Raw genomic sequence first — 55,828 nt, forward strand, 5'->3', positions numbered from 1 at the left:
GAAGAGGTTTTCTGTCTGGAATTGCATGAAAACGAAGAGCCGAGCATTTTCCTGATTCGAACAGAACCGAAATGCTCTGAGCCATAAAAATTCCGCGCCCGACTCTTGGCGGGTGTCGGAACTTCTCTATCTCATTGCTGTTACCCGAAAGAAGAGAAGGCCGGTTCTGTGGGCGGATGGAACGGCTGTGGCCCGTGCGCCTGGGAAAGGCGCGCGTGCTCTACCGGAGGAAAATCGATGCCCGCCAGCACCATCAAATTGCATGTCAGCCATACCTACAGAGCGTCGCCCGCTGTCGTGTATGACGCCTGGCTCAACCCCGAAATCGCCCGCCGCTTCCTGTTCGCCACCGATGACGGTCACGTCATCCGCGCCGACATCGATCCGCATGTCGGCGGTCGTTTTTTCATCGTCGACCGCCGCCCGACCGGCGACGCCTTCCACCAGGGCGTTTTCCTGGAATTGAAGCGCCCGCGCCGTATGGTCTTCTGCTTCTCCGTCGAAGAGCACGACCACAATTGCGACCGCGTCGAAATCGACATCGAGCCGCTCGGCGGCGGCAGCCGTCTGACGCTGACCCACGAAATGTGCGCTGAATGGGCCGAACACGAGGAAAAGACCCGGAAAGGCTGGGCGCATATCATGGAAGGGCTCGGCCGGGAGCTGGAACAGCAGCAGATGAAGGCTACGGGTTGAGTGGCACGCTGAAATCCCTGAGGAAGCGGGCAGCACCTTCTTCGTCGATCTCGCCGGCTGCGACGGCAAGAACAAAAGCGTAGAGATTGGCATCGGTCGTTTCGATCTCGTAGCCGTTTTCGAGAAGGAAAACGCCTGCCGTGACGATCGCGATCCGCTTGTTGCCATCGACGAAGGCGTGGTTGCGGGCAAGGCCGAAAAGATAGGCGGCGGCGAGTTCGATAGCGTCGTCGCAGCCATAATGCGCGTTGTGCATCGGCCGCCCGAGAGCGGATTCCAGCGCGTCTTCGTCACGCAGACCGGTAAGACCGCCGAAGCGCTCGATCTGCATTTTCTGCAGAGTTTCCACCAAGGGTCTCGTCAGGAATTTGAAGGCCATTATTCGGCCAGCTTTTTCAAGGCGACCTTATACTTGTCCATGAAATAACGCGCCGCCTCAAGTTGACGAGACAGATCCTCATCGACCGGCTTCATTTTGATGCCGCCGTTTTCCATCTGCAATTCCAGCGAGTCGCCCGTCTTCAATCCAAGACGGTCGAGAACTTCCTTCGGGATAATAACTCCGTCGGAATTGCCGATCTTGCGGATGGTGACGTTCATTTGCTCATTCCTGATGTGGTAACGCAGTTATAACATGGGGGCGAACAGGCGGCAACGTCTATTCCGCCAATGGCCTGACGCTCCTTCCCCGCACCATCCAGAAGCAATGCCCGGCGATCGCCGCCACCAAAATTCCGCCGCCAAGGAGCGTCATCGTCGCCGGCGTTTCCGCAAAGATCAGCCAGACCCAGATCGGCGCAAGCACGGTTTCGAGCAGGTAGAACATGCCGACCTCAGGCGCGGAAAGGTAGCGCGGCCCGGTCGCCAGACACCAAAAGGCGACGGGCATTACGATGGCGCCGTTGAGGAGGACCCATCCGGGATGGGCGATCGAAAGCCCCGAGGGCAGAGCTTGCGCAAGCCCGAGCGCGGCCGGCAGAACGGCGGCCAGCAGCGGCACGAATCCCATGTCCCGGCGCGAGGCGCGCCCGATTGTAATGGCTGACGCAAGAATGAGCGCGCTGACAATCGCCATGGCGTCGCCAAAGAAATGGCCGCTGGAAAGCCCATCACTCACGATCAGCCCGACGCCGACGACCATGAACAGCATGGCGACCAGCGTTGCGGCCTGTGGCTTCTCCTTAAGAAAAGTCCAGGAAAGAAGCGCCCCGAACATCGGGTTGAAGGCGACGATGAAGACGACATTGGCTGTGGCCGTATTGAAGACGGCGAGCACGAAGGTGAGGGAGGAGAGGCCATAGAGCAGACCGACGAGCAGGCCGGCTCGCCCCGGAACGAGCACCGGCCATCTGCCCGAGGCAAGGCGCATTGCGCCAAGGATGAGGAACGTGGCGAGAACCGTGGCTGCGCTTCGCACGCCCAGGATAGACCAGATATCGCCATCGCCAAGGCGGACGAGCGGGATATCCATGGAAAGCGCCAGCCCGCCGACCGCCGTCAGCAGCAGACCCTTCCGATGGTCGGAACGAGCGGTGGACATTTCAGAGCCTTTCCTGGTCAGATTGAAGCATTCTGCCAGAGCAGGTTTTCGTCAGGGCAGAGGCGATTGGCGATGGGCATACCCCAAGGTACGTCCGAGCCGATCGCCTCTGATCCTGGCGGAAAGATGCCCGGCCCTGCGGGTTGGCTGAAACGGGCCGCCTGCTCGACCGGCCGGCTTGGCCGTAGCGCTGGGCTACGACGCGCGCCGGCCGGTCGACCATCCGACTCCGTTTGAGCCAACAGAATGCTTCAATCTGACCAGGAAAGGCTCTAATCGTGGGTGCTTTCGGGCATGGAAGAGGGATCGAAACGTTCCCAGCCGCGCGGAGTCAGATGTTCCTGCGGCTGAAAGCGTGTCTTGTAATCCATTTTCCGCGACCCTTGCACCCAGTAGCCGAGGTAGACATGCGGCAGGCCGAGCGCCCTGGTGCGCCTGATATGGTCGAGAATCATGAAGGTGCCGAGCGAACGCCGCTCGAGCGCCGGATTGAAATAGGAATAGACCATCGACAGCCCGTCGCTCATCGTATCGGTCAGCGCCGCGGCAAGCAGCTCGCCCTTCGGCCGCTCTTCCAGTCCGGAGCCTTCCTCGCGCCGGCGGTATTCGACGATTCGCGTATTCACATGTGTGTCTTCCACCATGATCGCATAGTCGAGCACGGTCATGTCGGACATGCCGCCCTGCTGGTGGCGGTAGTCGAGATAGCGTCGGAAGAGCGAATATTGTTCGCTGGAAGGCTGGGCGGTGAACTCGGTGGCGATGACGTCGGAATTGGCGGCAAGCACCCGCTTCATCGATTTCGTGGGCTCGAATTCCTGGGCAAGAATCCGCACGGAAACACAGGCGCGGCAGGATTCGCAGGCCGGGCGGTAGGCGATGTTCTGCGAGCGGCGGAAACCGCCTTGCGTCAGGATGTCGTTCATCTCGGCCGCCCGCGGGCCGACCAGATGAGTGAACACCTTGCGCTCCATCTCATGCGGCAGATACGGACACGCAGCCGGAGCCGTCAGATAAAACTGCGGGGATGGCGTCGTCTGCGTATTCATTTGTCGCGGAAATTTCCTTGTCGAGACAGTGCCGTTTTCTGACAGCATGACCTAAGAATAGAAAACGTCAACAGCGCGGCGGTCTCCGCCCTTCATTTCGGTCTTCTAATTTTAGATATGGAGCGTCGTCATCCCGGGCACAGGGAAGGTGGAGACTTTTTTCGTCTCCGCCGCGAGGTCTCAGCCATGGTCTCAGGCAGTGCGCACCGTCACCGTGCCGACCAAGAGGTCGTGAATGAGGCGGCTGCGTTCGATAAACAGGCCGGCAAGCAGGATGAGCGGCGTCAGCACCGAGTTGAGGATCCAGAACAGCGCCAGATGTACGATCGCCGTCAGGAAATCCATCGGCCGTCCATCGACGCGCACGATCGCGATCCCCATCGCCCGCATGCCGAGCGAGGCCTGGCTCGGTCCGCCGACGGTCAGGCCGAAGTAAATCCCGGCGACGATGACGAAGAGGGCAGGGTAGAGAAGGAAGCCCAGCCCGAGCGTGATGATCGACAGGAAGAACAGCACGATCGCTGCGGGGATCCACAGCAGCGCCACGATGAGGTAGTCGAGGATGAAGGCAAGGACGCGGCGGCTCAACACGCCGCTATAGGCGCGCCAGTCCTCCGGTGCGGCAAAAAGCGGATTGGGGTTGTAGCTCATCTCGATCTCCTGCGAAAAAGCGATGCCGCTGATATGGTGTCGGAAGGGCGAAATACAATAATCGCCCTACACTCACCGTTTTCCGAGGATTTTCGCCACCTCGACCGCGAAATAGGTGAGAATGCCGTCACATCCCGCCCGCTTGAACGACAAGAGCGTTTCCAGCATCGCCCGCTCGCCGTCGATCCAGCCGTTCATCGCCGCCGCCTTGATCTGCGAATATTCGCCGGAGACCTGGTAGGCGAAGGTCGGCAGGCCGAAGGCCTCTTTCATCCGCCAGCAGATGTCGAGATAGGGCAGGCCCGGCTTGACCATCAGCATGTCGGCGCCTTCCTCGACGTCGAGGGCCGCGTCGCGGATCGCCTCGGTGCCGTTCGCCGGGTCGATATAATAGGTCTTCTTGTCGCCCTTCAGCAGCCCGCCGGTCGAGATCGCCTCGCGATAGGGGCCGTAGAAGGCGGAAGCGAATTTCGTCGCATAGCTCATGATGCCGACGTTCTGGTGTCCGGCCGCGTCGAGCGCCATGCGGATCGCGCCGATGCGCCCGTCCATCATCTCCGACGGCGCGATGATGTCGGCGCCGGCATCCGCCTGCATCACGGCGGCGCGCGCCACCTGGTCGACGGTCTCGTCATTGACGATCTCGCCGTCTCTCAGGATCCCGTCATGGCCATGGCTGGTGAAGGGATCGAGCGCCACGTCGGTGATGACGCCGATATTGGGGACAGCCTTCTTGATCGCCGCCGTCGCCTGGTTGATCAGGTTATTGGCTTCCAGGCTGTTCGAGCCGGTCTCGTCACGCAGTTCCATTTCGATGTTCGGAAAAGTGGCGAGCGCCGGAATGCCGAGGCCGGCCGCTTCGCGTGCGGCTTCGACGGCTTTGTCGATGCTCATGCGGTTGACGCCGGGCATGGCCGCGATCGGATCGACAATGCCGGAACCCGGCACGATGAAGATCGGCCAGATCAGGTCGTCGACCGTCAGCCGGTTCTCCTGCACCAGCCGGCGCGTCCAATCCGCCTTGCGATTACGCCGCATGCGGCGATGGCCGGTGATGTCGTCGACGAGATGCGTCCTGTCCTGCATGATATCTGTCCCTGGCCCATTCCATTTATCGGAGCGCTCATTATCATGGCGCCCGGAAAATCCAAACCGGACGATTGGCCGCGGCGGAAAACACCCTTATGACGATACAACCGGAACCGATGTCTGCGCCATGGAAACCGATAGCCCGACGATCCCGAAACGCACATTGGCGGATCTCCTCTTCATTCTCTTCCTGAGGCTGGTCGCCCTATCCTGCTTCTGGTTCGGCCTGCAATACTGGGCGATGCTCGTCGGCTATTCGCTGGTCGGCGCCGGCCGCTTCGATCTGTTGAGCCTGCCATGGAAGGTTGCGAGCACCAGCCTTGCCGTGCTTTTCCCCGTCGCCTCCCTCGGCCTATGGCTCACCGTCTCCTGGGGGCCGGTCATCTGGGTGCTCGCCGCCGGCGGCCAGGTGCTGATGTATGGCCTGCTGCCGGATATTTTCGGCCCCAACAAGCTGATCATCCTGCTGCATCTCATGGTCGCCGCTGTCTACTGCATTTTCCGCCTGCTGCTGTGGCTGGAAAAGCGCCGGCACCGCCGCCAGGTAAGCGTTGATTTACCCTGAGACAACGTGGGGTTTCCAGTAAGGCTCCGTTAAGCCTGCGGTTTAAGTCGAATTTTATATGTATTCGATAGGGTCTCACTCAAGGCGGGAAGAAAACGACACCGCCAATCAAACAGTGAGGCAGTCAATATGAACACGAAAATCAAGCCGCAGGCGGTATCGAACTTCCGTGACCAGCAGGATCAGGGCATCCGTGATCTTTACATGGAATCCCTTCATCTTGTTGAACGTCTTCACCGTCGTCTTCTCGACGTCATCAAGGACGAGTTCGACCGGCAGGGCCGCAGCGACGTCAACGCCATCCAGGCGCTGCTCCTTTTCAACATCGGCAATTCCGAGCTGACCGCCGGCGAGCTGCGCTCCCGCGGCTACTATCTCGGCTCCAACGTTTCCTACAACGTCAAGAAGCTGGTCGATCTCGGCTTCATCAACCACCAGCGCTCGCGCATCGACCGCCGCTCGGTCCGCATCAGCCTGACCGAAACCGGCCAGGACATCGCCGAGACGGTCGCCAAGCTCTACGAACGCCACATCGCCTCGATCGACAAGGTCGGCGGCATCGGCACCGACGAGTTCACCCAGATGAACAAGCTGCTCCAGCGCCTCGACCGCTTCTGGAACGACTCGATCATGTATCGTCTCTAAAATCCCTGACCTCCTTTCAGGGTTGCAGAAAACCGGACGTGTCCCTGCGCGTCCGGTTTTGCCGTTTGCCCGCGTGGCATCTTTGCAACGCAGGGCAGGCAAGCGTTATCGCCTGTATTCAAGCCGTTTTTTAGCCGTTATTAACCGGCACCGTCTAGCCCGTCATGGTTCGTTGCGTCGTGTCTCCGGCAGCCGGCGGTCTATCTTCCGAGCCGGTAACACGAATTGGCCATATTGGTGTGGCAGCGGAAGGTTTAACAACCGGCGCTTGAACCGATCGGAAATGTTCAGGCTGTCGCATCGCGCTTCTGTGATGCGACCAGCGGAATTTTTTGATGCGCCGGGACAACGAATGCACAGAGATCTGCGTTACGGCGCAGTGATATCGCAAAGAGCCGCGGCTTTCCTTTATCGCGGCATTCAGTGGTTGGGACTATGTCGAAGAAAAACGGAATTGAAGCTCTTTCGCGCCGCGCTTTCCTGGCGTCGGCGGCAACGGTTGGCGCCGGCGCGCTTGCTGCCGGACCTGCATTTGCGCAATCGGCGCTCGATGGGCTCCTGAACGCGCCGCGGCGCGGCAACTGGGACGACCAGTTCGACGCCAAGGCGGCTTCGCGTACGGCGACGGCCGTCGTTTCCAACACGCCGATCCTCGGGCCTCAATCGGTCGCCAGCGCCCAGCAGGCGATCATGCAGTATCAGCAGATCGCGTCCGCCGGCGGCTGGCCTGAAGTCAATCCCGGTGACCAGCGCCTGCAGCTCGGCGTCAGCCATCCCGCCGTCCAGGCGCTGCGCCAGCGTCTGGCGATCACCGGCGACCTGCCGCGCGAAGCCGGCATGTCGAGCGCCTTCGATTCCTATGTCGACGGCGCCGTCAAGCGCTTCCAGGCGCGTCACGGTCTGCCGGCCGATGGCGTCCTCGGCGAATTCACCCTGAAGGCGATGAACATTCCCGCCGATGTCCGTCTGCAGCAGCTGAACACCAACCTCATCCGTCTGCAGACCTTCCCCGGAGACCTGGGACGCCGTCACCTGATGGTCAATATTCCGGCCGCCTATGTCGAGGCTGTCGAAGACGGCAGTGTCGCGACCCGTCATACCGCGGTTGTCGGCCGCTTGAGCCGCCCGACGCATCTCGTCAATTCGAAGATCTACGAGGTCATTCTCAATCCCTACTGGACCGCGCCGCGCTCGATCGTCGAGAAGGACATCATGCCGCTGATGCGCAAGGATCCGACCTATCTCGAAAAGAACGCCATCCGCCTGATCGACGGCAAGGGCAACGAAGTCGCGCCCGAGACGGTCGACTGGAACGGCGAGGCGCCGAACCTGATGTTCCGTCAGGATCCGGGCAAGATCAACGCCATGGCCTCGACGAAGATCAACTTCTACAACAAGAACGGCGAGTACATGCACGACACGCCACAGCAGGGTCTGTTCAACAAGCTGATGCGCTTTGAATCTTCGGGCTGCGTCCGCGTCCAGAACGTGCGCGACCTGACGAACTGGCTGCTGCGCGAGACCCCCGGCTGGAGCCGCCAGCAGATGGAGCAGGTGATCGCAACCGGCGTCAACACGCCGATCAAGCTCGCGGCGGAAGTTCCGGTCTACTTCGTCTACATCTCCGCCTGGGGCATGCCCGACGGCATCGTCCAGTTCCGCGACGACATCTATCAGATGGACGGCAATGCCGAATTGGCGCTCGATACCACGGCTGGCATGGAACAGCCGGTGCAATAAGCGGCGACCTCTGCATCGCACCCTCGAACCGCGCCCTCCCGGCGCGGTTTTTTTATTCCGGCGAGGGCGCTTTATCGCGGAGCTGCGATTCATCGGCGCCGCGCTGTCGCAAAATGACTGGAGCGCGCGCTTTGCTCAGCAAATGTCGTTCTTCGTATTGCCCTTGCCACAGGGGAAGGATAATACCTTCGCGCATTCCAGTTGAGGAGCCCGCCCATGACCAATGCTTCCACCGAATCCTTCTTCAATCGCTCGCTTGCGGACGTCGATCCCGAGATTTTCGGCGCGATCGGAAAGGAACTCGGTCGCCAACGGCACGAGATCGAACTGATCGCTTCCGAGAACATCGTCTCCCGCGCCGTGCTGGAAGCCCAGGGCTCCATCATGACCAACAAATATGCCGAGGGTTATCCGGGCAAGCGTTATTACGGCGGCTGCCAGTTCGTCGATATCGCCGAGGAACTGGCGATCGAGCGCGCCAAGAAGCTGTTCGGCGTCAATTTCGCCAACGTCCAGCCGAATTCCGGCTCGCAGATGAACCAGGCCGTGTTCCTGGCGCTGCTGCAGCCCGGCGATACCTTCATGGGCCTCGATCTCAATTCGGGCGGTCACCTCACGCATGGTTCGCCGGTCAACATGTCCGGCAAGTGGTTCAACGTCGTCTCCTACGGCGTGCGTGAAGGCGACAACCTGCTCGACATGGATGACGTCGCCCGCAAGGCCGAACAGCACAAGCCGAAGCTCATCATCGCCGGCGGCACTGCCTATTCCCGCATCTGGGACTGGAAGCGCTTCCGCGAGATCGCCGACTCGGTTGGCGCCTATCTGATGGTCGATATGGCTCACATCGCCGGTCTCGTCGCCGGCGGCCAGCATCCTTCGCCGTTCCCGCATTGCCATGTCGCGACGACGACGACGCACAAGTCGCTGCGCGGCCCGCGCGGCGGCGTCATCCTCACCAATGAAGAGGATCTGGCCAAGAAGTTCAATTCGGCCGTCTTCCCCGGTCTGCAGGGTGGCCCGCTGATGCACATCATCGCCGCCAAGGCGGTTGCCTTCGGCGAGGCGCTGCAGCCGGAGTTCAAGGAATACGCCGCTCAGGTGGTCAAGAACGCCCGGGCGCTTGCCGAAACGCTGATGTCAGGCGGTCTCGACGTCGTCTCCGGCGGCACCGACAACCATCTGATGCTCGTCGACCTGCGCAAGAAGAATGCCACCGGCAAGCGCGCCGAGGCAGCGCTCGGCCGCGCCTATGTCACTTGCAACAAGAACGGCATTCCCTTCGACCCGGAAAAGCCCTTCGTCACCTCGGGCGTGCGCTTGGGCGCGCCGGCCGGCACGACGCGCGGCTTCAAGGAAGCCGAATTCCGCGAAATCGGCAACCTGATCGTCGAGGTTCTCGACGGCCTGAAGGTCGCCAATTCCGACGAAGGCAATGCCGCGGTCGAAGCCGCCGTGCGCGGCAAGGTGGTCAACCTTACAGACCGCTTCCCAATGTATGACTACATGGGGTAAGGAGTAGCGATGCGCTGCCCCTATTGCGGTTCGGAAGATACTCAGGTCAAGGATTCGCGCCCGGCGGAGGACAATACGTCCATCCGCCGGCGGCGTATCTGTCCGGATTGCGGCGGCCGCTTCACGACCTTCGAGCGCGTGCAGCTGCGCGAGCTGATGGTCATCAAGAAGACCGGCCGCAAGGTGCCCTTCGACCGCGACAAGCTGGTGCGCTCCTTCGAAGTGGCGCTGCGCAAACGCCCCGTCGAGCGTGACCGCATCGAGCGCGCCGTCTCCGGCATCGTCCGCCGGCTGGAAAGCTCCGGCGAGACCGAAATCTCCTCCGAGCAGATCGGCCTGCAGGTGCTGGAAGCCATGAAGAGCCTCGACGATGTCGGTTTCGTGCGCTACGCCTCGGTCTATCGGGATTTTTCGCTTGCCGAGGATTTCGAGAAGGTTATTTCCGAAATCAACGCCAAGATCGCCCGCGACCCGCTGGACAGATGAGCCATGAGCATCACGCCGCATGACGAGAGTTTCATGGCGGCGGCGATCCGGCTGTCGCGCCGGCATCTTGGCCGCACCGCCACCAACCCTTCCGTCGGCTGCCTGATCGTCAAGGATGGCGTCATCGTCGGCCAAGCGGTCACCGCTCGCGGCGGCCGTCCGCATGCCGAGCCGCAAGCGCTCGCCGAAGCCGGCGAACTTGCCCGCGGCGCCACCGTCTATGTCACGCTCGAACCCTGCTCGCATCACGGCAAGACGCCGCCCTGTGCCGAGGCGCTGATCGCCTCTGGCGTCGCCCGCGTCGTCATCAGCGTCACCGATCCCGATCCGCGGGTTTCCGGCCGCGGCATTTCCATGCTGCGCGACGCCGGTATCGAGGTGGATGCAGGTGTGCTGCAAGCCGAGGGCAGGCGTTCGCTGGCCGGTTATCTCACTCGCCAGACGAAGAACCGGCCCTATGTGACTCTCAAGCTTGCCGTTTCCGCCGATGGCATGATCGGCCGCAAGGGGGAGGGGCAGGTGGCGATCACCGGCCCGGAGGCCCGCGCCGAGGTGCAGGCGCTGCGCGCCGAAACCGATGCGATCCTGGTCGGCATCGGCACCGCGATATCGGACGATCCGCTGCTGACGGTGCGCACACCCGGCCTGGAGGCGCAGTCGCCTGTTCGTATCGTGCTCGATCCGTCTTTGGCGTTGCCGCTGACGAGCAAGCTGGTTGCGACGGCGCGAGACGTGCCGGTCATCGTGGTGGCGAGTGAGGACGTGTCGCCTTTAACGGCGGATGTGGAGGGGATACCCCCCTCTGTCCTGCCGGACATCTCCCCCACAAGTGGGGAGATTGGCAAGGAGCACGACCTGAGTTCCTCAGCTACACATGGCGATGGTTCGACTTCGAGAGACGATGTGGAGCGGGGAGCAAGCTCCCAGCCAATCTCCCCCCCTGTGGGGGAGATGCCCGGCAGGGCAGAGGGGGGTAACGCACCCTCTGACACTAACGAGGTCGAATCCCGCCGCGCCGCACTCGAAGCCGCCGGCGTCGAGATCGTCTATTGCAATCCCTATCATCCGGAAATCCTGCTGCCGGCGCTTGCGACACGCGGCATTTCTTCGCTTTTGGTCGAGGGCGGCGCCAAGACGGCGCGGCTTTTCCTGGAAGCCGGTCTCGTCGACCGCATCCAGCTTTACCAGGCGCCCGGCATCATCGGCGCGGACGGTATTGAATCGCCGCTTGATGCAACCGACATACCATCCGGTTTCGCCCATATGGGCACGCGTATATTTGGCGCAGATCGCCTGGATGAATATGAAAGAGAGAGTTGATGTTCACCGGAATTGTCACTGATATCGGCACGATCGAGTCCGTTTCATCGCTAAAGGAGGGCATCAAGCTCCGCGTTGCGACCTCCTACGACCCTGCTACCATCGATATGGGCGCCTCCATCTCCCATTCCGGCATCTGCCTCACCGTGACCGGCCTGCCGCAGGAAGGCAGCAACGGCCGCTGGTTTGAGGTCGAGGCCTGGGAGGAGGCGCTGCGGCTGACGACGATCGACACCTGGCGGGAAGGCAGCCGCATCAACCTCGAGCGGTCGCTGAAGATCGGCGACGAACTCGGCGGCCACATCGTTTCCGGCCATGTCGACGGCAAGGCGGAAATCCTTTCGGTGACATCGGAGGGCGACGCCACGCGTTACCGCCTGCGCGCACCCGAACATCTGGCGAAATTCGTCGCCCCCAAGGGATCGATCGCCCTCGACGGCACCTCGCTGACCGTCAACGCGGTCGACGGCACGGATTTCGACGTCCTGCTCATCCGCCACACGCTCGAAGTGACAACGTGGGGCGAGCGCCAGGCTGGCGATTTCGTCAATTTCGAAGTCGACACCATGGCGCGCTACGCCGCCCGGCTGGCGGAATTTCCGAGCGCCTGAATCGAAACCCTGTACCGGTGTCCTGCTGTCCGGTTCGAGCCGATGGCTGCCCCTCACCCTAACCCTCCCCCCGTAAAAACGGGGCGAGGGGACGTGCCTTACGAGAGGCTGGTGGGGACGGCGAGGGCGCGGCTTGGTCCCTTCGCCCCGCAAGCGGGGGTCCGAAGGACGGGTCGAGACGCGTGGCTCGACCCCGGTCGGTGCCGGCAGGCGGATGAGGGGCTGCCCCCGCGTCGATTTTCGGTGTCATGCGCGAGTTGAAAGGGACGGCGCGTCTGGCCGCCCAGATAGCTCACCAAACCGGGGAGAGCTTCGTCAGATATTGGCCGTAGGCACTCTTGCCGTGCTTCTCTGCCAGCTTGGCGAGGTCGTCCTGCGAGATGTAACCCATGCGCCAGGCGACTTCTTCGGGGCAGGCGATCTTGAAGCCCTGGCGTTTCTCCAGCGTGCTGACGAAACCGGCGGCATCGTGCAGGCTATCAGGTGTGCCGGTGTCGAGCCAGGCATAGCCCCGGCCCATCAATTCCACGAAAAGCTGGCCGCGCTCGAGATAGGCGCGATTGACGTCGGTGATTTCCAATTCGCCGCGCGGCGACTGCTTCAGGTTGGCGGCGATATCGACCACCTGCTGGTCGTAGAAATAGAGGCCGGTCACCGCCCAGTTCGATTTTGGCGCCTTCGGCTTCTCCTCGATCGACAGCGCATTCATCTTTTCGTCAAAGCCGACAACGCCATAGCGTTCCGGATCGGTGACGTGATAGGCGAAGACCGTCGCGCCTTCCCCACGACTCGTGCCGGATTTCATGATTTCCGGCAGTCCGTGCCCGTAGAAGATGTTGTCGCCGAGGACGAGTGCCGAGCTGTCACCGTGCACGAAGTCGGCGCCGATGATGAAGGCCTGGGCGAGGCCGTCCGGGCTCGGCTGTACGGCATAAGTCAGGGAAATTCCCCATTGCGAGCCGTCGCCGAGAAGGCGCTTGAAGGCTTCGAGGTCGTGGGGCGTCGTGATGATCAGCAGCTCCCTGATGCCGGCGAGCATGAGCGTCGTCAGCGGATAGTAGATCATCGGCTTGTCGTAGACCGGCATCAACTGTTTCGACACGGCCTGCGTGATCGGATGCAGACGCGTGCCCGTGCCGCCGGCAAGAATAATCCCCTTCATGCTTTCTCCTTAAAGACCTTTGTTCAAAAGGTCTTGCATGACAATCGTCATGGACTGCTTCCACTCGGGGAGCCGGATTCCATATGTTCTGGCGAGCTTGTCGCCGTTGAGACGCGAATTGGCGGGACGCTTGGCCGGTGTCGGATAGTCCGTCGTCGGGATGCGCTCGACGCCGACGTTTCTGCCGCCCGATTTAAGAAGCGCCGCGAATATCTCTTCGGCGAAGTCCGCCCAGCTTGCTTCGCCGCTGCCGGTCAGGTGAAAGGTGCCGCGGAGCGATGGGTCAGCGTCGGCGACGACCCGGGTTGCGATTGCAAGAACCGCGTCGGCGATGTCGAGTGCCGAGGTCGGGCATCCTGTCTGATCGGCGACGACGCGAAGAAGATCGCGCATCTCGGAAAGCCGCAGCATCGTTTTCAGGAAATTGGTGCCAAAGGGCGAATAGACCCAGGCGGTGCGCAAGATGACATGGTTCGGGTTCGCCGCCGCGACGGCCGTCTCGCCCGCGAGCTTCGAACGCCCGTAGACGGAGATCGGCCCGGTCGCATCCTCTTCGCAATAGGCAGAGGCCTTGTCGCCGCTGAAGACATAGTCGGTCGAAATGTGGATGACCGGGACCCCGATCCGCGCGGCAGCCTCGGCCACCGCGCCGGCGCCGACCGCGTTGACGGAAAAGGCAAGCTCGGCTTCGCTCTCGGCCTTATCGACCGCCGTATAGGCGGCGGCGGAGACGATCACATCCGGCCGCAGAGCCGAGAAGGCGGCTGCAATGCTTGCAGGATCTGCGAGGTCCATTTCCGGGCGGCCGACCGCGATGATTTCGACGCCCGTTTCGGCGCCGCGTCTGAGCAGCGACTGTACGACCTGGCCCTGTTTACCGGTGACGGCAATGCGCATCGCTTATCACCCCTTGAAAACGCCGAGGCGTTCGCCGGAGTAGACGTTTTCGCGCAGCGGCCTCCACCACCATTCGTTTTCCAAGTACCAGTGCACGGTCTTCTCGATGCCGGTTTCGAAGGTCTCTTGCGCCTTCCAGCCGAGTTCGCTTTCGAGTTTCGTGGCATCGATCGCATAGCGTGCGTCGTGTCCGGGGCGGTCCGTGACGTTGGTGATCAGACGCGCATGCGGTGCCTTGTCACTGTAGACGCCGTCGAGAATGGCGCAGATGCGATGAACGACATCGATGTTCCTGCGTTCATTGCGGCCGCCCACATTGTATTTTTCGCCGGGGCGCCCTCTGGATGCGATCGTGAAGAGTGCGCGGGCGTGGTCTTCGACATAGAGCCAGTCGCGGACGTTTGCGCCGTTGCCGTAAACCGGAAGAGGCTTGCCCTCCAGTGCGTTCAGGATCATCAGCGGAATGAGCTTTTCCGGGAAATGGAACGGGCCGTAATTGTTGGAGCAATTGGAGACGACGACGGGCAGGCCGTAGGTGCGGTGCCAGGCGATCGCCAGATGGTCGCTCGCGGCCTTGGAGGCGGAGTAGGGCGAGGACGGATCGTAAGGCGTCGTCTCCTCGAAGAGGCCCTCGTCGCCGAGCGAGCCGTAGACCTCGTCCGTCGAGACATGCAGGAAGCGGAAGGCACTCTTGCCGTGAGCGTCAAGCCCATCCCAATAGTGCCGTGCGGCATCCAGCAGACTGAATGTGCCGACGATGTTGGTCTGAATGAAATCAGCCGCGCCCGAGATCGAGCGATCGACATGGCTCTCGGCCGCGAGATGCATGACGATATCAGGGCGGAAGGACGCGAATGCTTCCTGCATTCTGGCGCGCTCGCAGATGTCGGCGCGCAGGAATTGATAGTTCGGCGCCGATTCGACGGATTTCAGCGATGCCAGATTGCCGGCATAGGTCAGCGTGTCGACATTCAGCACCTCGGCGCCGATCTCGCTGACGAGGTGGCGCACCAATGCCGATCCGATGAAGCCCGCTCCGCCCGTGACCAGTATGCGCATCGTCGATCAATCCTGGGGTTGCTGTGCTGAATAGGAAAAATGGTTTGGCAGATCGGCGAGCCGCGGCAGCGTCTTGTCCTTGTCGGACGATACCATGTCTGTCTCATCGAAGGGCCAGCGAATGCCGATCGCCGGATCGTTCCAGGCGATGCCCCGATCATGCTGCGGGCTGTAGGGTGCGGTTACCTTGTAGCTGATGACGCTGTTCGGCTTGATCGTTGCGAATCCGTGTGCGAAGCCGGGCGGGATCCAGAGCTGTTTGCCGGTGTCCGGTGAGAGCTCCTGAGAGAGCCATTTGCCGAAGCTCGGTGATCCCACGCGGATATCGACGACGACATCCATGATCCGGCCGGCAAGGCAGCGCACCAGCTTGCCCTGTGCAAAGGGCGGTATCTGGAAATGCAGCCCCCGGACGGTGCCGGCCTGCGCCGAAAGCGATTCATTGTCCTGGACGAACGTGACGTCGGCCACATTTTCCCGGAACCAGGCATCCTTGAATACCTCGGAGAAGTAGCCGCGGTGATCGCCGAAACGTGGCGGCGTGATTGCAACGATGCCCTCGATGGCGGCGGTCTCAATATGCATGACTTACCTTTTCTGCGGCCTTCATCAGGCGCCCGCCTTCATAACGCTCATCAGCATCTCCGCCTGCGAGCGGCTCTGGATGGCGGCAAGGCCTTTTGCGGCAATGGTATCGCGCTCGTCGGCATCTGCGATCAGCTTGTAGCAGCGCTCGATCATGTCGTCATAGGGCTCGATTGCCAAGCCGCCGATGAAGGGCTGGAGGTCCGGATCGCGGATGTCGCCTTCCGTCAGCACGCAAACGCGATTGGCGAGCAGGTAGGAAATGCGCACGATCTCGAAGACGCCGCTCGCATAATGATGGATGTTGATGACGATCTTGGCGCGGGCAATCGCCGCATCGCGTTCCGCACCATAGATGTTGAAGAGATGCGCGACCTTGAGCCCGCCCTCTTCGAGCGTCTTCAGGATGTGATGGCGGCGTTCGTTCATCGAGCCGTAGAAGAGCACGTCGATATCCTTGACGACGGCATGCTGGATCTGGCTCAGGCAACTGTTGTAACCGATTTCGAGCACGCCGGCGTGATCGATACCCTTGGCGGCAAGGTTTTCGCGGTTGCGCGGGCTGTAGTCGAGCACCGGCATTGCCCTCAGGATCGACATATAGCGCGAATTGATCCAGATGCTTTCTTCGGACACCTGCTCGAGATTGATGATGACACTGTCCTTCGGCAGATGATCGACGATTTCGGCCGGAAGGAGGTTGCCGCCATAAATGATCGGCGCACGGTCCGCGAACTCGTTCATGTCTCTGACGATCGGCGCAGAACCGCCCAGCTCATGGAAGGCACCCTGCAGACCGAGCGCAACCTCGTCGAAGGCGTGGCTGTGGTTGTAATTGGCAGGCGTCACGATCCAGATGCAATGGCGATCCTTGTGGGCCTGCCATCCGCCGGCAAAGGGCTGCAATGCGTTGCGAAGCGGCTGCTCGATCTTCTGGGCGGCGGGGATCTCGGTACGCACAGCCTGCTGCGGCGCCGGGGAGGCGCCGGAAGCCTGCGGAGCATAGGCACGCATCAGTTCGCGACCACCCGTGAACTGGCCGCGCGGCATCCAGACCGGCGGATCATCGGCGAACCAGATAAGGTGCGGCTGCTTGATCAGTGGTTGGCGGCCCTCCTGCCAAGAGGCCAAGTGGGCCTCGTCGGGGCTCTGAAGAAAAGCTTCCTTGGCGGTAAAGAGACCATGCAGCATCCGGCCGAGGCGGCCACCGAACTTCCACTCGAAATCGGCAGGCGCCGGCACGAAGGCGGCGATCTTCAATCCTGTTGTAGCAGCCTGCTGGACATAGAGCCCGAGCAGACGCTCGATCACGAAGGGGCGCATCGTCGCGTTGGCGTCGCGTGAATACTGCGCCGAACCGGCATAGGCAATGCCCGCCGGCGTGCCGCGGCGCCATTCATTTTCCAGCGATTCCAGAATGACTTCGCAAAAGGCGAAATATCCGGACCAGAACTTCCTGTTGCCGCAGAAATAGTTGCAGAACATGAAGGCGGTTTTGTCTTGCGGCGGCGCGATCGGATAGCCGAGTTGCTGGATATGGAGGAAGATCGGCTCCATGCCTGGACGGCCGCCAAGCAGGGAATGCTCCCAGACGTTGCTGTAGATCGCGGCGTGGCCGATCAGCGGATTGTAGAGATAGGCGTCCGCACCTTCCGCCCTGGCCTTTTCCGCCTCGGTAACGAAGGATGGGAAGCTCGTCACCGACTTCACCTCGAATTTGCTGGACAGCAGTCCCCAGAACACGTCCTCGCCGAGGCCGATCGCCTCGTGATGCGCATGCAGGATGCGGAAGAGCTCGTATTCGCGGGTCGCAGCCTGCGTGTTGAATGAGATGTCGAGCGGTACGGCAGCCGCGTCGAGCTGGCTGCGCTGCGAAGGGCCGAGATAAGGCTGGTAGATAATGACGGACCCCGTGCCGGCAGCTTTTTCCGTGAGAAGCGCCAGATCAGGAAGACCGGCCGGCAGAGCGGGAATAGGCTGATTGATCGTCAAGGCATCGTCCTTCGTGCATGGCCGCCGTCTTCGCGATTCACGAAACGGCTTCGGGCTGGTTTGGGTATCGACTATTGGATGTGAAGCTTGCGCCACACTGTTCGCAGGACTTTCGCTGGTCAGCCTGGAGGGATTGCAGGAGCTCGACCTATCCGGGGTCAGTTTTCTCTAGCCAGCTTTGCTCGCTCAGCCGCTTCTGCTGCCAGTATCGCAAAGACTTGCGATACTACGTTTGGGATTGCCTCGGTTTATACGCCGGTTCTATAGACACCATCATTCGATACGGTAGCCATATCTCCGAACAAGAACCCAGGCAGGTTGTTGCCATAGAGCTCGGCCAACCGCTTGATTAGAAGATAGCTTCCCAGACGCTCCTGGCAAAATGAGATCGCACGTTTCTGCACGGGATCTTCGGCTTGAAACGGTTGATATCGTTTCGCAAATTCAAGAGACGGCGCCACAAGGCGCACAAAAGTATCCAGCCACCAGTCCGTCGGATATGTGCCGAGCTCAATACCTCCAGGAACGAGAGTGCCGGAATTAAAAAAATGCAAAGCTTCGGCTTGCGTTAAAGTATTTGCTTCGACTGAAAACGCCGTATATCTGAAAAAGTCAACAATATTGTGGCAGCCTGCATAGTGATACGATATGTTATGTAGATTCAATGGACGAGGCAGAAAGAAACCTTCTGAAAAAATCGCCGGATTCTCTGGTCTTGTGATTTCTACTTCTTCTGAAGTTGCTATATTCATGCCGGGATATTCGGGATTCGGCGTTCCGATTTTTAGTCTTGTTAAAAATTTACGATACTGCCAGATGGTAATGTTGCGAGGTTTTACAGTTTCTTCCGAGACGACTTTTGCGATGACTAGCGTTCCCAGCGATCCTGACAATTTCGCGTGAATCTCCTCCGGCTCGCTGAAAAAATCATAACCGGCGATAACATCCATCCCCCTGTTGTCCAAAGGCGGTTTGGAATTGAGCCATATGATTTTCGAGCCCTCCGGAGGAGGGTAGCTCGGCAAATCCTTATGGCAAACAATGAAAATGGTCATATCTGTAATCAGCCTCTTGTGGATGGGGAGTTTCTGCCGGCTGCAATTACCACGCTGCTCGCCCGTCATTGCCTCCTGTCAGCGTGAGGGGTGCGAAGGTATCTGCCTTGGGGATGTTTCTATAGCGCGTTCCTTGCGCGTAGCAGGTGCGAAGCCGGATCTATCCGGGAATGAAGTCGGGTGCCGCAAGCCGAAGCGCGTCGACATTCTTTTGCTTGAGCCTGCTGTCGCCATCGGCGATATCGGCACGTGTCAAAAAGACCGCAATAGCGGTCGGTCTCCACCCATATCGACGGGCGCTGGGCAACCCGCTCGACGAAATTCCCTAACGCGAAAACTGAATGACTTCGCCATTATACTGTGCGCGCGCCGTCTCGCGGAAGCCGAGCTTGGCTGCGACCCTGAGCGACGCCACGTTCTCGGGGCTGATGATGCAGCTCATTGCCTTTCCCGGAAAACGCGCTGCCGCCCAGCCGATCAGGGCTGTCAGCGCCTCGGTGGCATAACCGCGGCCCTGGGCCGCCGGCATCAGCGCCCAGCCGACCTCCATCGTTCCTTCGATTGACGGCTCCATTTCGCGGCGGGCTTCGAGAAATCCGGCTTCGCCGATGAACCGGCCGCTTGCCTTTTCCTCGATCGCAAGAAAGCCGAAGCCCATATAATGCCACATGCCGGCAATGCGCAGCATGCGGCTCCAGCTTTGCTCGCGCGTTGAAGGCGCGCCGGTGATGAAGCGAACGACATCCTCGTCCGCCCACAACGCCGCATGCGCTTCGAAATCGTCGAAGTGGTGAGGGCGAAGCGTCAACCGCTGCGTTTCGAGCGTGGGGATGTCGGTCACATCAGGCCTCCGGGAGCTGCGCCGTCACGCGCCGGGCTCGCCGTCCCAATAGTCGAGGTCGCTTTCCGCGCGTCCCATATGCCGGAATCGCCCGGGCCTTGCGCCATCTCTGTTGGTCTTGGCGAGAAACTTTCCGGAATCGGGATATTCGACGATCTCGGTCTTCGCCATCGTCGAGATGCCGAGATAGACGAGGGGCGCCGTGCCGGTGTTGATGATCTGGTGCGCCGTTTCAGGCCCGCCGGCCGGCGCGCCGAGCACGTCGCCGGCTTTGATCGCATGGCGCTCGTCGCCGAAGCGGTATTCGCCGGTGCCCGCGATCACGTAGAAAAGCTCGTCTTCGACATGGTGATTGTGGAAGGGGCAGCTCGATTTGCCCGACGGCACTTCATTATAGCTGATGCCGAGACCGGCCAGACCAAGACGTGCGCCGAACGAGGCGTCAGCCCCTTCGTAGAACTCGCCCTGTTTCCAGTGATCGAGCGCGAGATCGGCGATATTGAGCACCGCTTTCGGTTCTGTCGCCATGATGTCCTCCTGTTGCAGGAAGAGAAGCTATCATATTGGCGGAAAATTCAATGCCCGTCTGCGCTGATCCGGGAAATCCCCGGCATGGGCGGAGAGGAGACCGCCGCCCATGCTTTGAGCGCCGCGCTTCGGGCGGAACGCGCCGGGACGCTCTATCGTTGGCGATGCGCTGGAACCTCAGCGGACGTAGAACGTCAGGCTTCCGTCAGCCGCCTGTTCGGCATTGACGATGTTGCGGACGTCGACGCCTTCATGGTTGAGCCGACGGGCAAGCGACCGGTTGGCGTCGATCGAAGCCTGGATGCCGCGGATGGCCTGGCCGGAGCGTTCCGGCGCCGAGCGCGGGCCTGTCGTCTCGTCATCGAGATTGCGCCAATTATGGACCTGCTCGACGTTGAAGTCATTGCCCTGGAAGGTCCTGAGCGTCTGCTCGATGCCGTGGGCGGTGTTCATCCCAAGACTTTCGGCCCGGCTGGCGCCGGCAAATGCAAGCGAGGAGAGGGCGGCGGCGAGGGTGATTGTGACAACGCGGTTCATGATTGTATCCTTTCATCTGCTTTGACGGTCGGCTGTCTTTGCAGGGGATCGTCTCGTCACGACATGGAATTGGCGTTGCCCTCTTCGCGATTCAATGGACTAAGCCACTGAAAATCCATTAAAAATTCTTCATGAAAATTGCCTTCGAATTGCCGTTTTCCAGGCGTCCGGGGAACCTGGTTTGAAAGGCCTGCTCAGCTGTGCAGCTATCCCTTTGCCGATATTTCGTCTTTGGCGTTGCGGCATCGGGCGAAAGTGCTTGCCATTCTGATGAAGGCATGTTTTGACCGCGGCCTGCCGAGTGGAAAACGCCCCATAAACCGAAGGTGAACCATGCCGAGAGAGACCGCTCCCCATATTTTGATCGTTGAGGCCCGCTTCTACGACGACATGGCCGATGCCCTGCTCGAAGGCGCGACCTTCGCATTGCAAGAGGCCGGCGCCACCTTTGAGGTCGTCACCGTTCCCGGCGCGCTGGAAATTCCGGCAGCGATTGCCATGTCGCTCGATGGAGACGACAATGGCGGCACGCATTATGACGGCTATGTCGCCCTCGGCATGGTCATCCGCGGCGAGACCTATCACTTCGATATCGTGTCGAACGAATCCTCGCGCGCTTTGATGGATCTCGCGGTCAGCGAGTCCCTTGCCATCGGCAACGGCATACTGACCGTGGAAAATGACGAACAGGCCTGGGCGCGCGCGCGCCGCTCGGACAAGGACAAGGGCGGATTTGCCGCTCGCGCAGCTCTGACGATGATCGAGCTGAAGCAGAAACTGGGTGCATGAAGAATGAGTGACGACAAGACGGAACGGCCGGTCAAGACTGCGAACCAGCGGGGCGCTGCCCGTCTTGCTGCCGTTCAGGCGCTTTATCAGATGGATGTCGGCGGCACGGGCGTTCTGGAAATCGTCGCTGAATACGAGGCGCATCGCCTCGGCCAGGAAATCGACGGCGCGACCTACCTGAAGGCCGATGCCGGCTGGTTCCGCTCCATCGTCTCCGGCGTGGTGCGTGATCAGGTCCGCCTCGATCCGCTGATCGCTGCAGCGCTGCAGGATGATTGGGCTCTGTCGCGGCTTGACAGCACCGTGCGCGCCATCCTGCGCGCCGGCGTCTTCGAACTCCTTGACCGCAAGGACGTTCCGGTGGCGGTCATCGTCACCGAATATGTCGAGATCGCACAGGCGTTTTTCGAGGACGACGAGCCGAAGCTCGTCAACGCCGTGCTCGACCGCATCGCCAAGCAGGTCCGCGGCGAGGCGAAGAAATAGGTTCTTAGCCGCCAAACGATCTCCCTTCGTCTTTCTTCTCAGCGTAACGGTTTTCGCCCGTTGCGGTCTTGACGCCACGTGATCGACCACGCAATCTCCGCACCGCTTAGCTGTGGCATTTCTGTGGAGAGGAAGGCGAGTCGGCGGCGTATCTGCCGGAGGAGGAGTGAACTCCGGCCTATGGGAGGAAAGAGCGAAATGACCATTCTTTTATGCGTAATTGCATGCGGTCTGCTCTCGGTGGTCTATGCCGCCTGGGCAACCCGGTCGGTGCTTGCCGCCGATCAGGGAAACAGCCGGATGCAGGAGATCGCGGGCTATATCCGCGAAGGCGCTCAGGCCTATCTGACGCGCCAGTATCGCACCATTGCCCTCGTCGGCGTCGTTGTCTTCATCGCAGCCTGGCTGCTTCTTTCCGCCACGGCCGCCATCGGCTTCCTGATTGGCGCCGTGCTGTCAGGCGCTGCCGGTTTCATCGGCATGCACGTCTCCGTCCGCGCCAACGTGCGCACCGCGCAGGCCGCGTCCGCCAGCCTCTCCGCCGGCCTCGACATCGCCTTCAAGTCGGGTGCGATCACCGGCATGCTGGTGGCGGGCCTCGCGCTGCTCGGCGTCTCCATCTACTACACCATTCTGACCGTCGGTCTCGGCCATGAGAGCGGCTCGCGCGACGTCATCGATTCGCTGGTGGCGCTCGGCTTCGGCGCTTCGCTGATCTCGATCTTCGCCCGTCTCGGCGGCGGCATCTTCACCAAGGGCGCCGATGTCGGCGGCGACCTCGTCGGCAAGGTGGAAGCCGGCATTCCCGAGGACGATCCGCGCAACCCGGCGACGATTGCCGATAACGTCGGCGACAATGTCGGCGACTGCGCCGGCATGGCCGCCGACCTTTTCGAGACCTATGCGGTCTCCGTCGTTGCCACCATGGTTCTCGCCGCGATCTTCTTTGCCGGCGCGCCGATCCTCGAGTCCGCGATGATCTATCCGCTGGCGATCTGCGGCGCCTGCATCATCACCTCGATCATCGGCACCTTCTTCGTCAAGCTCGGTTCGAACGGCTCGATCATGGGCGCCCTCTACAAGGGCCTCATCGTCACCGGCCTCTTGTCGATCATCGGTCTCGGCGCCGCCACCTCGCTGACGGTCGGCTGGGGCTCGCTCGGCACCGTTGCCGGCGCCGACGTGACGGGCACGAACCTCTTCGTCTGCGGCCTTGTCGGCCTCGTCGTCACCGCGCTGATCGTCGTCATCACCGAATATTATACCGGCACCGGCAAGCGTCCGGTCGTTTCGATCGCCCAGTCGTCGGTGACCGGTCACGGCACCAACGTCATCCAGGGTCTGGCGGTCTCGCTGGAATCGACCGCCCTGCCGGCCATCGTCATCGTCGGCGGCATTCTTGCCACCTATCAGCTCGGCGGCCTTTTCGGCACCGGCATTGCGGTCACCGCCATGCTCGGTCTTGCCGGCATGATCGTTGCGCTCGATGCCTTTGGCCCGGTCACCGACAATGCCGGCGGCATCGCCGAAATGTCGCATCTGCCGCCGGAAGTGCGCAAGTCGACCGATGCGCTCGACGCCGTCGGCAACACCACGAAGGCGGTGACCAAGGGTTACGCGATCGGTTCGGCCGGCCTCGGTGCGCTGGTGCTTTTTGCCGCCTATGCCAACGATCTCAGATATTTCGCCGCCCATGGCGACCAATATCCCTACTTCGCCAATATCGGCGAAATCTCCTTCGAATTGTCGAACCCCTATGTCGTCGCCGGCCTGCTGTTCGGCGGCCTGATTCCCTATCTCTTCGGCGGCATCGCCATGACAGCCGTCGGCCGCGCCGCCGGCTCGATCGTCGAGGAGGTGCGCCGCCAGTTCAAGATGAAGCCGGGCATCATGCAGGGCACGGAAAAGCCGGATTACGGTAAGGCCGTCGACCTTCTGACCAAGGCGGCCATCCGTGAAATGATCGTGCCGTCGCTGCTGCCGGTGCTGGCGCCCATCGTCGTCTATTTCGGCGTGCTTCTGATCTCCGGCTCCAAGGCCTCCGCCTTTGCCGCCCTCGGCGCATCGCTGCTCGGCGTCATCATCAACGGCCTCTTCGTCGCTATCTCGATGACCTCGGGCGGCGGCGCCTGGGACAATGCCAAGAAGAGCTTCGAGGACGGTTTCGTCGACAAGGACGGCGTGCGTCACATGAAGGGTTCGGATGCGCACAAGGCCTCCGTTACCGGCGATACCGTCGGCGATCCCTACAAGGACACAGCCGGCCCTGCCGTCAACCCGGCGATCAAGATCACCAATATCGTGGCACTTCTGCTGCTCGCCGTTCTCGCCGGTTGATGGCTGCAACAGCGGCTGGCAGCCCCTCACCCTAACCCTCTCCCGGTAAAAACGGGGAGAGGGGACGTGCCATGCGAGACGTTGGTAAGGGACGGAAAGAGTGCGACTATCGCCCTTCGCCCCGTTTACGGGGAGAAGGTGGCGGCAGCCGGACGAGGGGCGGGCGTCCAATCTCCTGGGCTGAAGATGACGCCGGGTAAAAACACGAGGTTTGTCAACAAAAAACCCGCCGGAGCGATCCGGCGGGTTTTGTCGTTGAAGCTTGTCCGATCAGCGCAGGCTGCTCGGATTCTGCGGCGTGCCGCCGGCGCCGCCGCCGAACAGGCTGCGGGCCGCGTTCGCAGCGCTGCCGCCGGAAAGCATCTGCTGCAGGAAGGTGAGTTCCTTGCCGCCGGTCGGCGTGACGCGTCCGATCGTGTCGAACACCTTGCCGTCCTGCAGCGTATAATTGGCGCGGCGGCTGACGACGCCGTCCTTGTCGAAATAGATCGCCAGAACGCTCTGATCGACGACCTTCAGCTTCTGGAAGGCGACCGAACGCGTGCGCCGCTGCGAGATGTAATAGAAGACTTCGCCGTCGAAGGTCGCCGTCGTCGACGGGGTGCCGAGCGAAAGCAGCGCCTGCTCGCGGCTCGAGCCTTCCGGAACGAGATTGAGCGACTGCTGGTCGGCGACGTAGCCGCCATTGAGCACGGTGCCGGTCTGGCAGCCCGAAAGAGCCGTGGTTGAGGCGATTATGAAGGCAATGGCCGCGCTGCTGAAGAACTTCATGTCAGACTTGAAATACCGTTTCTTCAACGACATCTACTCCCTTGAGTGTCGATAGCAGCCGTTTGGGCCTTGCACGCTTCCTCCTGCAAAACCATTGTGGCCATTCCGGGTCGAATGTCCCGAATTTGTTTCCCAACGCCTCGAAGGCGTCGTCCCGAAACTGGCTACGATCGGCATTGCAATTCGCGCCTGCTTCGGTAAACCAGCTTTCGAAATCATGCAACAAGGCCAGACGCCAGCCGGCGTGAAGATTGAGGCATTTCCGGAAAAAACAATGATCTTCGGTCTCTTCCGCAAGAAAAACAACAATCAGGCGATCGTCGACAGGCAATATGCGGCGCTGACGGCCGCCGCGCGCATGCCGGAACTTTATGAGCGGCTCAATGTGCCGGACACGGTCATGGGCCGTTTCGAAATGCTCTCGATCGTGATGATTCTGTATTTTCGCCGCACGCGTGCCTCTGCTGTCAGCGGCCAGGAGATCGCCCAGGAGATCGTCGACGCCTTTTTCCAGGACATCGACTATTCGATCCGCGAACTCGGCATTGGTGACAACAGCGTGCCGAAACGCATGAAGAAGCTCGCCGGCATGTTCTACGGCCGGCTCGAAGCCTATTCGAAGGCGATGGATGCGGGCGATCGCGAAGCGCTTGCGCTCGCCCTCCAGCGCAATATCTACCCCGAAAGCCCGGCGCCGGCCGATATGTCCGGCCTTGCCGGCTGGATGGTGGCGGCAGAAGCCCATCTGTCCGCCGTTCCGGAAGAGATGATTGCCGGCGGCTCGGCAACGCTGCCGCCGGTCGCCTGAAGGAGGAAATAATGAAGAACGATCGGGACGATGTTCCCTTCTCCTATCACGTCAAGGTCGGCCATATCTCCGCCAACCCCGTCGAGGTCCATATCGAGGCCGACGCCAGCGAATTGAAGGCGCTCGCCGAGGCCTGGAACGTCGTCTCCGTCGAGGCTCTGAGCGCCGATCTGCAGATTGGCCGCTGGAAGCGCGACGGCGTGCGCGTCAAGGGCCGCGTGCAGGCGAAGATCGTCCAGTCCTGCGTCGTGACGCTCGAACCGGTCGAAGCCACCATCGACGAAAACTTCGAGCAGATTTTCGTGCCTGAAGGTTCCAAGCTTGCCCGCCAGCCCGGCAATGACGCCGGTGAAATGCTGCTCGATCCAGACGGTCCTGATCTGCCCGAGACCTTTGTCGGCGATACGATCGATGCCGGCGAGGTGGTCGCGGAATTCGCCGCTCTTGCGATCGACCCCTATCCGCGCAAAGAGGGCGTCGAGTTCGAAGGTCATATCGAAGATAGCGGCGAGAACGATAAAAAGCCCTCCGCTTTCGCGGTTCTCAAGGACTGGAAAAAGGACTGAAGCCTCGCTGGCATTTGACATAATTCAGTTGTATGCGACGCCAAAACCAGTATTTTGGCCGAAATTTCGCCCCTCGGCGGAAAGAAGGATCAGGGACGCGTGATCAGAATATCTCTCGACCTCATGGGTGGCGACTTTGGTCCCCAGGTTGTCATCCCCGGCGCTGCCAAGGCGCTGGATCGGCATCCGGATATTTCTTTCGTTTTTTACGGTCTTAAGGAACAGTGCGATCCTGTTCTCGCCAAATTTCCGAAACTTAAGGAAAAATCGGTCTTTCACGATTGCGAGCTTGCGGTCAGCATGGAAGAGAAGCCGAGCCAGGCGCTGCGCCGTGGCCGCTATGTCTCCACCATGTGGCGTTCGATCGAAGCGGTGAAAACGGGCGATGCCGATGTCGCGGTCTCGGCCGGCAATACCGGGGCGCTGATGGCGATGGCGAAGTTCTGTCTTCGCACCATGGCCAATATCGAGCGCCCGGCGATCGCGGCGATCTGGCCGACGCTGAAGGGTGAGAGCATCGTGCTCGATGTCGGCGCGACGATCGGCGCCGATGCGCAGCAGCTGATGGATTTCGCTCTGATGGGCGGCGCCATGGCGCGCGCGCTTTTCGAGATCGAACGCCCGACGATCGGCCTTCTGAACGTCGGCGTCGAAGAGGTGAAAGGCCAGGAAGAGGTCAAGGAGGCCGGTAGGCTGTTGCGCGAGGCGAATATCGATTCGCTCGAATATTCCGGCTTCGTCGAGGGCAACGATCTCGGCAAGGGCACCGTCGACGTCGTCGTCACCGAAGGCTTCTCCGGCAATATTGCGCTCAAGACCGCCGAAGGCACGGCCAAGCAGATCGCCGAATATCTGCGTGCGGCCATGTCGCGCACGCTGCTCGCCCGCATCGGCTACCTCTTCGCCAAAGGCGCCTTCGACATGCTTCGCGAGAAACTCGATCCGAGCAAGGTCAACGGCGGCGTGTTTCTCGGCCTGAACGGCATCGTCATCAAGAGCCATGGCGGCGCCAATGCCGAAGGCATCGCCGCCGCGATCGAGGTCGGCTACGACATGGCCAAGAACGGCCTCAATCAGAAAATAGAAAACGATCTTAAGAAATATCATGCCAAGCGCCTGCCCCCGATGGGCCCGGAAGCGGCATGAGCGATGGGGTTCAATCGAATATGATCCGTTCAGTGGTTCGCGGATTCGGAGCCGCACTTCCGAAGCGCGTGATGACCAATCAAGATATGGAAGCCATCGTCGATACGTCGGACGAATGGATCGTCCAGCGCACCGGCATCCGCCAGCGTTACGTGGCCGGCGACGACGAGACGACGGCCTCGCTCGGCGAGGCGGCCGCGCGGGCGGCGCTCGAAAATGGCGGGCTGACGCCCGACGACATCGATCTCATCATCTGCGCCACCTCGACGCCCGACAACACGTTTCCGGCGACCTCGGTCAACATCCAGAACCGTCTCGGCATGTGCCACGGCTTCGCCTTTGACGTTCAGGCCGTCTGCACCGGTTTCGTCTATGCGGTGACGACTGCGGACGCCTATATCCGCGGCGGCCTTGCAAAACGCGTTCTGGTGATCGGCGCCGAGACTTTTTCGCGCATTCTCGACTGGAACGACCGCACGACCTGTGTGCTCTTCGGCGACGGCGCCGGCGCGATCGTGCTGGAGGCGGCCGAAGGCGAGGGGACGTCTGAAGACCGCGGCGTGCTGACCGCGCATCTGCGTTCCGACGGTTCGCACAAGGACAAGCTTTATGTCGACGGCGGACCGTCGACGACCGGCAGCGTCGGCAAGCTGCGCATGGAAGGCCGCGAGGTTTTCAAATACGCCGTCGGCATGATCACCGATGTCATCCAGGCTGCGTTCGATTCGACCGGCACCACCGCCGAAGATCTTGACTGGCTGGTGCCGCACCAGGCCAATCGACGCATCATCGACGGTTCGGCGAAGAAGCTGAACATCGATGCGGAAAAGGTCGTCGTCACGGTCGATCTGCACGGCAATACCTCGGCCGCCTCGATCCCGCTCGCGCTTGCGACCGCTGCCGGCGACGGCCGCATCAAGAAGGGTGACCTGGTGATGCTCGAAGCGATGGGCGGCGGCTTCACCTGGGGCGCCGTTCTGTTGCGCTGGTAAGCGCAAATCCTAAAAAACTGGCGGCGAACAAGAGCTTGACCGTGAGGCGCAAGACAAATACTCTTCGATCGCTTTCACAAAATAATTTGTAATGGGCGGGGAAACCATGACCGGAAAAACAGTGACGCGAGCAGACCTGGCGGAATCCGTTTTCCGAAAGGTTGGGCTTTCCCGGACAGAATCCGCCGAACTTGTCGAAACCGTCATCGACGAAATCTGCAACGCCATCGTGCGTGGTGAAACCGTCAAGCTTTCTTCCTTCGCCACCTTTCAGGTTCGCGACAAGAACGAGCGGATCGGCCGCAACCCGAAGACCGGCGAGGAGGTTCCGATCTCTCCCCGCCGGGTCATGACCTTCAAGGCATCGAACGTGCTGAAGACGCGCATCCTCAAGGCGCATGTCGCTCGCAAGGTCAAGCTGAAGCCGCAGAATCCGGCTCTCTGATATCGGTCTTCCGCCTGCTCGGAACGGCTTTTTTCTCCCGCATCATCCATCGCCTGTGCGCAACGTCGACACATGACTTGAATTGTCGGCGCCAAACCTTTGAAATATGGTGAGTCGCCGTTGGATCGAGCCTGCGAGGTTGCGTAGCAGTATGACGTTGGACAAGAGCCCCGATGCCTTTCGCACCATCAGCGAAGTCGCAGACGATCTTGATCTGCCGCAGCATGTGCTGCGCTTCTGGGAAACGCGGTTTCCTCAGATAAAGCCGATGAAACGCGGCGGCGGCCGTCGCTACTACCGGCCGGAGGATGTCGACCTTCTCAAGGGCATTCGGCATTTGCTCTATGATCACGGCTATACGATCAAGGGCGTGCAGAAGCTTCTGAAGACCAACGGCAACAAGTTCGTCATATCGGTCGGCCATGGCGATCTCGCCAGCGTCGAGGCGCTTGCCTCGGGCGTGCAGGAGACGGGATCGGGCGAGCCGCGCGTCGGCATGGCCGAGGAGGACCAGATTGTCGGCCGCGCCAAGCCGCCCATCACCCGCCGGTTCTTCAACTTCGTGGCCGGAGACGACGATCAGCCGGAAGTCTCGATCGGCAAGTCGAGCATCGGCAAGGAAGACAGGGCGCTGCTGCAGGAGGCGCTCTACGACCTCCTCGAATGCAAGCGTCTGCTTGATCAGGTGCGTTGAGGAAACACGCCTCAGGCTTCAGCAAGCAGCTTCATCGCCTGTTCGAGCTCGCTGAGCTGGAAAGGTTTGCGCAGCACCGGCAGCGTGCTTGGGGTGCTGCCTTCCGGTGCACTGCCATAGCCCGTCGCATAGAGATAGGGTTTGCCGCGCTCGTCGAGCAGCTTTGCGACCGGCAGCGAACTCCGGCCGGCAAGTGAGACGTCGAGGATGGCGGCGTCGAACTCCGTGTCCTTGGCAGCCGCGAGCGCCCGTTCCAGGTCGGGCGCAGTCGCGCAAACCCGATAGCCGAGATCGCTCAGCATGTCCTCGAGCAGCATGGCGATCAGCGCATCGTCCTCGACGATGAATATGTCTTTCATGATCCCGTCCACCCATTCCCCTTGCTGGGCACGAAGTTTATGTGACCGCTTGTGCAGCTCGTCAAGATGCTGCACGCAGCGGTGGTAAAACCTGTTGCGCAAAAGCCGCGCCGCGGTTTTACGGAACGATATGTGTAACCATAAAAGCCTAAGGCGCGGCAAGCGAATCCGAAAGATCGCGCCGCGCTTTCGAAACAGCATATTGCCCGGCGAAATTCGTTGTGCAAAAGCTGAGATGCCGTTTCAGCGACGGCTACTGCAAAATTCGCGAAATGGGAATCGCTTTACGGAAAAAATTATGCAGTAATTCAAAGCGTTGCAGCGTCCTTTGCGCGCGTCTGAAAGGACGCGCGGCGCTGTGAGAAGGGGTATGGAATGGATTTGCTGAGTGCCACGGATTGGCTGCGTCACAGGCCGGGCTATACCTATCCGCTGGCGGTTGCCTTCGTTGGTCTGACGTTTCTTCTGCGACTCGCTGCCAGCGATTATCTCTCCGGTTTTCCCTTCCTGAGTTTCCTCCCGGCGATCTTGCTCGCCAGTTTCATCGGCGGCGCAGGACCGGGCCTTCTCGCGGCCATGGTTGCGGCCTTCGTCGTTCAGCAGTTTTTCGTCGAGCCGCATGACGCATTCTGGCCGGTCAGCGCCGGCCAATGGGTTGGCCTTTCGACCTATCTGGTCAATGCCGCGATCATCATCGGACTGATGGAGATGATCATCATCGCCCATGGCAGGCAGAGCCGCCTCCGCTCCGAGCTCAACGGCTTCAACGCGCGCCTGGAGGAGACGGTGGGCGAGCGCACTGCCGCACTCAGACACGAGATGGAAGAGAATGCCGCCGCCCAGGCGCAGGTCCGCCAGCTGCAGAAGATGGAGACGATCGGCCAGCTCACAGGCGGCGTCGCCCATGATTTCAACAACATGCTGGCAATCATAATCGGCAATCTCGATCTTGCCCAGCGGCGCATGACCGGACATGAGGATCCGCGCCTGCTGAACTCCCTTCAGAATGCCAGAGACGGGGCCCAGCGGGCGGCGGTGCTGACCGCGCGTCTTCTCGCCTTCTCGCGCCAGCAGCCGCTCGCCCCGGAGGTGATCGACGTCAACAAGCTGGTCGGCGGCATGTCGGAGTTACTGCGACGCACGCTCGGCGAACATATCCGGATCGAGACCGTGCTCGCCGGCGGCCTCTGGCCGAGCTTTGCCGATTTGAGCCAACTCGAAAACGCCATGTTGAACCTGGCCGTCAATGCGCGCGACGCTATGCCCGGCGGCGGTCATCTGACGATTGAGACTGCCAATACCGAACTGGATGAGCGATATTCACGGATGCATTCGGAGGTCGAAGCGGGCCAGTATGTGATGATCAGCATCACCGACACCGGCACCGGCATGTCGCCAGACGTGATCGACCGCGCCTTCGATCCGTTTTACACCACCAAAGGACCCGGCAAGGGCACGGGCCTCGGCCTCAGCCAGGTCTACGGCTACATCAAGCAGAGCGGCGGCCATATCAAGATCTATTCGGAGATCGACCGCGGAACGACGGTAAAGATCTATCTGCCACGCCATGTCGGCAAGGCGGATGCGCGCCTCGCTGCCGCCGGCGCCCAGCCGCTTCCCCAGGGCAGCGTCAACGATACGATCCTGGTGGTGGAGGACGATGAACACGTCCGCACCATGACCGCCGAAAGCCTGCATGAACTCGGTTACACCGTATTGCAGGCGGGAAGCGGCGTGGAGGCGCTTCTCCTTCTCGAGCAGAATTCCGATATCGACCTGATCTTCACCGATATTGTGATGCCGCAGATGAGCGGGCGTCAGCTTGCCGACGCCGTTCAGGAAAAATGGCCAAGAATCCGGATCCTTTACACCACGGGTTACACGCGCAATGCCATCGTCCACAATGGCGTGCTGGATCACGGCGTTTCGCTGCTCGCCAAGCCTTTCAGCCTGGAGCAGCTCGCCCATAAGATCCGCGAGCTTTTGAATATGCCGGTGAGGATGGGAGGCGAGGAGGCGTGAAGTCGCGCGCGACGCGCGTCTCCAGCCTCCCGATCACCTTATTCAAGAACCTGAATCACGCGGTGCGTCTTCGGCTCGACGATGACGCGACGTTCGTTGATGACCGTGTAGCCATAGCCGTCGACATTGGGCACGGTATGGATTTCGACGGTGTCCGGCAGCGTCGCGCCAACCGTGATCTCACCATCATAGACGACCGATGGCGTGTTTTGCTCCATGACATAAGTGCGCACCTCGCCGGGCAGGACGACAGAGCCGGTTGGTGCGGGATCGGTGATGACGACGGTGCTCTGTGCGAAGGCGGCCGAGCAGATGGTCAGCATGGCGGCCGTAGCCAACATGATCTTGCGCATGGGATGTTCTCCTTTTTAAACCCTGGACATCAAGGCAACGTCGGCCATGCAGCATAGTTCCGCCCTGGCCTGCCGCCTTGGCGGGGGGGCGGGCATGCCGATTGTTTGTTGCTAAACGACTTTGTGCACCATACGGTTGAGCTGTCCGAATCATGTTCAGTGCGAGTCTTCCGGTGGCATCAGGGGCGGGCTCTTTACACTTCATTAACCATGTCGGCGGCTTATGTCGGGTGAACGGCCGGGTGGTCGTTGATTCGAAGGTCCGTCGCGTTTCGGTTTGCGAATGGATATCTGGAAAGACGATTGCGGCGGCTCGAGACATGCGCTTGCGGAAGACGATATCGCTGGTGGCAGTGGCGGGCATGATGGCCGGCTGCACGTCGACCGGCGGTGTGCGGCAGCCTTCCGGGCCGGAGACGGTGGCGCCTGAGAAGGCGCTGGTTCTGCCGCCGCCGGGTGGCCCGTCGATCGTCAGCGTCGTCGAGCGCAAGCGTGGCAATGGTGTCGAACAGTCGGTCTCGCTGTTCACGTCCTCCGCGGTGCCCGGCCAGAATTTTCTGAAGATCCAGTTTTTCGGCGCGTCCGGGGCCAATCCCGGAACGGGCAATGCCGGCTTCAGCATGATCAACGAGAGCGCTATTGCCCGCGAAATGGCCCACGCGGTCCCCGGCGTACCGATGGCGACCTCGGCGACCTTCCTGCAGAACGCTTATGGCCCATTCGGCTATGCCGCCGGCCGGAGCCGCGCCGGCGACGCCTGCATCTTTGCCTGGCAACAGATCCGCTCGAGCGCGGCCGCCAATACGCAGGCCCGCAATTTCGGCATGATCCAGCTGCGTCTGCGGCTATGCGATGCGCGCGCATCCGAGCGCCAGCTGCTCGGCATCGTCTACGGCTACACCATATCGGGCACCTTCGACGGCGTGATCTGGAACCCCTATGGCACCCCGCCGCCGGCCGATGCGGCGCTCGGGCGTACCGGCGATCCGATCTATCCCGACGAGGGCGGATATCGCGCCAGCCCGATGCCGATCGGTTATGAGCCGGCGCCTGCCGTCGTCCGCCTGCCGCGGACAGCTCCGCTTCGCAGCGCCCCGAGTGGGCAGCCGGCGCAAGGCGCCGCACCGCTGCCGGCGCCCATCGGTCCGCGGGTGCCGCTGCCGGGCGAGGCGCCACAGACGAGCGCGGCGCCGGAGGCGGCCGGCGCACCGTTGGTACAATCGGCAAGGGCGATCGGCGTCACCGTGCCCTCACCGGACTGCATAGGCGACGCGGCCATGACGGCCGTCTGCCGGAGATAGAGCATGATGCCGAAAAGCGGGAGCGGTTTTCGGCCGGCATCATGCTTTAACTCTTTAATTTAGAACAGGATTCGGATTTAGGCCGAGCTGGCCTAAATCATCCTGTTCCAGCGAGGGTGCCCGGGTGTCGGACGATGCCTCGGCGGAGAATTTCGAAGGAACGTCGATGCGCAAAGCCCGCAGCGTCTTCATATGGGCCGTGGTTTCGCTCTGCATGATCGTGCTGATCACCCTGCCGGTTAACCTGCAGACCCAGCTCATCACCAGCATCACGGTTGTCACGGTGATGGCGCTGATCAAGATCCTGAAGGGCGAGGGGACGTGGCGCCTGGTGGCGCTCGCTTTCGGCACGTCGATCGTGCTGCGCTACGTCTATTGGCGCACCACCAACACGTTGCCGCCGGTGAACCAGCCCGAGAATTTCATTCCCGGCCTGCTGCTCTACCTTGCCGAAATGTATAGCGTGGCGATGCTGGCGCTCAGCCTTTTCATCGTCGCCACACCGCTGCCGCCGCGCCCTTCGCGCGCCGCCAATCCCGGGCGTCTGCCCCATGTCGATGTCTTCGTGCCCTCCTACAACGAGGATTCCGGCCTTCTCGGAAACACGCTGGCTGCCGCCAAGGCCATGGACTATCCGGCCGATAAGCTGCATGTCTGGTTGCTCGACGATGGCGGCACCCTGCAGAAACGCAATTCCGGCAAGTTGCTCGAGGCCCAGGCGGCGGCGGCCCGGCACGTCGAACTAAAGCAGCTTTGCCAGGATCTTGACGTCACCTATCTCACGCGTGACCGCAACGAGCATGCCAAGGCGGGCAATCTCAACAACGGCATGAAACATTCGACCGGCGAACTCATCGCCGTCTTCGATGCGGACCACGCGCCGGCCCGCGACTTCCTGCTCGAGACTGTCGGTTATTTCGAAGACGATCCGAAGCTCTTCCTCGTCCAGACCCCGCACTTCTTCATCAATCCGGATCCGTTGGAGCGCAACCTGCGCACGTTCGACAAGATGCCGAGCGAGAACGAGATGTTCTACGGCATCATCCAGCGCGGCCTGGACAAATGGAACGCCGCCTTCTTCTGCGGTTCGGCCGCGGTGCTGAGCCGCAGGGCGCTCGAATCGCAGAACGGCTTTTCCGGCATCAGCATCACCGAGGATTGCGAGACGGCCTTAGCGCTGCATGGCAGCGGCTGGAACAGCATCTATGTCGACAAGCCGCTGATCGCCGGCCTGCAGCCGGCCACCTTCGCAAGCTTCATCGGCCAGCGCAGCCGCTGGGCGCAGGGCATGATGCAGATCCTGCGTTTCCGCTTCCCGCTGCTCAAACGCGGACTGTCGATCCCGCAGCGCCTTTGCTACATGTCCTCGACGCTTTTCTGGCTCTTCCCGTTCCCGCGCACGATCTTTCTGTTTGCGCCACTCTTCTACCTGTTCTTCGATCTGGAGATCTTCACCGCCTCCGGCGGCGAGTTCCTGGCCTACACGTTTGCCTATATGCTGGTGAACCTGATGATGCAGAACTACCTCTACGGGTCGTTCCGCTGGCCGTGGATTTCCGAACTCTACGAATATGTCCAGACGGTGCATCTGCTGCCGGCGGTCGTCTCCGTCATGCTCAATCCGAGGAAGCCGACCTTCAAGGTCACCGCCAAGGACGAATCGATTGCCGTCAGCCGCCTGTCGGAGATCAGCCGTCCGTTCTTCGTCATCTTTGCGGTGCAGATCATCGCGCTCGTCATCACCTTCTACAGAATTTATGCCGAACCCTATAAGGCCGACGTCACGCTCGTCGTCGGCGGGTGGAATGTCATCAATCTGATCATGGCCGGCTGCGCGCTGGGCGTCGTGTCGGAACGCGGCGAGCGCGCCCTGTCCCGCCGCGTCCGCGTCAACCGGCGCTGCGAATTCGGCGCCAACGGCAAATGGTATGCGGCCTCGATCGAGGACGTTTCCGTCCATGGCGCGAGGCTTCACATCTTCAACAAACAGCTTGATGAGATGATCATCGGCGCACCTGCCGAAATGCGCTTCCGGCCCTATAGCGGCGCCGAGCTGGAAACCCTGCCGCTTATCGTCCGCAACATCGAGCCGTCGGGCGATATCAGCAATGTCGGTTGCCAGTATGTGCCGAAAAGTGCCCTCGACCACCGCCTGATCGCCGACCTGATGTTCGCCAATTCCGGCCAGTGGACCGAATTCCAGACCTCGCGCCGCCGCAATCCGGGCCTGATCCGCGGCACCATCTGGTTCCTCGGCCTGTCGCTTTATCAAACCAGCCGCGGCCTCGTTTACCTCTTCCGCAGCATGCGGCCGGAGCGGGAGGCACAGCAGCAGGCGGCAAAGGTCAGTGCCGGATGAAAAGCATCGTCGCCGCTTCGCTTCTCCTGCTGAACGCTTCCGCCTTCGCCCAGGCGCAGACGGCGCCCTTCGACATGTCCGGCGAGCGGCCGCCCGGCGCGTCCGTCGCCCCGAGGCCGACGCCGCCCGCTCCGCCGGTGGCAGCACCGGTGCCCGTCAGGCCTGCAGTTTCGGTAACACCCGCACCGGCGACGCCGGCAGCGCCGGCGCCCGTTCCTGCGCCGATCATTGTCCAGCGGCAGCCGGCGCCGGCGCCCCAGCCTGGCGCGGCAGCAAATGCCGCTTCGCAGCCCAGCCCCCGCGATATCAGGCATTATCTTGTGCCCTTTTCGAAATTCAGCCTCGGCGGCGAATACGACCGCCGCTCATGGTCCGTCTATCTGACGCCCGAGCAGGCGGCGGCCAAGGCAAGTTTCACCTTCGCCCATCAGAATTCGATCGTCGTCGCGCCCGAGGCCTCGGCGCTGACCGTCTATCTCAACAATCGCCCGATCGGCCAGCAGCGCGTCGGCTCGCCGGACGCCCCATCAGCCGTCACATTCGAGGTTCCCTCCGGTCTGCTGCAGCCAGGCGCCAACGTCGTCACCTTCCAGGCCGATCAACGCCATCGCACCGATTGCAGCATTCAATCCACTTATGAACTCTGGTCGAACATCGATCCGGCCGGAACCTATCTGAGCTTCGCCGGCAGGAAGGCCGCGGAACTCTCGAGCGCCGACGCAATTCGCGCCATCGGCGTCGACGGCGCCGGCAGGACCGCGTTCGATATCGTCGTCCCGGCGCTGGAGCAGCCGGGAACCACCGAGCCGCTGCTGCGGCTGGCGCAGGGCCTGTCGGTGCTGAGCAGCATGCCGAACCAGATATTCGCCTTCAGCACTGCCTCGCTTCCGGCCGCCGGTCCCGGCAGGCTCGGCGTGCTCGTCGGCACCGCCGCGGAGCTGCGGCCGCTCTTTCCCGGCCTGCCGCCCGGCGCCGAAAGTGCGCCGCTCGCCGCTTTCGTTACCGATCCGCGCAGCGGCTCGCCCGTGCTTCTGATCAGCGGTCCTTCCTGGCAGGCGGTCTCCTCGGCGATCGATACCATCGTCTCGCCGGTGGACAGGCCCGCCGATGTCCGCCGCGATGTGCTGACCACCGAACGCTGGAGCGCACCGAACGCGCCGCTGATCTTTTCCGATACCAGCATTCCCCTGTCCCAGCTCGGCGTAAAAACCACCGAATTCTCCGGTCGCCGGTTCCGGACCAGCTTCAATGTCGGCGTGCCGGCGGATTTTTATGCCAATGCCTATGGCGAGGCGAAGGTGCTGCTCGACGCCGCCTATACCGATAAGGTTCAGCCGGGCAGCCACATCGATATCTACGTCAACGACAACATCGCCTCCACAGTGCCGCTCACCTCGACGACAGGCGGCATTCTGCGCCATCTGCCGATCCGGGTGACGATGCGTCACTTCAAGCCGGGTCTCAATACGGTGGCAATCGAGGCGATCCTGATGACGAAGGGCGATGCCGCCTGCGCGCCGGGCAGCAGCGCCGATGCGAATGCGCGCTTTGCCCTGTTCGATACCTCCGAATTGCATATCCCGGATTTTGCCCGCGTCGGTCAGCTTCCGAACCTGGCCGCCATGGCCGGCACTGCCTATCCCTATGGTCGGGCCGCCGAGCCGACGCCGCTCTTCATCGATCGTATCGACGCCGACACGCTGTCGGCCGCCGCCACCCTGCTCGGGCAGATGGCGATCATGGCCGGCCATCCGATCGCCGTCGAGAGCGTGGCCTCGCCGAATACGATCGGCGATCGCGACGCCATCTTCATCGGCTCGATCTCGCAGATGCCGGCGACCGCGCTGTCGCAGACCAATGTCTCCACGGCGAGCCAGGCCTCGTGGCGTCCCGTGGTCGACGCGCAGCCCGGCGTCGTCGATACCGGCACGGCCTTCGAGGAATGGAACTCCAAGGTCAGCGGCGGTCTGTTGCGCGGACAGATCACCGCCTTCCGCGAATGGGTCGGGCGCAATTTCGACATTACGCGCAGTTCGCTGCAATTCATCCCCGGCGCCGAAGAGATATTCACGCCGCCAAATATGGCCACGCTGCTGGTTGCCCAGGGCTCCAGCCCCGCGGGCGCCGGCGCGTGGACAGTGGTGACGGCGCCCTCGGCGAAAGATCTGCGCGAGGGACTGGAGGTCCTGACCGCGCAGATGAACTGGCCGCAGATATCGGGCCACATCACCACCTATTCGAGCAAGACGGCCAAGATCGAGACGGTGCCCGTCACCCGCTTCGATTTCGTGCCCTCCACACCCTGGTCGGTCTCCAACTATCGTTTGATCGCCGCCAACTGGCTGTCGACGAATATTCTCTCCTATGCCTTCCTGCTCGTTGCCTTCGTGCTGCTGATCGGCATCAGCACATCGAGCATGCTGAAAAATCTGGGCCGGTCGAAATGAGGCTGTGGCGCGTGCTCCTCGTTGCGGCGACGGCCATGTTCGCCCCCGCAAGCCCGCCGGCCGTCGCGCAGCAGGCGATGATCAATGCCGATGCGTGGTCCGCTTATAAGGCGAAGTTTCTCGATCCGAGCGGCCGCATCATCGATAACGGCAACGGCAATATCAGCCACAGCGAGGGGCAGGGCTATGGCATGCTGCTCGCCTATCTCTCGGCAAGCCCCGCCGATTTCGAGCAGATCTGGTATTTCACCCGCACCGAACTGCTGTTGCGCGACGATGGCCTGGCCGTGTGGAAATGGGATCCGAACGTCAAGCCGCACGTGACGGACACCAACAATGCCACGGATGGCGACATGCTGATCGCCTATGCGCTGGCGCTTGCCGGCACTGCGTGGAACCGCAACGACTATATCCTGGCGGCCTCCCGAATGGCCCAGGCGCTGCTCGCCAAAACAGTCGCGCGCTCTGCCGGCCAAATGCTGCTGCTGCCGGGCAGCGAAGGTTTTACCGCCGCTGACCGCAAGGACGGCCCCGTCGTCAACCCCTCCTACTGGATCTATGAGGCAATTCCGGTGATGGCCGCACTTGCCCCGTCGGATGCCTGGAAAGAATTGTCGGATGATGGCGTGGCATTGTTGAAGACGATGCAGTTCGGTCCGCGCAAGCTTCCTGCCGAATGGGTCAGCCTCAGCGGCCCGCCGCAGCCGGCGGAGGGGTTCGACGCCGAATTCGCCTATAACGCCCTTCGCATTCCGCTCTATCTCGCGCGCGGCGGCATCACAGACAAGGCGCTGCTGACCCGCCTGCAAAAGGGCATGTCGCAGGATGGCATTCCAGCCACCATCGATCTGACCACCGGCCGGCCGAAGACCGTCTTGTCCGACCCCGGTTATAGAATTGTTAACGATGTTGTGGCCTGTGTAGTCGACGGGACCAAGCTGCCGGTCTCCGCCCTGCAATTTGCGCCCGCACTCTATTATCCGTCCACGCTTCAACTGCTGGGGCTGGCCTATATTGGGGAGAAGCATCCGGAGTGTCTGTGAAATCTTCTCTCGTGGCGATTTCAGCGGCAGCCGTGGTGGCGACCCTCGTCACCGGGCTGAAGGATCGCGCCACCCTGCAGGAAAGGTTCGGCATCCCCGCCGTCAAGCCGGCGCCTGAACTGATGATGATGGGCCGCATCAAGCCGTCCGACGCTTCCGCCGGCAATCCCGACTTCAATGCCGAGGCCGTCGCCGACAAGATCGAGGCGATCACCTCTCCGCAACCACCAGCACCGGACACGCCTGAGCCGAACGTCGCAAGAGAGCCGCCTGCAGCAGCGCAATCCGAGGCGCCTCAGACAGCCGGTGAACCGGCGCCGGTCCCTTCGGCGATCGTCGCCGAGCAGCCGGCGCCGCAACAGGCGGCAGCGCCGCCGCAGCCTGACGTCGATGAAAGCGCGCTTCGCTATTTTGCCAGCCGCGGCGACAAAGTGCGCCTGCAGGCTGAAATCTCCCGCCTGCAGGCGCTTTATCCGAACTGGGTTCCGCCGGCCGATCCGCTCGCCGTGCCGCAAAACGGCGACAAACAGCTCGAAGCCATGTGGAAGCTCTATTCCGACGGACGCTATGCGGAGCTACGCAAGGCGATCGCCGACCGGCAGGCCGCCGATGCCGGTTGGCAGCCGCCGACCGATCTGCTCGATCGGCTTGATGTCGCCGAGGCCCGCGCCCGTCTCATCAACGCGTCGGATCTCAAGCAATATGCGACCGTGGTCGATATTGGCGCCGCGACGCCAAGCCTGCTGACCTGCAGCGAGGTCGATGTTCTCTGGCGCGTCGCCGAAGCCTTCGTTCGCACCGAGCGATCGCAGCGTGGCCAGGATGCCTATGCCTATATACTGAAGAATTGCGGCGATCCGGCCGAACGGCGGGCGACGGTCGAAAAGGCCTCGACGCTGCTTGACTATCAGCCCATGCAGGCGCTGCTGGCGCTGGAGAAGCCCGCTGCCGACGGCAGCAGGGAATTTGACGCGATCCGCGACAACCTCGCCCGACGCTTCGTGGCCGAGAGCAATGAGGATCCGAAGCTTGCCATTGCGCCCCATTACATCGCCCGCCTCGAAAAGCTGGCCGAAAGCGAAGGTCTCGCCTCCGATGCGCTGCTGCTCGGCTGGTACCAGCTTCGCCGCAACAACCCTGCCGATGCCGAGAAGTGGTTCCGCGCCGCCCGAGCCAAGGAGGAAACCGCCGTTGCTTCGCAAGGCCTGGCGCTGGCGCTGATCGCACGCAGGGCGCCTCAGGAGGCCGAGGACGTGATGTTCCGCTGGCGCGCCGATTCCGACGATGCGACATCGACCTATCTTGCCGCTACCGCCAATCTGATGGCGCTGCAGCCGCCCGCCGATCTCACCGAAGAGGTGTTGCACCGCGTCGCCGCCGAGGTGATCGCCCGCAAATATGTGCCGACGGCGCAGCAGTTCGGCTGGTATGCACGCTCTCTCAACCAGTTCCAGACCGCCGCGCGCTGGTTCGAAACCGCGCTTGCCTGGAAACCGGACGACGAACCGTCCGCCTATGGCCTTGCCGTCACCCGGGAGCAGCTGAACGACCGTAAGGGCGTGCTCGACCTCCAGCGCGCCTGGGCCGGCCGGTCGGCGCGCATCGCCAATCTTGAAGACACGCTGGTGTCGAATGCCGGCGCGCAGCCGGCAAAGCCGCCGCTTGCCCCGCAGCAGCAGGCTCAGCCGGCAGAGCCGCCGCAGCCCCCGGCCGCTTCAACGCAGCCGGAGCCGGAAGTCTCCGTTCGCGTCGCAAGGCCGGCGATGCAGACGGTGGCGGTCGAGCGCGGTCCGCGCCGGGCGCGGGGCTGCTCGACGACCATCGACGCCGGACAACTCGGGCCGTCCGAGGCGCTGTCGCGCGGTTGGTGCCTGATGGAGATCAACCGGCCGATGGAGGCGATCCCGGCCTTCGAGACGGCGTTGCAGAGCCCGGTCCGCAAGATCCGCGAAGATGCAGCCTATGGCCAGAGCCTTGCCTATCTGCGCGCCGGTCTTTCCAGCAATGCCGCCGTCGCGGCAACCAAGGCGCCGCAAAGCCGCCAGCGCGCTGCCGAACTGCAGGTGGCGATCCTCGCCGATCGTGCGCTGCAGGCCTTCGACGCCGGCCGTTATCGCGAAACCCTCATCTACCTCGATCAGCGCGCCCAGCTGCAGCAGGAGCGCATCGATCTGATGGTTCTGCGCGGCTACAGCTATCTCAATCTGAAAATGTACGATGATGCGGGCCGGATCTTCGAAGCCGCCGCCGCGACCGGCAACCGCGATGCCACCCGCGGCCTCGCCGATCTGCGGAAGATCACCCATCCCGACGTCAACGACTGACATTGACGCCGCCGCCACTCTCCGCTACTCGCCTGCCTACTGCCTCGCGTCCGCAAGGAACACCCCGTGCCCGCTCTTCATGACGTCCTCGACCGCGCCTATGACGCCTTCCTCTTCGATATGGATGGAACGCTGCTGAATTCCATTGCCGTCGTCGAACGCGTCTGGAGCGAATGGGCAAGGCGCCATGGTCTCGAGCCGGAGGTCTTCCTGAAGACGATCCACGGCATCCGCGCCTCCGACGTGATCCGCGGGCTCGGCCTGCCGGGCGTCGATCCGGCCCACGAGGCGGATCTGCTGCTGGCCGAGGAGATGGAGGATGTGTCCGGCATCGTCGAGATCCCGGACGCCGTCCGCTTCCTGAATGCCGTTCCCGAAGACCGATGGGCGATCGTCACTTCGGCGCCGATCGAGCTCGCCAGGCGCCGCATGGCTGCCGCCGGCATCCCGATGCCGAAGGTCATGGTCAGCGGTGGAGAAGTCAAATCGGGCAAGCCCAGCCCGGAAGGCTATCTGCTCGGCGCCAGCCGCCTCGGGGTCGATCCCGCCAGATGCCTGGTCTTCGAAGATGCCGTCGCCGGCATCCTTGCCGGCGAGGCGGCTGGCGCCAATGTCACCGTCATCACCGAAACTCACGCCACGCCCTTCGAAACCCCGCATTTCTCGATCGCCAACTATCAGGCGTGGCAGCCCCGCCAGACCGCCGAAGGCCGGCTGAAGATCGCCGCGATCTGATTGTTGCCAGCCGAACTACTTCCTTTTTGTGGGAGGCAGGTTTTTTCCGCTTGCATTGCACGCGCCGAAAAACTAAACGAAGCAAGCCGTTTCGGCAGGTCGGGGCGTAGCGCAGCCCGGTAGCGCACTTGACTGGGGGTCAAGGGGTCGCTGGTTCGAGTCCAGTCGCCCCGACCATTTATCCCCTTGAAATCCCAGTCAGAATATCAGTTTTAGAGGTGAGCGCCGCGGGCGCGGCCGCAAGAGAGAACGTCGGCCGTCAGTGCGGTTTCTGCGCGATTGCGATCATCGATTTCGCCAGGAGCGGAATCCTCCCGACATATTCGAAGTCGACGTCTTCGAAACCGGTTTCGTGCAACAGCGTGCTGAGCGTTTCCGGCGACCAGAATTTGATATGACCGTGATCCTTCAGCGGCATGAAATGGTCATCCATCTTTCCGCTCACGGCGAGCGCCAGATTTTTCCAGTAACCGTGAAAGGGCGTCGAGACGACGGCGATGCCGCCCGGTTTTACCAGATCGTACATGGTCGCCGTGAAAGCCTTGGGGTCGTACACATGCTCCACGACCTCCAGGCTGATGACCGCATCGAAGGTCCCGTAGCGGCTGGAAAGATCTTCGTATCCGGAGCCGATTTCCAGCGGAAGATCGGGATGGACCGCTTTCGCCTTGGCGATGCCGTCCTCCGACGGATCGACGCCGACGACATCATAGCCTTTCTCCGCCAGCAAGGAGGCAGCCCCGCCGGTGCCGCAACCGAGGTCGAAGACCGCTGTTTCGTTTGCCTCGTGGAAACTGTTTTCAAGAACATCGACGACAGTCGGCAAGATATAGGAATGAGCGGTCGCCGGCTTGGCGTGGACATAGGTAGTAGCGTCCAGTTCGATAGACATTTCACCTCCTGAAAAAGTGGGCCCGCCGAGACAATGGTACGGCGGAGTTTGACGGGAGTGTGGTGCCGTTGTGGTATTACGGTGATTAACGCCCAAGGGCGTTCGCGCCGGCAGTCGATTGACGGTCCGATACAGATCGGCCGGCGTCCTTAACGCCCTCTTCATCACATTGCGAGGGATGGTGACGCGCCGACCGGAGACTCCCCGAAGCCGATTGACAGGGTGCCGAGAAGGTGCTGAAAACGACCGAAATCCGGATCCGTCGGATTGCGGCGGAATAAACGGCCAATCTGTCGGCTTCGGTTTTGGCTATTTAAAGTAAATGCCGCGAGCAAATGCCTCCTTAAATGGAGTGATTGCAAATGATTCATCTGGCTGTTTTGGGAATCAATTGGCTGGGTGGGTGTATAGTTGTTTTCTTGTTAAGGCTATACACGATTTTACGACAAGCGTTTCGGTTTTTTGCTTGAAAAATCCCAAACCGCTTCGCAAATTTCCTAAACCCGTGTAGATTAGCATGATCCTTGTCACAGATAGCCTGGTGCGAGCCCATGCCGGATATGAACCAGAATATAACTTGCAGGCAGGCTCTTGCCAGCGCGTTCCAGGCTCTGTCGGACGAGGCGGTCAAGGCCGGCTGGCCGGAGGGCGACGTTGCTCTGGCGCTTGCCGAACTCGCCGAGGAGCGGGTGGTCGAGATGACCGCCAAGGTGATCCTGGAAGGCTCCATGCACCCGCAGATCATGGCCGTTGGTGGCCGCAGCAGATGAGCACGAAGCCACCGGAAGGCTGTGCCGTTTCGCTATTTTCTCACCAGCAATCCTGCCGTCTTCGCCGCCGTGACGAAGGAAGCCTGCGCCGCGCGCGGGCTGCGCAGCCCGTCCAGCGCGTCAAGGCAGTGCTGTAGGGCGATGCGATAATCCCGCCCGCGTTTACCCGGCCATCGTTTCAGGTATTCGACGGCGTCCCAGACGGTGGAAACGATCAGACTGCTGGTTGGAGAATGGACTCGGACGGGGGAGGGAAAGCGTTTTTCACTCAAGATTCGGACTCGCTGATTCCTGCTGCAAAACCGGGCTTTAACGCGCGGGACAAAATATCGTTCCACAGGAATTTGCGCAGTTGCTAAAGTTCTGAGCCACGCGCATAATCAGTTTATAGCCGGTTGCGGAGGGCGTCCGGCGATGCAAGCGTGACGGCGTTTGCCCTCGGAGGGAAGTGCGGCGTGATGTTACGGTCATCAATTCATCCGCATGATTTACCGCTCTTTTCGGAAGATCTCGATCTGCTTTCGCAAGTGCTGGACAAGGTCTGTGTCGAACGCGGACTTGTCAGGACGGCGCCGGAGGCCGAGCGGATCGGTGCGGTCATCATTCAGCTTTACAGGCAGGGTGTGAGAGACGCCGGCAAACTCGCCGACCTTGCCAAGACCTATCTCTGACGCTCGAGTTTCGTGCTTGATTTAAAGCATGTCGCGCAAAAGCGTGCCGCGGTTTTGCGCCAACGACAGGCGTAAAACCAAAGAGCTAAGCGCAAGGAGCGAATCTGAAAGATCGCGACGCGCCTTAGGGCAGGGCGACGGTTTTGTTCTGTCAATCGTCATTGGCGGCGTTGAGATTTTCCGGCCGGATGCCGTCATCGCTTGACGTGCGTGCCCGCAGCCGGATGCCGGGGCCGCCTTCATCCTGATTGCCGCTCGACAGGAAGATGATGCCGTGCGCTTCGAGCGTGCTGCGCACGTCGAACAGCGCATGCGGCTCGCCCGCAAATTCGCCCTTTTCCAACGCCGTCACTGTCTCGACCGGCAGGCCGCTTGCGGCGGCGAGCTCTTCGATGCTCATTCCGATCATGGCGCGCGCGCCGCGTATCTGCGTTGCTGTTATCATGGCGGAAAATCTAGCGCATTCGCAGCGCTTCGCAAGTGTCCCGGCGGTGATTGCGAGTTGACCGCGGGAGCCATGCCCCTTGCATGTGCAGACGGTTGTTTCGGATTTTTCGAGATGGTTATCCGCTACCCACTGCCTACTGCCACGGCAGTCTTCAAGCTTCCCGCAATTTTACCCCGAAGAGATCGTCATGCATGCGCTCGACCGCGATCCCCATGCCCCCCATGAGGGCGGCGCGGTTGCCGAAGCGGCTGATCTCGATGCGCGGCGGGTAAGGCGTGCAGCGCGGCAGGAAACGCCGGATGGCGTTTACGAGCTCCGGCCTTGCGCCGATGCTGCCGCCGGTAATCACCAGTTCGGGATCGAGGGTTGCGCCGATTGCCGCAATGGCGACCGCCGCCAGCCTTGCGGTCTCTTCGATTGCGGCGACGGCGCTCGATTCTCCCGCGTTGAACGCGGCGAAGAGATCGGCCACGGTGGATGCATTGCGCCCGCCGAAGCCGATGTAGCGGCGAAGCATCGCAACGCTGCCGACGGCGCTTTCAAGCGTGCCAAGCGTAAACCCGCCGGGATCAAAAGCATCGCCGCCGATCGGGAGATAGGCGATCTCGCCGGCAGCGCCCCGCGCCCCGCGCAGCAGCGCCCCGTTGGCGATGATGCCCATGCCGACGCCTGTTCCAAGCGCGACGAAAGCAAAATTGTCGACCTCGACGCCGTGTCCCCGCCATCGCTCCCCTTGCGCGGCGAGATTGACGTCATTTTCGACGATAACAGGCAGCCCCATCCTGCTGCTGAAGACCTGCCGCAGGTCCATGGCGTCGACGCCGGGGATGTTCGGCGCGACATTGATATGTCCGGTGACTGGATCGAGTACGCCGGGAGTGCCGAGAACGACGAGACGAAGCTTGTCGGCGGTCGTCCCCGCCGCCGATGCGAGCTCGACGATGAGATCGCTGAATTGATTGACGAGATGCATTCCACCGCGTCGGTCGGTAGCCACTTTGGTTTCGGCAACTACGTTTCCCAGCAGATCGCAGATCGCCGCAGCAATCTTGGTGCCGCCGAGATCGATTGAGACAGCCAGTCCTGCTCTGGCATTGATTTCGTAGATGACCGCATTTCGGCCTGGTCGGCCATCGGTCCGGCCGACGGGTTTCAGCCACCCTTCATCTTCAAGGTCGCGCACGACCTCGGAAATCGTCTGTTTCGACAAGCCGGTCAGTTTGGCGATGTCGGCGCGGGAGATCGAACGGTTGGCCAGCACGGTCCGGATGACGGCGTTGGTCGATATTTTCCGTGCGATCGGAGTTTGTGCGACAGGAGATGTCATTGTCATTCGACTGCTCGTTCCAATTAGTTCGGAGCACATACCTAATTAGAAGAGATATCGGCTCTCAACTATCACGAAGAAGAAAGTCTGAAGCTCAACCTCGTCAACTGACCGGAATTTAGTACATGGAAGTCGGTGATTTGTCTATGTCCTTGACAAATAGGAGGTCGCCTGTAGGCTGGGATCAACGCGCGATCAAATGCGCGATGAAATAAACAGGGTCGAGGACAAGTATGGATCACACATATTGTCTGGGCAGCTGCATGCGCGCCAAGATCGCCCGAAGAGGAACTGGTCCCGGCCGGCTCCGCTATTTTTCCATTTTGCTTTCTGCCGGCGCCGCAACCAGGCTGTTGGGGATTTTCCCATGTTAAAGCCCTTGGCTGATGGACAACTGTCTTGCGAAAAACCGGTTCTACTGCCTGTCATGGCGCCACGCCTTCAAGCCGATATTCACCCGGATGGATATGCTGACCTTGCCCTGTGGGGCGCCGGCAACCTGGGGCGGGTGAGGTTTTCTGCAATCAGGGGGCCTTATACCTACGGCCCGAACCGGATTGTCGCCAAACATGGCGGCGTCTTTATCGCACAGTCGCTGCCGGTGATGTTGATCAGCGGCGTGCGCCTTCAGGGCATATATCCGGCGCGTCGTTGTGCCTGGTGGCACGAGCCGGATGGGCAAAGCGCACGGGCGAGGGGCTCTCGGAACCATCATCGCCAGACTTTCGAAATGGACTGGGGTGTGCTCATCGCCGAAGCCGCCGGTTCCGATTTGCGAATTGCCGTCGGCGCCTCAAGAGACGAAGCCGAAAAAGCGCTCGATCTCAGCAGCGAAGCCATCATGGCGCAAGCGGCGGAATATGTCGCGCGTTGCGATCTGGCGCCCGATGCCGACCCGCTGATGCGCAGCATGGTCAGCCAGGGGATCCACGCCGCCCTTTCCAGCATCAGGCGCGATGAAAACGGCGCCTTCGCCGGTCTTGCGGCCGGACAGGCCTACAGTGCTCCGGCGCGAACCTATTACCGCGACGGCTATTGGACGATGCAGCCGCTTTTGACGCTGGCACCGGAGGCGGTGCGCGACGAGATCCGGCTGCTTGCCAAGGGGGTGCAGCCGGATGGAGAAGCGCCAAGCGGCGTGATCTTGACCGGGCCTGCGCAATCGGAGGCCTGGCAGCGTTTTGTCGCCGACAGCAAGGCCAATCCCAAAACCCACAAAAGGGCAGTCCCGGAATATCACAACCGTCCGCAGGACTGGTGGAGCGACCACTTCGACAGCCCGCTTTTCTTCATTCTGTTCATCGACGACTATGTCAGGGCAACGAAGGACCTGGCCGAGGTGCAACTGCATTGGCCGGCCGTCCGGGCGATCACCGACCGCTATTTCAGCCTGGCCGGCCCCGACGGCGTTCTGCCGGTAAAACCGCGTAACGATCGCGATTGGGCCGACAACGTCTATCGCGAGGGCCTCGTCTCGTACGATCTCGGCCTTTTCGTCGGCGCCATGGATGCGGTGGCGAGGCTTGGCGAGGGGCACGATCCGGCTCTTGCCGAACGGGCGGGCAAGGCCGCGAATCTGGCCCGCCAGGAAATCGAGGCCAAACTCTTCGTCCCGGCAACGGGAGGCTATCTCGACTATGGAACACCTGATGTATTCGTCGAGGATCATCTGGCTCTCGACAGCCTGACTTTATCGCGGTTTGGCGCGATTTCGCGGCCTAGGGCTGTTGGCCTGCTGAGAGCGTTCGAAACCAGACTGGAAACGCGCAACAATCAGGAGCAGCCCTACGGCAGCTGGGGTGTCATGTGCGCCTATCCGCCCTACAAACGGCCAAGCGATCTGCGATCCAAGACCGCTTTTCCCTACCGCTATCATAATGGCTCGGACTGGCCCTATTGGGATGGCGCCTATGCCGAAGAACGCCTGCGCCATGGACTTGGAGGCGCGCGCTATGCGCTGACACGCTGGTGGGAAACCTGCCTCGACAATGGCTGGATCGGCGCGGTCGAATATTTCTCGCCGCCTTACGGGCGCGGCTCCCTGCTTCAGGGCTGGAGCGCCATGCCGGCGGCGGTTGTTTTGAAATATGGGCTTGACGCCGCAAATGCGGAGCCAATGTCATGAGTGATCTGGCTTCGTCGGTTCTAGCGGGATCGCTCATCGATCCGCATTGCAAAGGCGACGGAGCCATCCCGCTCGAATTCGGAAAAGCCAAGGTGACGGTAGAAGCCTCTGGCGCGTTCGTTGTTTGGATCGACCCCGAGATGCACGGCCGTGACCCCATGATTGCGAAGCGCCTGAAGCTCGGTGTCGATCATCCGCCGTCCCCAGCCACTTGCCTGAAGTCCGGGAAGAATGTTGATGTGAAGATGCGCCGGGTACTGGTCCTGAAGCCAGGGCGTTCCGCTGCGCGGATTTTGGATTCGCTCCAGCACGTCGGCGTCGCGCCCACGGGTAGGCGCCAGTCCGGTGATCTCTCGGCGCACGGCCGGCCACCAGTTTGCCGCCAAGTCTCTGTCGAACTCGCTGGTATCAGGCGCGCCTATGACATAGCCGACCGGCCGGTCGCCCTGAACGAGGACAAAGGCAAAGTCTTTGGCGAACTTGAGATAGGGTACCGACCAGATGTAGCCGGGCAGATGCGGGTCGCTGTAAAGGGCGCTGGCATCGTGACCGCCATTCGCGGTCCTCAGGCAGATTTCGAAAAAGGCCTCAGTATCCGCTTCAATCGCGGGACGGATGAAGCAACTGGTGTCCATCACTTTGCCACCTCCTGCGTGGCGCTTTGTCATTTGAGGTCGCGAGAGGAGCTGATGCACTGACGATTACCTCAGATTCGCCAGCCAGGCAAAGCTCTGGGGGAAGAAAACGTTCGGCCGGTGCCTGGAGCAAGGCCTGAGCGGGGAGTGGAGAAAATAAACCAAGTGAGGTGGAGCAGATGAACAGAACCGTGAAATCGATCAGCATACTGCCGGCATACCGATTGAAAGCAGCTGTCGCGCTTGCCGGCGCGGCGCTTGTGAGTTTTGGCCTTTCCGCCGCCCGCGCCGACGATCTGGCTGTATGGGACGACCAAACCTTTGAAGGCCAGAGCGCGGTCATCGAGCAACTGAACAAGGAGTTCGAAGCCGCGCATCCCGGTGTCACGATCAAACGCACCGCCCGCACCTTCGACGACATGAAGCTGACGCTGAAGCTTGCAGTTTCGGCAGGCGACGGCCCCGTCATCACCAAGGTCAATCAGGGTGCCGGCGACATGGGTGCGATGGTCAAGGAAGGGTTGCTTCTGCCGGTTGACGAATACATCAAGAAATATGGCTGGGATAAGCGCCAGTCGGATTCCGTGCTGGCCAGAGACCGCTGGGAGGGAACGAAATTCGGGGTCGGCAAGACCTACGGCATATCGGGTCTCGCGGAGATCGTCGGCCTTTATTACAATAAGAAAATCCTCGACGACGCGGGCGTGGCGCTGCCGCAGACCTTCGACGAGCTTTTGGCCGCTCTCGACAAGCTCAAGGAAAAAGGCGTCGCGCCCTTCATGATGGGCTCGGCCAAACAGCATCTCGCCCTGCACATGATCGGCGCTATCGATCAAGCCCATATCGACGCGGCCAATCGCGCCGAGCTTGACGATCTGATCTACGGCAAGGGCGGCTCCTGGAACACCAAGGGGAACATCGAATCGGCCAAACTCGTGCAGCAATGGGCGCAGGGCGGCTACTTTTATCCCGGCTTCGAGGGCATCTCGGGTGATGACGCCGTCCAGCTGTTCATATCAGGGCAGGGCGCATTCCTGATCTCCGGGACCTGGTACTTCGGCGACATGCAAAACAATCCGGATATCGGCTTCATGGCCATTCCTGCTCCGAAGGGCGTTTCCAAGCCGATGAGCGTCGGCGGCGTCGATCTTGCCTGGGCGATAACCAGCCTTGCCAAAGACAAGGCGAAGCAGGACCTTGCCGGCGAGTACATCGACTATATGGTGTCTGAAAAGGCCGCTGAAAGCTGGGCCGCGGCAGGCTATCTTCCGGCAACATCGCTCCCGGCGGATGCAAAGCCGAAGCTCACGCCGCTCCTGACCGCTGGCATCGAGATGTGGAAGACACTCAATGCCAACGATGCGCTCGGCCACTACCCCGATTGGTCGAGCCCGACGATGCTGAAGACAATCGACGACAACACGCCGCTTCTCTTGTCCGGCAAGATCACGCCCGAAGCCTTTGTCGATGCCATGGACAAGGACTATCAGGCCTATTTGAAGGATAAGAAATAAGGGAGTGCGGACGCCGATCGCGCTCCCCCGGGTGGTCCGACCGGCGTCCTGTTCTTCACGCTGAAATGAGCGTTGCGAGCTTACGGCTTGCTGCGCGATGACCAGAGATTTGGCAGGGAGTATTGGATGAAACGCTCCGCACTGGATGGAACGCAACAGACCAATTTCATCTATTTATTGCCTGGATTGCTGCTCTATGGGGCGTTTGTCTTTGGGCCGATCGTCGCGGCTTTGGGTTTGAGCCTGACCAGTTGGGACGGCCTGACCATGCCCAGATGGGTTGGGCTGGGCAATTACGCCGATCTCTTTTCCGACAGCCGTTTTTACATTGCCTTGCGCAACAATGCCGAGCTCATGATCTTCTACTGCGTCCTGCCGCTCGTGCTCGGCATAACGCTTGCCGCCTGCGTGTGGAACTTGAAGCAACGCGAACAACTCGCCCTCAGAACCTTCCTGTTCCTGCCTTATATCATGCCGACTGCCGTGTTGGGCATCATCTGGGCATGGCTCTACAATCCTGCATTCGGCCCGTTCAATCAGTTTCTGCGAGCGGTAGGCTTGGGCAGGTTCGCTTTGCCTTGGCTCGGAGATTTCAATTTCGTGCTTCCCGCGGTCGGGATCGTTGCGACCTGGTATTTCTTCGGTTTTTGCATGGTCATCTTCCTCACCGGAATCCAGCGCATCGACCCGTCTCTTTTCGACGCCGCCAAGGTCGACGGTGCGTCGCCGCGAAAGACGTTTTTCTGGATAACGCTGCCGCTTCTCATGCCTGAGATCAGGGTGGTTTTGCTTCTGACGGTGATTGCCTCGATCAAAAGCTTCGACCTGATTTTCACGATGACCCGCGGTGGACCCGCCAACGCGACGCTGGTGCCGAATATCTACATGTATCAGCTCGGCTTCGAGCTCAATCGCTTCGGCGCCGCAGCCGCCATCGCCATTGTCGGTGCCTTGCTGACATTCGCAATCAATTTCGCAATTCACCGGCTGGTGGGCTCCAGAAGCAAAGGATTGGCTTGATGAGCCGTTCGTCCAACATTCCCGCCGCGCTGTTCCTTCGCATTGTCCTCTGGCTCCTGGCTTTCGTAACGATCACCCCGTTCCTGCTTCTGCTGCTGACCTCGATAAAGAGCAAGGCCGACGTGCTGAAAGGCGCATTCGCCCTTCCGGCCTATCCGCATTTCGAAAATTACCTCGATGCCTGGAATGCCGGGCATTTCAACATCTACTTCTGGAATTCGATCGTCGTCGTCATACCCGTCGTTGCCGCAAGCGTCTTCTTGGGCCTGCTGACTGGTTTTGCCTTCGCCTACCTGTCATTCCCGCTGCGGCGCACGCTGTTTGCGATCCTGACGCTCGGCATGATGGTGCCGGCGGAGGCCTTCATCATCCCGCTTTATTATGAAATGCGCTATCTCGGGCTGATCAATACCTATGCGGCTCTCATCATCCCGCAGATCGCCATGTCGATACCCTTCTCGACGATCTTCCTCGCCAGCGCGATGCAGCAATTGCCGGAGGAGGTTCTCGAAGCGGCGGTCCTCGATGGCGCCGGACGCTTCTACATCCTGCGCAAGATCGTTATCCCGCTGATGATACCGGCAATGTCGACGCTGGCGCTGTTCTTGTTCATCTGGACCTGGAACGAGTTTCTCATCCCGTTCATTCTCGTCAACGACGACGCCTATCGGACGCTGCCCCTCGGCATGCTGTTTTTCCAGGGGCGCTATACCGTCAACACGCCGGTTCTGACCGCGGGCGCAGTGATCGTCATTTTCCCGCTCATTCTGACCTATCTGGTTTTCCAGCGGCGGTTTATTGCCGGTCTGACGGCCGGCGCGACGAAATAGGTTGCGCCGCCCCTTCCGGCCTCCGGCTGCGCCGGTGGCGCGCTTCCAGCGCCGCGCAGCCCCAGACCGTGCCAAGCAGCAGGTAGACGTGGCGCCAGTGGTCGATGTCGATGACGTTGCCGATCGCCGCATGGCCGAGGACGGAGATCCAGGCGACCATCAGGAAGGGCTGCCACGGCCGGTCGAGCAGCAGGTATCGGAAGCCGAGCGTGAGCGTCCAGATAAGCATGCCGACATAGCTGACGAAGCCGAGCCAGCCATAGGAGGTGAGCGATTTCAGCCAGATATTGTGCTCGTCCTCGGGAAACATCGTGCCGAACACCAGCGGGCCGATGCCGAGCGGGCGCTCCATCATCATGGTGAAGCCGATCCGGTGACGTTCGAAACGGCCGAGATGTTCGCCGTCATATTGCTGCACCAGCTGGGCGCGGGCGGAAAACAGTTCGGCGACCTTCGGGACTTGAAGCGCCACCAGCAGCGACGCGATCATCATGATGATCGCCGCCAGCGACAGCACCAACACTCGCAGGCGAAAGGCGCCGCTGCGCTCCTTCAGCAGCATGATGAAGATCAGCAGCCCTACGCCGAGCGCAAACAGCCCCCAGGCGGCACGCGAAAAAGACAGGAAAATGCCGAGCGCCAGCACGAGCAGGGCGGCAGCCTTCAGCGGCGATTTCTTCAGGTCGCCTACGAGAATACCGTGGACGAGATAGAGCGATGGCGGCACCAGGAAGGGGCCGAAGACGTTCGGATCCTGGAAGGCGCCCTTGGCGCGGTCATAGAGGGTGAAGATCTCAGCGCCTGGAAAGGCATGGAAATAGCCGAGTATGCCGAGCGCCGAGGTGGCGACGGCGGCGAAGACCCAGGCATTGAAGATCAGTGGCAGCCGCTTGTGGCTGTCCTCGATGATTGCCGCGTAGAAGACCGCGGTCAGCGCCAGGAAGGTCGACACGGCGATATACATCGGCGCCGTCGCCAGATCCTTCATCTGCGTCAGTGACAGCATGCCGCCGATATTGAAAGTGAGCAGCAGGGCAAGCAGGGGCGCCACGCCGCGTGAAATCTTCAAGCCTAGGATGAACCAGAGACCGATCAGCCCGGCCATCCAGAGTTCGTACGGGGCCGGCTCGTCGATCACGAAACCCGAGAGGAAGACGCCGAAGGCGACGAAGGCCGAGCCGATCAGGCGCAGCGTCATCCGCTGCGGCTGGGCGACACGCGGATATGTCGCCTCGACCGTGCTCAATAGGCGTTTTCCGTGTTCAGCAGCCGGATCGGCGTCAGGAACAGGATCTTCAGATCGAACCAGAGCGACCAGTTTTCGATGTAATAAAGGTCGTAGGCCGTACGGAACTTGATCTTCTCGTCATTGTCGACCTCGCCGCGCCAGCCGTTGATCTGCGCCCAGCCGGTGACCCCGGGCTTGACGCGGTGGCGGGCGAAATAACCCTCGACGACATCGCCGAAGGCGCGGTCGCGAGCCTGGGCGAGAACGGCGTGCGGGCGCGGGCCGACCAGCGAAAGCTCGCCTCTCAGCACATTGAAAAGCTGCGGCAACTCGTCGATCGAGGTCTTGCGGATGAAGCGGCCGACGCGGGTGACGCGCGGATCGCCCTTGGTCACCGCGGCCTTGCCGGTGGGGTCGGCCATGTTGGTGTACATCGAGCGGAACTTGAAGACGTTGATGATTTCATTGTTGAAGCCATGACGCTTCTGCATGAAGAAAACCGGGCCTTCGGAGGTCGCCTTGATGGCGGCAGCCGTGACCAGCATCAGCGGCCACAGCAGGGCAAGGGCGACCACGGTGAAGAAGATGTCGAAGCCGCGCTTGGCGACGGAATCCCAGTCGCGGATCGGCTTCTTGAAAATGTCGAGCATCGGCACCGAGCCGACATGCGAATAGGCGCGCGGCCGGAAGCGCAGCCGGTTGGCATGCGCTGCAAGGCGGATATCGACCGGCAGAATCCAGAGCTTCTTCAGAAGGTCGAAGATGCGCGCCTCTGCCGACAGCGGCAGGGCGATGATCAGCATGTCGATGCGCGTCAGCCGGACGAATTCGACGAGCTCGGCCACGGTCCCGAGCTTCGGATAACCGGCGACCATGATCGGCGAGCGCTTCTCGCCGCGGTCGTCGAAGATGCCGCAGATGCGAATGTCGTTGTCGGCCTGCTGTTCGAGGATGCGGATCAGCTCCTTGGCGGGCTCGCCGCCGCCGACGATGACGGCGCGCCGCTCCATGATACCGTTGCGCGCCCAGTTGCGAATGCCGTAGGCGACGAGGAAACGCTCGCCGGCAAGGAAGAGCGCGCCGGCGGCAAACCAGGAGAGATAGGCCTCGGTCATTGCCCATGCGGCGCCGCGGACGAGCGCGAACAGGCCGATGGTGAGGACGAGGGCGATCGTCCATGCGGCGAGGATGCGCGGCATCAGCCGCAGCTTCGCCCGAAGTGCCGGGATGGTGTAGGTGTCGGCAAGCTGCAGGCAGGCCACGGTCAGAGCCGAAGCGATCGCCGCCATGCCCGCCCGCACCAGCAGGGGATCGCTGCCGTCGCCGGCTGCGAAGAAGTAGACGATCAGCGCAATCGAAAAGAGGGCCAGGAATTCCAGCAGCCGTAATTGCCCGATGATGATGACAGGCGAACGGGTTCCGTCGCGGAACTGTTCGGCGATCTGCCGGGCATAGGCATTGATTTCGGTCGGCTCGGAGGCCTGCTCCCGACTTGCATTGCGTCGCGCCTCGATGTCGGAGACCTGCTTGCGCAGCGCTTCTACGTCGAACGGATCGCTTTTTTCCGGCTTGTTCATGGGGTTTTGTCGCTCGTTGTCAGCAAGCGAAATACCAGAAAGCCCCTAAGAAATATTTACGAGGCGGCAGACATTGCTTGGCCCGCGGCGGGATCGACCAGCTCATGGTACAATTTCAGCACATCACGCGCCATGACGGCGGAGGAAAATACCGCCTTTACCGCCTCCGGCTTCGGCATCGTCCTGCCATGCCAGCCGGGCATGGTCAGCGTTTCCGCCATCACGCGGGCGAGGTCGTCGGCATTGCCGGG

The 55,828-nt window shown here is 61.4% G+C and carries 55 protein-coding genes, 1 tRNA gene and 1 pseudogene (1 of these 57 only partly in view); 31 read left to right on the top strand and 26 right to left on the bottom strand.

Annotated elements, in window-relative coordinates; all coding sequences use genetic code 11:
* Positions 1-237: 237 nt before the first annotated feature.
* Positions 238-696 carry an SRPBCC domain-containing protein gene (locus CO655_RS08275; protein ID WP_097606418.1) on the top strand — a complete coding sequence of 153 codons (459 nt, stop codon included), beginning with the start codon at positions 238-240 and terminating at the stop codon, positions 694-696.
* Here CO655_RS08275 and CO655_RS08280 read toward each other — a convergent pair.
* From CO655_RS08280 to hemB, 6 genes are all read right to left on the bottom strand, one after another.
* Positions 686-1,075, bottom strand: coding sequence for a type II toxin-antitoxin system death-on-curing family toxin (locus CO655_RS08280; protein WP_097664335.1), 390 nt, complete (start codon positions 1,073-1,075; stop codon positions 686-688). The two genes, CO655_RS08275 and CO655_RS08280, sit on opposite strands and share 11 nt — an antisense overlap.
* Positions 1,075-1,296 carry an AbrB/MazE/SpoVT family DNA-binding domain-containing protein gene (locus tag CO655_RS08285; protein WP_097606420.1) on the bottom strand — a complete coding sequence of 74 codons (222 nt, stop codon included), beginning with the start codon at positions 1,294-1,296 and terminating at the stop codon, positions 1,075-1,077. The genes CO655_RS08280 and CO655_RS08285 overlap by 1 nt, the downstream gene beginning before the upstream one ends.
* 58 nt (positions 1,297-1,354) lie before the next feature.
* Positions 1,355-2,236: a DMT family transporter gene (locus tag CO655_RS08290; protein ID WP_097664336.1), complete on the bottom strand. Its 882-nt coding sequence runs from the start codon at positions 2,234-2,236 to the stop codon at positions 1,355-1,357.
* 272 nt (positions 2,237-2,508) lie between these two features.
* On the bottom strand, positions 2,509-3,285 hold the full coding sequence (locus CO655_RS08305) for an arginyltransferase (protein ID WP_097664337.1): 777 nt from the start codon (positions 3,283-3,285) through the stop codon (positions 2,509-2,511).
* A 192-nt stretch (positions 3,286-3,477) separates the two neighbouring features.
* Complete coding sequence (locus CO655_RS08310) at positions 3,478-3,936, bottom strand: RDD family protein (protein ID WP_009994177.1); 459 nt, start codon at positions 3,934-3,936, stop codon at positions 3,478-3,480.
* Positions 3,937-4,008: 72 nt separating this feature from the next.
* Positions 4,009-5,022, bottom strand: coding sequence for a porphobilinogen synthase (gene hemB, locus CO655_RS08315; protein ID WP_097581704.1), 1,014 nt, complete (start codon positions 5,020-5,022; stop codon positions 4,009-4,011).
* Between the two features lie 130 nt (positions 5,023-5,152).
* Between hemB and CO655_RS08320 the strand changes: the two genes are divergently transcribed.
* From CO655_RS08320 to CO655_RS08350, 7 genes are all read left to right on the top strand, one after another.
* On the top strand, positions 5,153-5,590 hold the full coding sequence (locus CO655_RS08320; protein ID WP_064682151.1) for a DUF6163 family protein: 438 nt from the start codon (positions 5,153-5,155) through the stop codon (positions 5,588-5,590).
* Positions 5,591-5,719: 129 nt separating this feature from the next.
* Positions 5,720-6,235, top strand: coding sequence for a MarR family winged helix-turn-helix transcriptional regulator (locus CO655_RS08325; protein ID WP_004673822.1), 516 nt, complete (start codon positions 5,720-5,722; stop codon positions 6,233-6,235).
* 435 nt (positions 6,236-6,670) lie between these two features.
* The gene (locus CO655_RS08330) at positions 6,671-7,975 is read left to right on the top strand and encodes a L,D-transpeptidase family protein (RefSeq protein WP_097664338.1); all 1,305 of its coding nucleotides are present in this window, start codon (positions 6,671-6,673) and stop codon (positions 7,973-7,975) included.
* Positions 7,976-8,191: 216 nt separating this feature from the next.
* Positions 8,192-9,490, top strand: a complete 1,299-nt coding sequence (gene glyA, locus CO655_RS08335) for a serine hydroxymethyltransferase (RefSeq protein ID WP_097606424.1) — start codon at positions 8,192-8,194, stop codon at positions 9,488-9,490.
* A 9-nt stretch (positions 9,491-9,499) separates the two neighbouring features.
* Positions 9,500-9,976: a transcriptional regulator NrdR gene (gene nrdR / locus CO655_RS08340; RefSeq protein ID WP_003547190.1), complete on the top strand. Its 477-nt coding sequence runs from the start codon at positions 9,500-9,502 to the stop codon at positions 9,974-9,976.
* Positions 9,977-9,979: 3 nt separating this feature from the next.
* Positions 9,980-11,296 carry a bifunctional diaminohydroxyphosphoribosylaminopyrimidine deaminase/5-amino-6-(5-phosphoribosylamino)uracil reductase RibD gene (gene ribD, locus CO655_RS08345; RefSeq protein WP_097664339.1) on the top strand — a complete coding sequence of 439 codons (1,317 nt, stop codon included), beginning with the start codon at positions 9,980-9,982 and terminating at the stop codon, positions 11,294-11,296.
* Positions 11,296-11,907, top strand: coding sequence for a riboflavin synthase (locus CO655_RS08350; protein ID WP_097664340.1), 612 nt, complete (start codon positions 11,296-11,298; stop codon positions 11,905-11,907). The genes ribD and CO655_RS08350 overlap by 1 nt, the downstream gene beginning before the upstream one ends.
* 292 nt (positions 11,908-12,199) lie before the next feature.
* Here the strand turns inward: CO655_RS08350 and rfbA are convergent, their stop codons facing one another.
* The 9 genes and pseudogenes from rfbA to CO655_RS08395 all read right to left on the bottom strand — a co-directional run bounded on the left by rfbA (position 12,200) and on the right by CO655_RS08395 (position 20,563).
* Positions 12,200-13,069, bottom strand: a complete 870-nt coding sequence (rfbA, locus tag CO655_RS08355; RefSeq protein WP_097664341.1) for a glucose-1-phosphate thymidylyltransferase RfbA — start codon at positions 13,067-13,069, stop codon at positions 12,200-12,202.
* Between the two features lie 9 nt (positions 13,070-13,078).
* On the bottom strand, positions 13,079-13,966 hold the full coding sequence (rfbD, locus tag CO655_RS08360) for a dTDP-4-dehydrorhamnose reductase (RefSeq protein ID WP_097664342.1): 888 nt from the start codon (positions 13,964-13,966) through the stop codon (positions 13,079-13,081).
* A 6-nt stretch (positions 13,967-13,972) separates the two neighbouring features.
* On the bottom strand, positions 13,973-15,025 hold the full coding sequence (gene rfbB / locus CO655_RS08365; RefSeq protein ID WP_097664343.1) for a dTDP-glucose 4,6-dehydratase: 1,053 nt from the start codon (positions 15,023-15,025) through the stop codon (positions 13,973-13,975).
* A 6-nt stretch (positions 15,026-15,031) separates the two neighbouring features.
* Positions 15,032-15,610 (bottom strand): dTDP-4-dehydrorhamnose 3,5-epimerase, encoded by a 579-nt coding sequence (gene rfbC / locus CO655_RS08370; RefSeq protein ID WP_097664344.1) that lies wholly within the window; start codon positions 15,608-15,610, stop codon positions 15,032-15,034.
* A pseudogene (locus CO655_RS08375) lies at positions 15,600-17,602 on the bottom strand (glycosyltransferase family 1 protein). The gene rfbC and the pseudogene CO655_RS08375 overlap by 11 nt, the downstream one beginning before the upstream one ends.
* 248 nt (positions 17,603-17,850) lie before the next feature.
* Positions 17,851-18,657: a hypothetical protein gene (locus CO655_RS08380; protein WP_097664402.1), complete on the bottom strand. Its 807-nt coding sequence runs from the start codon at positions 18,655-18,657 to the stop codon at positions 17,851-17,853.
* Positions 18,658-18,982: 325 nt separating this feature from the next.
* Positions 18,983-19,498, bottom strand: coding sequence for a GNAT family N-acetyltransferase (locus CO655_RS08385; RefSeq protein ID WP_097664346.1), 516 nt, complete (start codon positions 19,496-19,498; stop codon positions 18,983-18,985).
* 24 nt (positions 19,499-19,522) lie between these two features.
* Positions 19,523-20,026 carry a cupin domain-containing protein gene (locus tag CO655_RS08390; RefSeq protein ID WP_097664347.1) on the bottom strand — a complete coding sequence of 168 codons (504 nt, stop codon included), beginning with the start codon at positions 20,024-20,026 and terminating at the stop codon, positions 19,523-19,525.
* Positions 20,027-20,203: 177 nt separating this feature from the next.
* Positions 20,204-20,563 carry a hypothetical protein gene (locus CO655_RS08395; RefSeq protein WP_097606434.1) on the bottom strand — a complete coding sequence of 120 codons (360 nt, stop codon included), beginning with the start codon at positions 20,561-20,563 and terminating at the stop codon, positions 20,204-20,206.
* Positions 20,564-20,896: 333 nt separating this feature from the next.
* Between CO655_RS08395 and ribH the strand changes: the two genes are divergently transcribed.
* The 3 genes from ribH to CO655_RS08410 all read left to right on the top strand — a co-directional run bounded on the left by ribH (position 20,897) and on the right by CO655_RS08410 (position 24,175).
* Positions 20,897-21,352, top strand: coding sequence for a 6,7-dimethyl-8-ribityllumazine synthase (gene ribH, locus CO655_RS08400; RefSeq protein ID WP_004674116.1), 456 nt, complete (start codon positions 20,897-20,899; stop codon positions 21,350-21,352).
* A gap of 3 nt (positions 21,353-21,355) precedes the next feature.
* The gene (gene nusB / locus CO655_RS08405) at positions 21,356-21,838 is read left to right on the top strand and encodes a transcription antitermination factor NusB (protein WP_097664348.1); all 483 of its coding nucleotides are present in this window, start codon (positions 21,356-21,358) and stop codon (positions 21,836-21,838) included.
* A 198-nt stretch (positions 21,839-22,036) separates the two neighbouring features.
* Entirely contained in the window at positions 22,037-24,175 is a 2,139-nt protein-coding gene (locus CO655_RS08410) for a sodium-translocating pyrophosphatase (RefSeq protein WP_077993278.1), read from the top strand.
* A 270-nt stretch (positions 24,176-24,445) separates the two neighbouring features.
* Here the strand turns inward: CO655_RS08410 and CO655_RS08415 are convergent, their stop codons facing one another.
* Entirely contained in the window at positions 24,446-24,979 is a 534-nt protein-coding gene (locus tag CO655_RS08415; RefSeq protein ID WP_097664349.1) for an outer membrane protein assembly factor BamE, read from the bottom strand.
* 184 nt (positions 24,980-25,163) lie between these two features.
* Between CO655_RS08415 and CO655_RS08420 the strand changes: the two genes are divergently transcribed.
* The 6 genes from CO655_RS08420 (at position 25,164) to CO655_RS08445 (ending at position 29,597) form a co-directional block, all read left to right on the top strand.
* Entirely contained in the window at positions 25,164-25,754 is a 591-nt protein-coding gene (locus tag CO655_RS08420) for a ubiquinol-cytochrome C chaperone family protein (RefSeq protein WP_097606521.1), read from the top strand.
* An 11-nt stretch (positions 25,755-25,765) separates the two neighbouring features.
* Positions 25,766-26,320: a DUF177 domain-containing protein gene (locus tag CO655_RS08425; protein WP_010028962.1), complete on the top strand. Its 555-nt coding sequence runs from the start codon at positions 25,766-25,768 to the stop codon at positions 26,318-26,320.
* A gap of 99 nt (positions 26,321-26,419) precedes the next feature.
* Positions 26,420-27,466: a phosphate acyltransferase PlsX gene (gene plsX / locus CO655_RS08430; protein WP_097606522.1), complete on the top strand. Its 1,047-nt coding sequence runs from the start codon at positions 26,420-26,422 to the stop codon at positions 27,464-27,466.
* A gap of 20 nt (positions 27,467-27,486) precedes the next feature.
* The gene (locus CO655_RS08435; protein ID WP_097664403.1) at positions 27,487-28,458 is read left to right on the top strand and encodes a beta-ketoacyl-ACP synthase III; all 972 of its coding nucleotides are present in this window, start codon (positions 27,487-27,489) and stop codon (positions 28,456-28,458) included.
* A 106-nt stretch (positions 28,459-28,564) separates the two neighbouring features.
* Positions 28,565-28,903, top strand: a complete 339-nt coding sequence (locus CO655_RS08440; RefSeq protein WP_064682168.1) for an integration host factor subunit alpha — start codon at positions 28,565-28,567, stop codon at positions 28,901-28,903.
* A 151-nt stretch (positions 28,904-29,054) separates the two neighbouring features.
* A complete protein-coding gene (locus tag CO655_RS08445) occupies positions 29,055-29,597 on the top strand; it encodes a MerR family transcriptional regulator (RefSeq protein WP_064682169.1) in 543 nt (180 codons plus the stop codon).
* Between the two features lie 11 nt (positions 29,598-29,608).
* Here CO655_RS08445 and CO655_RS08450 read toward each other — a convergent pair whose 3' ends face one another.
* Positions 29,609-29,956, bottom strand: coding sequence for a response regulator (locus CO655_RS08450; RefSeq protein WP_097581670.1), 348 nt, complete (start codon positions 29,954-29,956; stop codon positions 29,609-29,611).
* A gap of 375 nt (positions 29,957-30,331) precedes the next feature.
* Here CO655_RS08450 and CO655_RS08455 point away from each other — a divergent pair, with 375 nt between their 5' ends.
* Positions 30,332-31,978: an ATP-binding protein gene (locus tag CO655_RS08455; protein ID WP_010031114.1), complete on the top strand. Its 1,647-nt coding sequence runs from the start codon at positions 30,332-30,334 to the stop codon at positions 31,976-31,978.
* 38 nt (positions 31,979-32,016) lie between these two features.
* Here CO655_RS08455 and CO655_RS08460 read toward each other — a convergent pair whose 3' ends face one another.
* Positions 32,017-32,331 (bottom strand): DUF1236 domain-containing protein, encoded by a 315-nt coding sequence (locus CO655_RS08460; RefSeq protein WP_010031115.1) that lies wholly within the window; start codon positions 32,329-32,331, stop codon positions 32,017-32,019.
* 320 nt (positions 32,332-32,651) lie between these two features.
* Here CO655_RS08460 and bcsN point away from each other — a divergent pair, with 320 nt between their 5' ends.
* From bcsN to CO655_RS08495, 7 genes are all read left to right on the top strand, one after another.
* Complete coding sequence (gene bcsN / locus CO655_RS08465) at positions 32,652-33,632, top strand: cellulose biosynthesis protein BcsN (protein WP_097664351.1); 981 nt, start codon at positions 32,652-32,654, stop codon at positions 33,630-33,632.
* 166 nt (positions 33,633-33,798) lie between these two features.
* Positions 33,799-35,991, top strand: coding sequence for a UDP-forming cellulose synthase catalytic subunit (gene bcsA, locus CO655_RS08470; RefSeq protein ID WP_097664404.1), 2,193 nt, complete (start codon positions 33,799-33,801; stop codon positions 35,989-35,991).
* Entirely contained in the window at positions 35,988-38,438 is a 2,451-nt protein-coding gene (locus CO655_RS08475; protein WP_097664352.1) for a cellulose biosynthesis cyclic di-GMP-binding regulatory protein BcsB, read from the top strand. Before bcsA ends, CO655_RS08475 begins: the two co-directional genes overlap by 4 nt.
* On the top strand, positions 38,435-39,481 hold the full coding sequence (locus tag CO655_RS08480; protein ID WP_097664353.1) for a glycosyl hydrolase family 8: 1,047 nt from the start codon (positions 38,435-38,437) through the stop codon (positions 39,479-39,481). Before CO655_RS08475 ends, CO655_RS08480 begins: the two co-directional genes overlap by 4 nt.
* The gene (locus CO655_RS08485) at positions 39,478-41,805 is read left to right on the top strand and encodes a cellulose synthase (protein ID WP_097664354.1); all 2,328 of its coding nucleotides are present in this window, start codon (positions 39,478-39,480) and stop codon (positions 41,803-41,805) included. The genes CO655_RS08480 and CO655_RS08485 overlap by 4 nt, the downstream gene beginning before the upstream one ends.
* A gap of 66 nt (positions 41,806-41,871) precedes the next feature.
* Positions 41,872-42,540: an HAD family hydrolase gene (locus tag CO655_RS08490; RefSeq protein WP_097664355.1), complete on the top strand. Its 669-nt coding sequence runs from the start codon at positions 41,872-41,874 to the stop codon at positions 42,538-42,540.
* Between the two features lie 100 nt (positions 42,541-42,640).
* A tRNA-Pro gene (locus CO655_RS08495) sits at positions 42,641-42,717 on the top strand.
* An 82-nt stretch (positions 42,718-42,799) separates the two neighbouring features.
* Here CO655_RS08495 and CO655_RS08500 read toward each other — a convergent pair.
* Positions 42,800-43,432, bottom strand: coding sequence for a class I SAM-dependent methyltransferase (locus tag CO655_RS08500; RefSeq protein WP_097606441.1), 633 nt, complete (start codon positions 43,430-43,432; stop codon positions 42,800-42,802).
* A gap of 551 nt (positions 43,433-43,983) precedes the next feature.
* Between CO655_RS08500 and CO655_RS08505 the strand changes: the two genes are divergently transcribed.
* Positions 43,984-44,202, top strand: a complete 219-nt coding sequence (locus tag CO655_RS08505; protein WP_010028830.1) for a hypothetical protein — start codon at positions 43,984-43,986, stop codon at positions 44,200-44,202.
* Positions 44,203-44,234: 32 nt separating this feature from the next.
* Here CO655_RS08505 and CO655_RS08510 read toward each other — a convergent pair whose 3' ends face one another.
* Positions 44,235-44,474 carry a DUF982 domain-containing protein gene (locus CO655_RS08510; RefSeq protein WP_010028831.1) on the bottom strand — a complete coding sequence of 80 codons (240 nt, stop codon included), beginning with the start codon at positions 44,472-44,474 and terminating at the stop codon, positions 44,235-44,237.
* 186 nt (positions 44,475-44,660) lie between these two features.
* Between CO655_RS08510 and CO655_RS08515 the strand changes: the two genes are divergently transcribed.
* The gene (locus CO655_RS08515) at positions 44,661-44,873 is read left to right on the top strand and encodes a hypothetical protein (RefSeq protein ID WP_097606443.1); all 213 of its coding nucleotides are present in this window, start codon (positions 44,661-44,663) and stop codon (positions 44,871-44,873) included.
* A 151-nt stretch (positions 44,874-45,024) separates the two neighbouring features.
* Here the strand turns inward: CO655_RS08515 and CO655_RS08520 are convergent, their stop codons facing one another.
* Together CO655_RS08520 and CO655_RS08525 are read right to left on the bottom strand one after the other, a co-directional pair.
* Positions 45,025-45,318: a helix-turn-helix domain-containing protein gene (locus CO655_RS08520; RefSeq protein WP_097606444.1), complete on the bottom strand. Its 294-nt coding sequence runs from the start codon at positions 45,316-45,318 to the stop codon at positions 45,025-45,027.
* 154 nt (positions 45,319-45,472) lie between these two features.
* Positions 45,473-46,654, bottom strand: coding sequence for an ROK family transcriptional regulator (locus CO655_RS08525; protein ID WP_010031124.1), 1,182 nt, complete (start codon positions 46,652-46,654; stop codon positions 45,473-45,475).
* Between the two features lie 361 nt (positions 46,655-47,015).
* Here CO655_RS08525 and CO655_RS08530 point away from each other — a divergent pair, with 361 nt between their 5' ends.
* The gene (locus CO655_RS08530) at positions 47,016-48,773 is read left to right on the top strand and encodes a glycogen debranching protein (RefSeq protein ID WP_097664356.1); all 1,758 of its coding nucleotides are present in this window, start codon (positions 47,016-47,018) and stop codon (positions 48,771-48,773) included.
* Positions 48,774-48,793: 20 nt separating this feature from the next.
* On the opposite strand, the gene CO655_RS08535 is transcribed toward CO655_RS08530, so the two are convergent.
* A complete protein-coding gene (locus CO655_RS08535; RefSeq protein ID WP_097664357.1) occupies positions 48,794-49,408 on the bottom strand; it encodes a GNAT family N-acetyltransferase in 615 nt (204 codons plus the stop codon).
* A 179-nt stretch (positions 49,409-49,587) separates the two neighbouring features.
* Between CO655_RS08535 and CO655_RS08540 the strand changes: the two genes are divergently transcribed.
* From CO655_RS08540 to CO655_RS08550, 3 genes are all read left to right on the top strand, one after another.
* Positions 49,588-50,922 carry an extracellular solute-binding protein gene (locus tag CO655_RS08540; RefSeq protein WP_097664358.1) on the top strand — a complete coding sequence of 445 codons (1,335 nt, stop codon included), beginning with the start codon at positions 49,588-49,590 and terminating at the stop codon, positions 50,920-50,922.
* A 126-nt stretch (positions 50,923-51,048) separates the two neighbouring features.
* Entirely contained in the window at positions 51,049-51,942 is an 894-nt protein-coding gene (locus CO655_RS08545) for a sugar ABC transporter permease (protein ID WP_064838032.1), read from the top strand.
* Positions 51,942-52,772, top strand: a complete 831-nt coding sequence (locus tag CO655_RS08550; RefSeq protein WP_097606449.1) for a carbohydrate ABC transporter permease — start codon at positions 51,942-51,944, stop codon at positions 52,770-52,772. The genes CO655_RS08545 and CO655_RS08550 overlap by 1 nt, the downstream gene beginning before the upstream one ends.
* Here the strand turns inward: CO655_RS08550 and CO655_RS08555 are convergent.
* The 3 genes in view from CO655_RS08555 to CO655_RS08565 are tightly spaced (at most 56 nt apart) and all read right to left on the bottom strand, a layout consistent with a single transcriptional unit that may run on beyond the window.
* Positions 52,738-54,018, bottom strand: coding sequence for an O-antigen ligase family protein (locus CO655_RS08555; protein WP_097606450.1), 1,281 nt, complete (start codon positions 54,016-54,018; stop codon positions 52,738-52,740). The genes CO655_RS08550 and CO655_RS08555 overlap by 35 nt on opposite strands.
* On the bottom strand, positions 54,015-55,577 hold the full coding sequence (locus CO655_RS08560) for an undecaprenyl-phosphate glucose phosphotransferase (RefSeq protein ID WP_097664359.1): 1,563 nt from the start codon (positions 55,575-55,577) through the stop codon (positions 54,015-54,017). The genes CO655_RS08555 and CO655_RS08560 overlap by 4 nt, the downstream gene beginning before the upstream one ends.
* 56 nt (positions 55,578-55,633) lie before the next feature.
* On the bottom strand, positions 55,634-55,828 hold the 3' portion of the coding sequence (locus CO655_RS08565) for a glycosyltransferase family 4 protein (protein ID WP_097606452.1). The gene runs 975 nt beyond the window's last position; only the last 195 of its 1,170 coding nucleotides appear in the window; its start codon lies off the right edge, out of view; it ends in the stop codon at positions 55,634-55,636.

This window comes from Rhizobium sp. M1 (assembly GCF_002531805.1).
In the GTDB taxonomy this organism is placed as follows: domain Bacteria; phylum Pseudomonadota; class Alphaproteobacteria; order Rhizobiales; family Rhizobiaceae; genus Rhizobium; species Rhizobium etli_C.

Excerpts from the sequence above, each read along its gene's own strand:
- bcsN (WP_097664351.1), top strand. The coding sequence starts at position 32,652 with ATGCGCTTGCGGAAGACGATATCGCTGGTGGCAGTGGCGGGCATGATG.
- CO655_RS08325 (WP_004673822.1), top strand. The coding sequence starts at position 5,720 with ATGAACACGAAAATCAAGCCGCAGGCGGTATCGAACTTCCGTGACCAG.
- nrdR (WP_003547190.1), top strand. The coding sequence starts at position 9,500 with ATGCGCTGCCCCTATTGCGGTTCGGAAGATACTCAGGTCAAGGATTCG.
- CO655_RS08410 (WP_077993278.1), top strand. The coding sequence starts at position 22,037 with ATGACCATTCTTTTATGCGTAATTGCATGCGGTCTGCTCTCGGTGGTC.
- CO655_RS08280 (WP_097664335.1), bottom strand. The coding sequence starts at position 1,075 with ATGGCCTTCAAATTCCTGACGAGACCCTTGGTGGAAACTCTGCAGAAA.
- CO655_RS08285 (WP_097606420.1), bottom strand. The coding sequence starts at position 1,296 with ATGAACGTCACCATCCGCAAGATCGGCAATTCCGACGGAGTTATTATC.
- CO655_RS08460 (WP_010031115.1), bottom strand. The coding sequence starts at position 32,331 with ATGCGCAAGATCATGTTGGCTACGGCCGCCATGCTGACCATCTGCTCG.
- CO655_RS08475 (WP_097664352.1), top strand. The coding sequence starts at position 35,988 with ATGAAAAGCATCGTCGCCGCTTCGCTTCTCCTGCTGAACGCTTCCGCC.
- glyA (WP_097606424.1), top strand. The coding sequence starts at position 8,192 with ATGACCAATGCTTCCACCGAATCCTTCTTCAATCGCTCGCTTGCGGAC.
- CO655_RS08415 (WP_097664349.1), bottom strand. The coding sequence starts at position 24,979 with ATGTCGTTGAAGAAACGGTATTTCAAGTCTGACATGAAGTTCTTCAGC.
- CO655_RS08425 (WP_010028962.1), top strand. The coding sequence starts at position 25,766 with ATGAAGAACGATCGGGACGATGTTCCCTTCTCCTATCACGTCAAGGTC.
- CO655_RS08390 (WP_097664347.1), bottom strand. The coding sequence starts at position 20,026 with ATGGCGACAGAACCGAAAGCGGTGCTCAATATCGCCGATCTCGCGCTC.
- CO655_RS08480 (WP_097664353.1), top strand. The coding sequence starts at position 38,435 with ATGAGGCTGTGGCGCGTGCTCCTCGTTGCGGCGACGGCCATGTTCGCC.
- CO655_RS08320 (WP_064682151.1), top strand. The coding sequence starts at position 5,153 with ATGGAAACCGATAGCCCGACGATCCCGAAACGCACATTGGCGGATCTC.
- nusB (WP_097664348.1), top strand. The coding sequence starts at position 21,356 with ATGAGTGACGACAAGACGGAACGGCCGGTCAAGACTGCGAACCAGCGG.
- CO655_RS08420 (WP_097606521.1), top strand. The coding sequence starts at position 25,164 with ATGCAACAAGGCCAGACGCCAGCCGGCGTGAAGATTGAGGCATTTCCG.
- CO655_RS08560 (WP_097664359.1), bottom strand. The coding sequence starts at position 55,577 with ATGAACAAGCCGGAAAAAAGCGATCCGTTCGACGTAGAAGCGCTGCGC.
- CO655_RS08330 (WP_097664338.1), top strand. The coding sequence starts at position 6,671 with ATGTCGAAGAAAAACGGAATTGAAGCTCTTTCGCGCCGCGCTTTCCTG.
- CO655_RS08550 (WP_097606449.1), top strand. The coding sequence starts at position 51,942 with ATGAGCCGTTCGTCCAACATTCCCGCCGCGCTGTTCCTTCGCATTGTC.
- CO655_RS08290 (WP_097664336.1), bottom strand. The coding sequence starts at position 2,236 with ATGTCCACCGCTCGTTCCGACCATCGGAAGGGTCTGCTGCTGACGGCG.
- bcsA (WP_097664404.1), top strand. The coding sequence starts at position 33,799 with ATGCGCAAAGCCCGCAGCGTCTTCATATGGGCCGTGGTTTCGCTCTGC.
- rfbD (WP_097664342.1), bottom strand. The coding sequence starts at position 13,966 with ATGCGCATTGCCGTCACCGGTAAACAGGGCCAGGTCGTACAGTCGCTG.
- ribD (WP_097664339.1), top strand. The coding sequence starts at position 9,980 with ATGAGCATCACGCCGCATGACGAGAGTTTCATGGCGGCGGCGATCCGG.
- CO655_RS08525 (WP_010031124.1), bottom strand. The coding sequence starts at position 46,654 with ATGACAATGACATCTCCTGTCGCACAAACTCCGATCGCACGGAAAATA.
- CO655_RS08520 (WP_097606444.1), bottom strand. The coding sequence starts at position 45,318 with ATGATAACAGCAACGCAGATACGCGGCGCGCGCGCCATGATCGGAATG.
- CO655_RS08450 (WP_097581670.1), bottom strand. The coding sequence starts at position 29,956 with ATGAAAGACATATTCATCGTCGAGGACGATGCGCTGATCGCCATGCTG.
- ribH (WP_004674116.1), top strand. The coding sequence starts at position 20,897 with ATGCCGAGAGAGACCGCTCCCCATATTTTGATCGTTGAGGCCCGCTTC.
- CO655_RS08530 (WP_097664356.1), top strand. The coding sequence starts at position 47,016 with ATGTTAAAGCCCTTGGCTGATGGACAACTGTCTTGCGAAAAACCGGTT.
- CO655_RS08505 (WP_010028830.1), top strand. The coding sequence starts at position 43,984 with ATGCCGGATATGAACCAGAATATAACTTGCAGGCAGGCTCTTGCCAGC.
- CO655_RS08275 (WP_097606418.1), top strand. The coding sequence starts at position 238 with ATGCCCGCCAGCACCATCAAATTGCATGTCAGCCATACCTACAGAGCG.
- CO655_RS08535 (WP_097664357.1), bottom strand. The coding sequence starts at position 49,408 with ATGGACACCAGTTGCTTCATCCGTCCCGCGATTGAAGCGGATACTGAG.
- CO655_RS08515 (WP_097606443.1), top strand. The coding sequence starts at position 44,661 with ATGTTACGGTCATCAATTCATCCGCATGATTTACCGCTCTTTTCGGAA.
- rfbC (WP_097664344.1), bottom strand. The coding sequence starts at position 15,610 with ATGCATATTGAGACCGCCGCCATCGAGGGCATCGTTGCAATCACGCCG.
- CO655_RS08540 (WP_097664358.1), top strand. The coding sequence starts at position 49,588 with ATGAACAGAACCGTGAAATCGATCAGCATACTGCCGGCATACCGATTG.
- CO655_RS08305 (WP_097664337.1), bottom strand. The coding sequence starts at position 3,285 with ATGAATACGCAGACGACGCCATCCCCGCAGTTTTATCTGACGGCTCCG.
- hemB (WP_097581704.1), bottom strand. The coding sequence starts at position 5,022 with ATGCAGGACAGGACGCATCTCGTCGACGACATCACCGGCCATCGCCGC.
- CO655_RS08435 (WP_097664403.1), top strand. The coding sequence starts at position 27,487 with ATGATCCGTTCAGTGGTTCGCGGATTCGGAGCCGCACTTCCGAAGCGC.
- CO655_RS08445 (WP_064682169.1), top strand. The coding sequence starts at position 29,055 with ATGACGTTGGACAAGAGCCCCGATGCCTTTCGCACCATCAGCGAAGTC.
- CO655_RS08310 (WP_009994177.1), bottom strand. The coding sequence starts at position 3,936 with ATGAGCTACAACCCCAATCCGCTTTTTGCCGCACCGGAGGACTGGCGC.
- CO655_RS08395 (WP_097606434.1), bottom strand. The coding sequence starts at position 20,563 with ATGAACCGCGTTGTCACAATCACCCTCGCCGCCGCCCTCTCCTCGCTT.
- CO655_RS08440 (WP_064682168.1), top strand. The coding sequence starts at position 28,565 with ATGACCGGAAAAACAGTGACGCGAGCAGACCTGGCGGAATCCGTTTTC.
- CO655_RS08350 (WP_097664340.1), top strand. The coding sequence starts at position 11,296 with ATGTTCACCGGAATTGTCACTGATATCGGCACGATCGAGTCCGTTTCA.
- CO655_RS08455 (WP_010031114.1), top strand. The coding sequence starts at position 30,332 with ATGGATTTGCTGAGTGCCACGGATTGGCTGCGTCACAGGCCGGGCTAT.
- rfbA (WP_097664341.1), bottom strand. The coding sequence starts at position 13,069 with ATGAAGGGGATTATTCTTGCCGGCGGCACGGGCACGCGTCTGCATCCG.
- CO655_RS08500 (WP_097606441.1), bottom strand. The coding sequence starts at position 43,432 with ATGTCTATCGAACTGGACGCTACTACCTATGTCCACGCCAAGCCGGCG.
- CO655_RS08545 (WP_064838032.1), top strand. The coding sequence starts at position 51,049 with ATGAAACGCTCCGCACTGGATGGAACGCAACAGACCAATTTCATCTAT.
- rfbB (WP_097664343.1), bottom strand. The coding sequence starts at position 15,025 with ATGCGCATACTGGTCACGGGCGGAGCGGGCTTCATCGGATCGGCATTG.
- CO655_RS08380 (WP_097664402.1), bottom strand. The coding sequence starts at position 18,657 with ATGACCATTTTCATTGTTTGCCATAAGGATTTGCCGAGCTACCCTCCT.